We start from the raw sequence: 57,671 nt of genomic DNA on the forward strand, positions 1-57,671 counted from the left end.
CCCTTTCCTGCTGTTTATCTATCTGATTGTGATTTTAATGGTCGCCACCGCCGTGCTCTCCGCCTTTGACGTGAGCGTGCGCAGCCCGGCTGACGGTAGCCTGGTGGCGGTGAAAAACCTGCTCAGCGTTGACGGGCTGCACTGGTTTTTACCCAACGTGATTAAGAACTTCAGCGGTTTCGCCCCGCTGGGGGCCATTCTGGCGCTGGTGCTGGGCGCCGGGCTGGCTGAACGCGTGGGCTTGCTGCCCGCATTAATGGTGAAGATGGCTTCTCACGTCAGCGCGCGTTACGCCAGCTATATGGTGCTGTTTATCGCCTTCTTCAGCCATATCTCCTCCGACGCCGCGCTGGTGATCATGCCGCCGATGGGCGCGCTGATTTTCCTCGCCGTCGGGCGTCATCCCGTGGCGGGCCTGCTGTCGGCGATTGCGGGCGTGGGCTGTGGCTTTACCGCCAACCTGCTGATCGTCACCACCGACGTGCTGCTCTCTGGCATCAGCACGGAGGCGGCGAAGACCATTGATGCGGCAATGCACGTCAGCGTGATCGACAACTGGTACTTTATGGCCAGCTCGGTGATTGTCCTGACGATTGTTGGCGGGCTGATTACCGATAAAATCATCGAGCCGCGCCTGGGTAAATGGGAAGGCCGTAGCGATGAAAAGCTGGAAACCCTGAGCAAAGAGCAGCGCTTCGGCCTGCGCGTGGCTGGCGTCGTTTCGCTGGCCTTTATCGCGCTGGTGGCGCTGATGGTGGTGCCGGAAAACGGCATCTTGCGCGATCCGGTTAAACATACCGTTCTGCCCTCGCCGTTTATTCAGGGCATTGTGCCGCTGATTATCCTCTTCTTCTTTGTCGTTTCGCTCGCATACGGTATCGCGACCGGCAAAATCCGCCGTCAGGGCGATCTGCCGCAGCTGATGATCGAGCCGATGAAGGAGATGGCGGGCTTCATCGTGATGGTGTTCCCGCTGGCGCAGTTTGTGGCGATGTTTAACTGGAGCAACATGGGCAAGTTTATGGCCGTGGGCCTGACCGACGCGCTGGAGGCTGCCGGGCTAAGCGGCGTACCGGCGTTTGTCGGCCTGGCGCTGCTGTCATCCCTGCTGTGCATGTTTATCGCCAGCGGCTCCGCCATCTGGTCAATTCTGGCCCCGATCTTCGTGCCGATGTTTATGATGCTGGGGTTCCACCCGGCGTTTGCCCAGATCCTGTTCCGCATAGCGGACTCCTCGGTAATTCCGCTGGCGCCGGTTTCGCCGTTTGTTCCGCTGTTTTTAGGCTTCCTGCAGCGCTATAAACCGGAGGCCAAACTGGGTACCTACTATTCGCTGGTTTTACCCTACCCGCTTATCTTTTTAGGGGTATGGCTGGTGATGCTGGTGGCATGGTATCTTGTCGGCCTGCCGATTGGGCCGGGGATCTACCCGAGGCTGAACTAAAGGAATGAGGATGCTGAGATTACTCGAAGATAAGATTGCGACGCCGCTCGGGCCGCTGTGGGTGATCGCGGACGAGCAGTTCTGCCTGCGCGCCGTCGAATGGGAAGAGCACAGCGACCGCATGGAAGAACTGCTTGCGATTCACTACCGCTTGCAGGGTTATGAACGTATTCGCGCCACCAACCCGGGCGGACTGAGCGACAAGCTTGCGGCCTACTTCGAAGGCGATCTCAGCATCATCGACACTCTGCCGACCGCCACGGCAGGCACGCCTTTTCAGCGCGAAGTGTGGCAGGCGCTGCGGTCCATTCCCTGCGGGCAGGTCATGCATTACGGCCAGCTCGCGGAACAGCTAGGCCGCGCAGGCGCCGCACGCGCGGTGGGTGCCGCTAACGGCTCTAACCCGGTCAGCATCGTGGTGCCGTGCCATCGCGTCATTGGCCGCAACGGCACCATGACAGGCTATGCCGGCGGCGTGCAGCGAAAAGAGTGGTTGCTGCGTCACGAAGGGTATCTCCTGCTGTAGCGCCCAGGCTTTTTGTGCTTAATTTTCTTCCGGTTAGGCTAAAAATCCATAATCAAGCTGTGGAATTTCAAGAAGATGGCGACACGTTGCCGTCTCTTGTCCTTATTGAGGGTTTGTCAGGCTTACGTACTTACCAAAAAGATGTTAAAATTGACCAATATCAATTAAGGCTTGAGCAAACCTATGATCCCGGAAAAGCGAATTATACGACGCATTCAGTCTGGCGGTTGTGCTATCCATTGCCAGGATTGCAGCATCAGCCAGCTCTGTATCCCGTTTACCCTGAATGAGCATGAACTCGATCAGCTTGATAATATCATCGAGCGCAAAAAGCCTATTCAGAAAGGGCAGACGCTGTTTAAAGCGGGAGACGAACTGAAATCGCTCTATGCTATCCGTTCTGGCACCATCAAAAGCTACACCATCACCGAACAGGGTGATGAGCAGATCACCGGCTTCCATCTGGCGGGCGACCTGGTGGGCTTTGATGCCATCGGCACGGGGCATCACCCGAGCTTTGCTCAGGCACTCGAAACCTCGATGGTTTGCGAAATCCCGTTTGAAACCCTGGACGATCTGTCCGGCAAGATGCCTAACCTGCGTCAGCAGATGATGCGTCTGATGAGCGGTGAGATCAAAGGCGATCAGGACATGATTCTGCTGCTTTCTAAAAAGAACGCAGAAGAGCGCCTGGCCGCGTTTATCTACAACCTCTCCCGCCGCTTCGCCGAGCGTGGCTTCTCGCCGCGTGAATTCCGTCTGACGATGACGCGTGGCGATATCGGTAACTACCTGGGTCTGACCGTGGAAACCATCAGCCGTCTGCTGGGCCGTTTCCAGAAAAGCGGGATGCTGGCCGTTAAAGGTAAATACATCACTATCGAAAACGGTGAAGCGCTTGCCGTTCTTGCCGGGCACGCCCGCAACGTGGCGTAACTCTCCGCATGTTGATGACCAGACTGATAAATTCTTGTGATTTATTGGTCTGGTGTAATCACTTCCGTTTCAAGATATTTTCACCGCAGCACGCCCCCACACAGCGCCCGAAAGGTTCTCGTTGAGGTTATGATTTGAGAGAAAGTTTGTTTTTCGTTTCTGTCGTGATTGCCTCTGTAACCTTTATCTTCATCTGGATCATGCTTGTCGGCCCGATGAAGGGGGAGGAAAAAACCTACGTCCAGGACTCCACGACCTTTGCGATAGCGGTGATGGTGCTGCTGTTTATTGCGTTTATCGCGGTGACGACGACGGTACTTTTCCTCTGATAAATTTTCATGAATTATTGATCTGGCAAAACCTCCCCTCTGTTTCATTCAGGATATATAGGTTACTCTTTTAATTACAGACTGTGGTGACAGTAGTAAGGAGACCTGTATGGCCAAGTATCAAAACATGCTGGTAGCTATCGATCCGAATCAGGACGATCAGCCGGCATTACGACGTGCTGTGTATTTACATCAACGGATTGGTGGCAAAATCAAAGCGTTTTTGCCGATCTATGACTTCTCGTATGAGATGACCACCCTTCTGTCGCCTGACGAGCGCACCGCTATGCGCCAGGGCGTCATCAGCCAGCGTACCGCGTGGATCCGTGAACAGGCGAAGTATTACCTGGAAGCGGGCGTGCCCATTGATATTAAAGTGGTCTGGCACAACCGACCTTTTGAAGCCATCATCCAGGAAATTGTCGCCGGTGGGCACGACCTGCTGCTGAAGATGGCGCACCAGCACGACAAGCTGGAATCCGTGATCTTCACCCCGACCGACTGGCACCTGCTGCGTAAATGCCCTTGCCCGGTCTGGATGGTGAAAGACCAGCCGTGGCCTGAAGGCGGGAAAGCCGTTGTGGCGGTAAACCTCGCGAGCGAAGAGGATTACCACAACTCCCTGAACGAGAAGCTGGTGAAGGAGACCATCCAGCTTGCCGACCAGGTGAATCATACCGAAGTGCATCTGGTTGGCGCCTATCCGGTCACCCCGATTAACATTGCCATTGAGCTGCCTGAATTTGACCCGAGCGTGTACAACGACGCGATCCGCGGTCAGCATCTGCTGGCCATGAAAGCGCTGCGCCAGAAATTCAGCATCGATGAGAAAATGACCCACGTGGAAAAAGGGCTGCCTGAAGAGGTTATCCCGGATCTGGCGGAACACCTGCAGGCGGGGATTGTGGTGCTGGGCACCATCGGCCGGACCGGCATTTCTGCCGCCTTCCTCGGCAACACCGCCGAACAGGTGATCGATCATCTGCGCTGCGACCTGCTGGTCATTAAGCCAGATGATTACCAGACGCCGGTTGAGCTGGACGATCCGGAAGACGATTAATGCCAGCGCCACCCGGTAATAAAAAAACCGCCGAATTCGGCGGTTTTTTCGTATCAACGCAACTTACAGCGCTTTCAGAATCGCATCCACGCTGGCTTTGGCGTCGCCAAACAGCATGTGGGTGTTCTCTTTGAAGAACAGCGGGTTCTGAACCCCGGCATAGCCGGTATTCATGGAGCGTTTGAAGACGATTACGTTCTGCGCCTTCCACACTTCCAGAACAGGCATACCAGCGATTGGGCTACCCGGATCGTCCTGTGCAGCAGGGTTAACGGTATCGTTAGCGCCAATGACCAGCACGGTGTCGGTATCAGAGAAATCATCGTTGATCTCGTCCATCTCCAGCACGATGTCGTAAGGCACTTTCGCCTCCGCCAGCAGCACGTTCATGTGGCCAGGCAGACGCCCTGCCACCGGGTGAATACCAAAGCGAACCTTGATGCCCCGCGCGCGCAGCTTCTCGGTGATTTCCGCAACCGGATACTGCGCCTGCGCCACCGCCATGCCGTAGCCCGGGGTGATGATCACGGAATGCGAGTTTTTCAGCATGTCTGCGGTATCTTCCGCAGAAATTTCACGGTGCTCACCCACTTCTTCATCCGCACTGGAAGAAGAGCCATCGGTCCCGAAACCACCGGCGATAACGCTGATGAACGAGCGGTTCATCGCCTTACACATGATGTAAGACAGGATCGCACCGGAAGAACCCACCAGCGCACCGGTGACGATCAGCAGGTCGTTGCTCAGCATAAAGCCTGCCGCCGCCGCCGCCCAACCGGAGTAGGAGTTCAGCATCGAGACAACCACCGGCATATCCGCACCGCCGATGGACGCCACCAGGTGCCAGCCAAACGCCAGTGCAATAATGGTCATTACCAGCAACGCCAGCACCTGCAGGCCCACGCTTTCGGTACGCACGAAGACCACCAGCAGTACAAACGACACCACCAGCGCCGCCAGGTTCAGCTTATGACGGTTTGGCAGCATCAGCGGCTTAGAGGAGATCTTCCCGCGCAGCTTGCCGAACGCCACAATAGAGCCGGTGAAGGTCACCGCACCGATGAAGATACCGAGGAACACTTCCGTCAGGTGGATGTTCACCAGAATCGGTTCCAGGCCCGGTTCGTGGTACAGGTAGCTATTGAAGCCCACCAGCACCGCCGCCAGACCCACGAAGCTGTGCAGAATAGCAACCAGCTCCGGCATCTCTGTCATTTCAACGCGTTTTGCCAGGCGAATACCAATCGCGCCGCCGATGATCATCGCCACCAGGATCCACGCCACGTTGCCGGTATCCGGCCCGAAGATGGTGGCAATCAGCGCAATCGCCATCCCGGCGATACCAAAGTTATTTCCCTGCTGAGACGTTTCGTGTTTGGAAAGCCCCGCCAGACTGAAAATAAACAGGATTGCAGCAACAATGTATGCGGCTGTCACTAATCCTCCAGACATATGCTACCCCTTAGCCTTTACGAAACATTTTCAGCATGCGCTGAGTCACGGTGAAACCACCGAAAATATTGATACTGGCGATCAGCACCGCGATAAAGCTCAGGAAGCTGATCCAGCCGCCGTGACCAATCTGCAGTAACGCCCCCACCACGATGATCCCGGAGATGGCGTTGGTTACCGACATCAGCGGCGTATGCAGCGCATGAGAGACGTTCCACACCACGTAGTAGCCCACGACGCAGGAGAGCGCGAAGACGGTAAAGTGGCCGAGGAACTCTTTTGGCGCGACGTCAGCCAGCCAGCCGAACAGAATAATCACCAGCGCCATAATCGCGTATTTGCGCCACGGAGAAGCCGGTTTGGCGGGTTCTTTTGGCTCAGGTGCCGCTTTCGGTGCCGCCTGAGGCTGAGCAGAAACCTGAATAGGCGGCGCAGGCCAGGTAATTTCACCTTCACGGACAACGGTGACGCCGCGCACAACAACATCGTCGAAATCAACGGTGACGTTGCCGTCCTTCTCTTTGCAAAGCAGCTTCAGCAGGTTGACGAGGTTGGTGCCGTAGAGCTGAGAAGACTGCGTTGGCAGACGGCCCGGCAGATCGGTATAGCCGATCACCTTCACGCCGTTAGCGGTCGTGGTTACCTGATTTGGAACGGTATATTCACAGTTACCGCCGTTTTGGGCGGCCAGGTCGACAATCACGCTGCCCGGCTTCATGGAGTCAACCATCTCACGGGTGATCAGCTTCGGCGCCGGCTTGCCCGGGATAAGCGCGGTGGTGACAATAATGTCGACATCTTTCGCCTGGGCAGCGAAGAGTTCCATTTCGGCTTTGATAAAGGCTTCGGACATTACCTTCGCGTAACCATCGCCGCTGCCTGCTTCTTCCTTGAAGTCCAGCTCAAGGAATTCGGCGCCCATACTCTGGACCTGTTCTTTTACTTCAGGACGGGTGTCAAAGGCGCGTACGATAGCGCCGAGACTGTTTGCCGCACCGATTGCGGCAAGACCCGCCACGCCTGCGCCAATCACCATCACTTTCGCGGGAGGGACTTTACCTGCGGCGGTGATTTGACCGGTAAAGAAGCGACCAAATTCGTGGGCTGCTTCAACAATGGCGCGGTAGCCGGCAATGTTTGCCATGGAGCTTAAGGCATCCAGCGACTGCGCGCGCGAAATGCGCGGCACGGAGTCCATCGCCATCACGGTCACACCACGGGCCGCCAGCTTCTCCATCAGCTCCGGATTTTGCGCAGGCCAGATGAAGCTCACCAGGGTCGTTCCCGGATTCAGCAGCGCAATCTCACTCTCTTCCGGTGCGTTGACCTTCAGAATCACCGGCGACTGCCAGACGTCAGCACCGTCGACCACTTCCGCGCCGGCCTGGATAAAGGCCTCGTCATCGAAACTCGCCAGTTTGCCTGCGCCGCTTTCAACCGCGACCGTAAAACCCAGTTTAAGCAGTTGCTCCACCGTTTTCGGTGTTGCCGCTACGCGGGTCTCATTGGCTAACCGTTCTTTTGGTACCCCAATACGCATAGTTTTCCCTTCCATCGGTTTTTGATGATGGTTTATCGATAAATGCCCGCGGTTTGTATCAATTTTCGCCATCGCGCGAGCGATGAGAGATGATTAACCCCGGAAAATAAAACAGTAACAAACTGTCTATAACCTACTGAAAATAGCGCCCGCGATCTACCGCCAGAAAACACTATTTCTTACTTTATCTGTGAAAAATAAGCGATCGGCGTCACTGACAGTGATATTTACCTTAAATTCACTGCCAGAACCGATAAATCGCGCAAGCGAAGCGGCAAAAACATGATATAGCGCCATAAGAGAACAACTTATTAACATTAAATTAACTTGTAAAAGTCATATGCTTTATCAGTTTTACTTGTCAAACGCGTGTTTTTTCAACATATCACTAAATGTTATCGAATTCGGTGATTCAGTAAGCACAGGCAGTGAAAAATGGCGCAGACAGCGACGGGTTTTAAATGCAATAATCGGGACCGTCTCAAATTAACAACAATACCAGTACATGGTTTGCGCAAGGCGAAGGATCATTTTTATGAAGCTTAAGAACACACTCCTGGCGTCCGCACTTCTCTCCGCGACCGCCCTGTCTGCGAATGCCGCAACAGAGTTAACGCCGGAGCAAGCGGCAGCGTTAAAACCTTTTGACCATACGGTCATTGTGGGTCGTTATAATTCTATTGGCGACGCCGTCGCCGCTGCATCAAAAGCCGCTGATAAAAACGGGGCGGCCTCGTTTTATGTCGTTGACCAGTCCGATTACGGCAACAGCGGTAACCTGCGCGTGACCATCGCGCTGTTCAAAGACAATGCGCCAAAAGCTGACGCACCTAAGAACCGCGTCATCAACGGTGTTGTTGAACTGCCGAAAGATCAGGCGATTGAGCTGGAACCTTACGACACCGTCACCGTACAGGGCTTCTATCGCAGCCAGCCTGAAGTGAACGATGCCATCACCAAAGCCGCGAAAGAGAAAGGGGCCTACTCTTTCTACATCGTGCGTCAGGTCGATGCTAACCAGGGTGGCAACCAGCGTATTACCGCGTTCATCTATAAAAAAGATGCGAAAAAACGTGTTCTGCAGAGCCCGGATGCCATCCCGGCGAATTCAGAAGCAGGCCGTGCGGCAATCGCTAAAGGCGGCGAAGCAGCGAAGAAAGTTGAAATTCCTGGCGTAGCAACCACCGCTGCCCCAAGCGCTGAAGTGGGCCGTTTCTTCGAAACGCAGTCCACGAAGGGTGGCCGATATTCCGTTACGCTGCCGGACGGTACCAAAATTGAAGAGCTGAACAACGCCACTGCAGCGCAGATGGTGCCGTTCGACAGCATCAAGTTTACCGGCAACTACGGCAACATGACGGAAGTCTCTTACCAGGTCGCGAAGCGTGCGGCGAAGAAAGGGGCGAAGTACTACCACATCACCCGCCAGTGGCAGGAACGTGGTAACAACGTGACCATCAGCGCCGATCTGTACAAGTAACAACATCGTTGACGAAAGGCGGCGCAATGCCGCCTTTTTTTGTTACTTTTTTTGAATTTCTGCCTCACGTCATTGCATGCATTCGTTACACTCCGTAAAATCCCGCGCCTTAGTGTGATCCACCATTTTTATGCGCCTGAGCGAAATAATTATTCTGGATTTTGACCTTTCATAACAGGAAGCCAATGGAAAAGAAACTTGGCCTGAGTGCTCTGACTGCACTCGTTTTAAGCTCAATGCTGGGTGCAGGCGTATTCAGTTTGCCGCAAAATATGGCGGCCGTCGCCAGCCCTTCCGCGCTCATCATTGGCTGGGGCATTACGGGTGTCGGCATACTGCTGCTGGCCTTCGCCATGCTGCTGCTCACCCGCATTCGCCCGGATCTTGACGGCGGCATTTTCACCTATGCGCGCGAAGGTTTCGGCGAGCTGATTGGCTTCTGTTCCGCGTGGGGATACTGGCTGTGTGCCGTTATCGCCAACGTCTCTTACCTGGTGATCGTCTTCTCGGCGCTCAGTTTCTTTACCGATACGCCTGAGCTGCGCCTCTTTGGCGACGGAAATACCTGGCAGTCTATTGTGGGCGCCTCGGTGCTGCTCTGGTTCGTCCACTGGCTGGTGTTGCGTGGCGTACAAACGGCCGCCAGCATCAACCTGGTGGCGACGCTGGCGAAACTGGTTCCGCTCGGCCTGTTTATCGTTCTGGCCTTTATTGCGTTCCGTATGGACGTTTTCAGGCTTGATTTCAGCGGCGTTGCGCTGGGCGTTCCCGTCTGGGAGCAGGTGAAAAACACGATGCTGATTACCCTGTGGGTATTTATCGGCGTTGAAGGCGCGGTCGTGGTTTCTGCCAGGGCCAGGAATAAACGCGATGTGGGCCGCGCCACGCTGCTGGCCGTACTGGCCGCGCTCGGGGTCTATCTGCTGGTGACGCTGCTGTCGCTGGGCGTGGTGGCGCGGCCTGAGCTGGCTGAAATGCGTAACCCGTCAATGGCAGGCCTGATGGTGAAAATGCTCGGCCCCTGGGGCGACGTGGTGATTGCCGCAGGGCTGATCGTCTCCGTCTGCGGCGCTTACCTGAGCTGGACCATCATGGCGGCTGAAGTGCCGTTCCTGGCCGCGACGCACAAGGCGTTTCCACGCCTGTTTGCCCGTCAAAACCAAAACAGCGCGCCGTCGGCATCGCTTTGGCTGACCAACATCAGCGTTCAGGTTTGTCTGGTGCTGATCTGGCTCACAGGTTCAGACTATAACACCCTGCTGACCATCGCCTCGGAGATGATTCTGGTACCCTATTTCTTAGTGGGTGCGTATCTGTTAAAAATTGCCTCACGCCCGGCGCATTATGTCGTGGGTGTCGGAGCCTGTATTTACGGCCTGTGGTTATTGTATGCTTCCGGGCCTATGCATCTGCTGCTGTCGGTGGTGCTGTACGCGCCGGGTCTGCTGGTGTTTATCTATGCCCGCCGCACGCATCAGCTGGAGAACGCGCTGAAACGCCGTGAGATGGCATTAATTGGACTGTTACTGGTTGCGGCCCTGCCGGCAACCTGGATGTTAATGGGATAGCATCGCCTTTCCCATTGTTGAACTGTAAAGGAGAATACGATGGGAAATGCACCGCTTCGCCCAATACTGATTACCGGTGGAGGCCGCCGTATCGGCCTCGCCCTCGCCCATCACTTTCTCAACCTTCGCCATCCGGTCATTGTCAGCTACCGTACGGAATACCCGTCGATTGAAGGGTTACGCAAAGCCGGGGCGGTCTGCATTGAGGCAGATTTTTCGACCGATGAAGGCATTCTGGACTTTGCCGACAAGGTAAAAGCCACCACGACGGGACTGCGCGCGGTGATCCATAACGCCAGCGCATGGCGTGCCGAAAAACCCGGTACGTCACTCAGCGAGACGCTCTCCGCCATGCTGCAGATCCACGTCAATGCCCCTTATCTGCTTAACCACGCGCTGCAGGATCTGCTGCGCGGCCATGGGCACGCGGCGGGCGATATTATTCACTTCACCGATTATGTGGTGGAGCGCGGCAGCGACAAGCACATCGCCTACGCGGCCAGTAAAGCCGCTCTGGATAATATGACGCGCTCGTTTGCCCGCAAGCTCGCGCCCGAGGTGAAGGTGAACGCCATCGCCCCGGCGATGATTTTGTTTAACGAAAACGATGATGCGGAGTATCGCCAGCAGGCCCTGAATAAGTCGCTGATGAAAATTGCCCCAGGCGAAAAAGAGGTGATTGACCTTGTGGATTACCTGCTCACCAGCTGCTATGTCACCGGCAGAACCTTTGCCGTGGACGGCGGCCGCCCGCTGCGCTAGTGAAAGCGGCTCCAGAAGAAAATTAACACCCAGGCGCTGAGTGCCCAGCAGACCACCGCCCCGCTCAGCGCCAGGGGAAGACGCAGAAAACCGGTGAAATACCACAGCGAAAGTAGGTAGAGAAAATACGGAATGATAGACCACATGCCAAACACGATGGTTGTGCGTAACGCTTCCGTGCCCCGCTCAGACGCCACGATATAGTGAGCGATCAGCGCAAAGGTCGGAAACAGCGGGATTAGCCCGGCAATGTAGTAGTTTTTCGTTTTTGCCAGAATGCCAATCAGTAATACCACCAGCGCGCCCAGCGCGGCTTTAATCACCAGCCCCATATTTTCCCTATAACAATCAAGTAACAATAAGAGCCAGAATAACGGAACCGGCGTTAATTTTGAAAGATTAATGGAAGGTTAAGGTTCCGCGGTGTATGTTGGCTTTTTTCACGAAAACAGACGCTGTATGAATAAGATTGTTTATGTTGAAGACGAACCTGAAGTCGGGCAGCTGATCGCCGCCTATCTGGGTAAACATGATATGGACGTCATTGTTGAACCTCGCGGCGATCGCGCCGAAGAGGTGGTCGTCCGTGAAAACCCGGATCTGGTGCTACTGGATATCATGCTGCCAGGCAAAGACGGCATGACGCTTTGCCGCGACCTGCGCGCCCGGTGGGAAGGCCCTATCGTCCTGCTCACCTCTCTGGACAGCGATATGAACCACATTTTGTCGCTGGAGATGGGTGCCAATGACTACATTCTGAAAACCACGCCGCCTGCCGTCCTGCTTGCCCGCCTGCGCCTGCATTTGCGCCAGCACGCCAGCGTCGAACGTGAAGCGCCCGCGCCGTCACTGACGCCGCACAAAGCGATGCGCTTCGGTACGCTGTCTATTGACCCCATTAACCGCCAGGTGCTGCTCTCCGGCGAGCTTATCGCCCTCTCCACCGCAGACTTTGACCTGCTGTGGGAGCTGGCAACGCACGCCGGGCAAATCATGGACCGCGACGCGCTGCTGAAAAACCTGCGTGGCGTGAGCTATGACGGCATGGACCGCAGCGTTGACGTAGCGATTTCGCGTCTGCGCAAAAAGCTGCAGGATAACGCTACCGAGCCCTACCGCATTAAAACCGTGCGTAACAAGGGTTATCTGTTTGCCCCGCACGCCTGGGAAACCTGATTCCGTTATCTGGCTAGCATAACGTGCGCGAAATGAAGGTATTACGTAGCAATGCCCTCTCTTTCGCGCATTTATTTTTACGTTTGCGCAACAATTAACTTGCTAAGCACGCGAACTATCCCATAATTAAATCTTCATCCATCCTTTCTACAGCCAGCACTGCCCCGGCGACATGCAGACTCTTTTTTCACCGTGAAGCTCTCACGATAGCTCTCCCATAAAATCTTGAAATGAGGATTTAAGCCCATGAAATATGTATAGCTACAGTCAGGTAGAAGCCATCAAAACCAATCTGGAATGGATTGTTAATCAGGCAGCGCTTAGCCATTCCTCCCCCTCACGCGCCGATCAAAAAGCGCTCTTTGATCTCCTTGAGCTCATCCAGACTTACGAAATACTTCTGGATTTGATTAACGAATTCGGTACCGATGTGATTGATATGCACATTGCGGAAGGACTGGCCATAACGGAAACACTCATCGCCAAGGTAAAAAACAGCGCAATTGCCATGTAACACGCTTCACAGACATGAAAATATCGACGGGTTTTCACGTATATTCTGCACAAAGCGTTTTTTCGGTGAGACCCATTGAAAAAGCTGTTTGTGCAGTTATAGTGTGCAGAAAATTTGCAACTCATTGAAGTGCTTTTGTTTGTCATGATATCAGTGAGTTAGTCAGAAACGTTTAACGGACATCTACGGACGTGCAAGGTCTTTTTTATGCCCCAATCGGCGTCCCTTCTTTCATAATCCCCCAGTTCCAAAATCATATCTTTCCGGTGCGCACCTCTTTTTCTCACTGCCCTATACTTTCAGTCTGACATTTGTCTCGAAGTTTCTATGTGTGGACGTTTTGCACAAGCTCAAACGCGTGCAGCATGGTCGCACTATTTGCTTCGTGGATGGATGGTTCGAATGGAAGAAGGAAGGCGACAGGAAACAGCTCTACTTCATTCATCGGGCCGATCGACCCTTTCTTGTCTTCAAGGTAATGTCTCAAAATCACATTTGCTATGATTTTGCATTAGTCTAATCTACCCATAGCAAATTGTTGTTAACTGTTCTATTACCATCACTGTAAAAGCAATGTTTTTCATATGGTTAATAAATACAGTGAATCATATTACTAAGCCAATAGGATAGGAAAATGAAATTTCCCGGCATTCCTGATAATGAAGAAAACAGACTGAAATCGCTTTATCAGGCCGATCTTCTTGATATGAGGGACGAAGAACGTTTCGATCGTTTAACGAGACTCGCAAAGAAGGTCTTCCAGGTTCCAGTTGTTCTGATTAGCCTATTGGATCGCAAGCGGCAATGGCTTCTTGCATGCGAAGGGTTAGGAATTAGAGAAACGCCACGCGACATCTCGTTCTGTGGTCATGCCATTTTGCAGGAAGGTCCTTTCATCGTTAACGATGCGATGAACGATGACCGTTTTCACGATAATCCACTTGTTACTGGCGAGCCTCATATCCGATTCTACGCTGGTTATCCCGTGCATTTGCCGGATGGAGAAGTTGCAGGGACACTATGTCTAATCCATACCTCACCACGTCATTTCAACGCCGAAGATATTTCCTCGCTCAAAGATTTAGCATGCATCGTTGAGGATGAATTTAAGGTTATTGGTATGGCCATGACCGATAGTTTGACGAGCATACCCAATCGTCGGGGATTTTACAGTAAAGGTGAAAAGCGATTCCGAGTCCTCAATCAAACCAATGCATCGTTCAGTCTTATATTTTTTGATCTCGATAAATTCAAGCCTATCAATGATCTCTGGGGACATGCAGAAGGTGACGAAGTGTTAAAAGTGTTTGCCGATATGCTGACCCAACATCTTGATCCTGGTGATATCGCAGGTCGTCTTGGCGGAGATGAGTTTTCTGTGCTTATTGCTGATCAGAGTCGCACTGATATCTTTTTGCAAGATTTACGTAAATGTGTAGATGGTTACAATGCACATTCGGGTAAGCCATATAATATTAATTATTCTTTCGGAATGTTGCATAATGACCCGATAAAATATCCGTTGCTGGGGGAAATGCTTAAAGAATGTGATGAGGTGATGTACTCAGCTAAACGCCGGAAACATTTGTAGCTCGCTGAAGAAAAGGCCTGCCCTGACCCGTGGCAGACCTAATCAAATCTTGTATTGCCGAGCATTTAAAATTGATAACTGTAGTTCAAGCTGGCAAACCAAAGATAAGGATTATCATAGCTACCTTTGAATTGCTCCGGTGACTGGACCCGAGAAGACTGCATATTTAGGTATGATACTGCAAAACCAATATTACTTTGCGGCGTAATTTGATACTGCGCGCCTGTTGCAAAGCGCCATTCATCACCGGTTGGTAAGGAAAGGGCCACATCGTTCTGAGTTTTGCAGACTGTGTCGCTGGAGAAAGAAACGCCACCAGAGATAACAACGTCGTTTTTTTCATATGCCGTCTGCCTGATTTTAATTGTTGATATTATCTGTCCTGTTCTGGTGCCACTGCAGGGGCGGGATACCAGTTATCTTTGGCTACCACAACGCTTCCTTCAGGCTGCATAACAAAGTTAGGCGACATTATCTGCACGCTGAATTCGTTGAAGACATCCTGAATGTTGCTAAAGAGCTCGTTGCGCGCGATAGCCAGAGATTGCTCAGGCATCAACCTGACCTGAAGCTCATAGGCTACATACCAATCCATAAGCGCCAACTGACGTACCTGCGGCGCGGTTGTATGATCCACGCAATTTGTCCGCGTAGCGGCAAGTTCAAGCATGGCATGCACCTGCCGCCAGGGGGTGTCGTAACCGATGGTGACGCTAGCGGTCAAATTGACGCTGCCATCATTGTTTTGGGCGCTGAGGTTCGTAATCTTGCCGCTCACAACGACGGCATTAGGTACGGTAACCACATAGTTCTCTCGAGTGATAATCTTCGTTGCGAGCATGCCAATTTCGCTCACCTTTCCTTCATTATCTGCGACCCTGATGACGTCTCCTTTTCGCAGCGCGCGCGAGTAAATGAGCACAAGGCCACTCATGGCGTGATTCATTACTCCAGCTGAACCCAGCGTCAGCATTAAGCCAAAGAAGACGCTTATGCCTTTAAAAGCCAGCGAATTGGCGCCGGGAAAAAACGGGTAGGCTGCAGAAAGAGCAAATAACCACACAACAACAGAGAGCAGTTTTCTGGTCGCTCCGACGGTTTCCGGATGCAGCCCCGGAAAATGTAAACGCTCCGCTTCTACCTGCTTAAGTACCATCTTCAACAATTTAAGTATGATGGCCGTGATTATGAAAATAATGAGAACGATCAGCAAACCAGGTAAAGCTGAGACGATGGATAGGAAAATCTGACGAATGACGCGCAGAGACCAGTCGCCAAGCGATGTGGACCAAACCCGGGTCCAGGGAAATAGACTAAACGCCCAGCTAAGCCATACATAGAAAGCTACTATGCCCAGCAATATCATTAGCAATGCATACAAGCGGGCTTCTACAGGGCCGAGATAACGTCGCCAGTTTTTGGGGATCCATCCTCGATTCTCAGCGATCAGACGGCGACAATATCGCTTCACCCTACGCCAGGAACGCCAGGCGCCCCAAGCAAGCAATACAAAGGCCGCCAGCCCCACCGCCGTTTTCACTGTGGAAAGCACAAGCCATCCGGTGTCATATTGATCGTGAAGCGCTTTACGTTGCGCCTCCATTCGCGCCAGCACGCGTTGAGCGGCTTGATCCAGAGTCAGGTCGTCACCTTCATCAAGATCCGCCTGCGTCAACAACATTAGCGGCTTGCCATTCATCACGAAAAGTTTGCCCTGCTGGTTATAACGTGTGACGGCGACAATTTTTATCGGTTCGCGGACATCTGCCTGAGTAAAATTACGCAGCGTATTGCGGATGCGTAAAACGCGTTCTTCTGGCGTTGTCAGGCCGAACTTAGCCTGAAGCATGACGATGGGGGTATGGAAGATATAGAGCGTGCGTGCTTTCTCCTGCTCCGTCGGTTCCTGTCGGGGTTCAGCAGCAAAGGTACTAAACGCTAAGAGGGATATGGCACATGTTAAAAAAGCAAGCACTCTCTTATTCATATCCGGCACCGAGTAGCGTGTAATTATCATTTTTACTCTGCCACCCGAGCGGCAGACGCGCGATTTTCTGAGCATAGACCAGCGGTTCAGATCTGCAATATTCCTGTCAGCACCACTTCTTTCATTCAGAAAGAAGAATAATTTCATTTCGCAAATTTATTAATAAATAAATATAAAGATTACAAATTTGCAACGTTAACTATCCTTAAATGGCATTCGACATTTTCAACGGGTTTTTCTGCTTATCAATTCAGGAATGTGTCATGAAAGTTCACGTAATAACATCTGCTGTATTACTGGCACTGGCGTTATCTCAGCCGGTATTCGCGGCCGATGCGCCTTTGTCGCCTTTGATGAAACAGCTCAACAACGGCAACTGGCTGGCACAAGATGAGGCGCAGACTCTTAGTGACGAGCTCTACTATCAGGATGCTATTCAGGCTTACATTCAAACACTCCCCCTTTTGAACACTATCGGTTTGCGTGACGGTTCTGAGGCCGCATTTGGCAAAGGATATAATGTCCTGCCAATCTGGAAAGAGCGCATGGATAGCCGCGCGGTAGTGCCGACGCCAAACGGAGATGTCATTTATTCCATGAGTTACCTGGATCTGAAAGAAACGGGTCCGCTGGTGATTAAAGCGCCGGCAAACGTCATCGGCATGTTCACCGATTTCTTCCAGAAAACCATCACCGATGTGGGTGCTATCGGTCCGGACCGGGCTCGGGGTGGTTTGTATTTACTATTACCGCCTGATTATGATGGCCCCGTTCCGCAGGGTTACTACGCCTTTAAATCATCGACCTATAACGTATTCCTCTTCTTTAGAACCATCATGGGAAAAGGTGACGGTAAGCCTGACCCGGTTCCGGCAGTAAAAAATGCCGAAACCACGCGTATTTATCCGCTCTGGGATATCGAAAAAGAGGTCAAGCAGATGCAGTTCCCGGATGCCAGCGGCAAGCGCGTCAACATGATGTATCCCACCGACGCCAGCTACTGGCAGAAACTCAAAACCTTCGTGGATTACGAGCCTTTGACGGCGATTCCGGAGGAGACGCGAAGCGCATTGTTAAGTATCGGGATGATTAAAGGGAAACCTTTCTCGCCGACAGCGAAGCAGCAGGAAATGCTCAACAAAGCGGTCGTCACAGCACCTCGCATGATTCTGGCTCGCCGACAGGTTGGACGCGATGACCAGCGGCAGCTTTACTACAAAGACAGGCAGTGGGAAACCTCATGGGCGGGTGCAACCGCAGAATGGATGCAATACGGCACGCTTGATGCTAACCAACGTGCAGCCTTTTTCCAGATAGCCTATTCCAGCGCGGCCGCAATGGTAATGCATACCACGGGAGCAGGATCGAAATATCCCTTCGCGACTAAAGACAACACCGGTAAATTCCTGAACGGCAGCAACACCTACAAGCTGCATCTGCCACCAAATCCACCAGCTGCGCTGTTCTGGGCGGTAACGGCCTACAACATCACCGATGGCACCATGCCTGAAACCGATCAGTTACTCCCTTCCACTAACGGTTACTACAACATCCCGAAAAACAATGACGGCTCAATCGATCTCTGGTTTGGCCCAAACAAACCTGACGGCGTAGAGGACAGTGCGTTTATTAAAACGGTTCCTGACCGTAATTTCCTCGTTGCCCTTCGCCTATATGGTACAGAAGACGGTTTCTACGATCAGACCTGGGTACCTGACGACCTGGTTCAGACCAACAAATAATTGAGAGAAAACATGAATAAACGTTACCTCCCCCTCTTTGTTGCGCTGACACTCAGCGCAGGCGTATATGCACAAAGTGCACCGTTGACCATCCCGCATCCAACCAAGTTTGATCAGCTAACTCAACCGTCTGCTGATGTAACGATGCCTGAAAGTTATGTTAAGGCAATTGCACAGCAGGCCTACATATGGGGCTGGCCAATGGTGAACCAGTTCAACCGTCGGGAAACCATCACCAAAGCGCCTTATCCCGCACTTAATGGTGGAATGGTCCCCGTCGCGCCAATGGGTCAACTCAGCATGCTGACAGACTACATTAAGCCTGAAGAAACCTTCGTTACCTGCCCCAACCAGGATGTCGCATATGGTCTGGGTTTCTTCGAGTTAGATAAAGAGCCCATCGTCATCCAGGTACCTGATTTTGGCGAGCGTTTCTGGGTTTACGCTATCTATGATGCCCGCACCAACCAGATTGGTAATGTCGGTAAGCCTTACGGCACGAAGTCAGGATTTTATTTATTAGTCGGGCCGAACTGGAAAGGCGAAACACCGAAGGGTATTGAAGGGGTCATTCGTTCGTCTACAGAGATGGCCAACGTCATTCCACGCGTTCAGATGGACGATACACCGGAAGATCGAAAAGCGATTCAGGCTCCGATTAAAGAAATCATGACATACCCGTTAAGCCAGTTTGACGGAAAAATGAAATCCTTTGAGTACTCAAAAATCCCGGCAATTGGTGATAAACCTGATGCCAGTGCGGGCGAGACGCGATGGGTGGTGCCTGAGAAATTCTTCGACCAGTTCGCTAACGTGCTGGATAAAGTGCCACCGTTGCCTGGTGAAGAGGCAATGTACGCTCAGTACCGCCACCTGGTTGAAGCCGGGAAGAAAAATCCTGACGTTCGCAAATGGATGGATGAAGCAGCGATCGAAACGGATAAAACGGTTATTGCAGATTTCTTTAAATGGAAAAATAACGGGGTCCCGGCGGGCAACGGCTGGAACCGCTCTAAAAATAACGCCGAGTTCGGCGTGGATTACTACAACCGTACCGGAACATCGAAATCGAACATGTTCGATAACAAACCGAACGAAACCCAGTATTTCTACACCGACAATGATGCCGCCGGAGGACAGTTATCTGGCGACCATGACTACACCGTAACTTTCGCCAAAGGCGAACTTCCTCCTGTAAAAGGTTTCTGGTCATTAACGCTTTACAACAGCAAACATCTGTTTAGCCCAAATGAACTGAACCGTTACTCGCTGGGGACGAAAAATAAAAACTTGAAGTACAACGATGACGGCTCGCTGACACTGTACGTCAGCAAAACACGCCCAACAGACGATAAAGTGAATAACTGGCTTCCGGCACCAGACGGTAACCTGTCACTCTATATCCGAGCTTATTGGGGAGAGCAGCCGATTCTGGATGGCACATGGCAACCACCGAAAATTGAAACAGTGAAATGAGCCATTCTGCTGGCACCTTGTCTTGAATGAGGTGCCATGTCGATTACCATATTTAACCTGCCAGCCTTAAGGCAGGTTTTTAGGAACTTCCCCTGAAGGAGGCAGGAATTATGGCTCTCGGTTGGCGGAGGTGCTCCACCTTCAAAACGCAGAGGATAAACTGATTGTAGCTCTCGCGTAAAATCACTTATTCTTTGCTGTTCAAACATGCAGGAGATGAGTCATGACCAGCGAAACTCGCGGACGGGGAAGGCCACGAAAAACAGAAAGCACCTATGCAGATACCCGTAATGATCTGATCCGCAGCGGACTTGAATTACTTACGCAGAATGGATTTCTTTCAACGGGAGTCGATGCCATTGTCAAAAATGCCGGTGTTCCTAAAGGCTCATTTTATTATTACTTCAAGAGCAAAGAGGAGTATGCGCAGGCCGTCCTCCATGCCTATGACAGTTTCTTCGAGCATAAACTTAAAAAACACCTTCATGAACCTTTATGCGCACCAATGTTACGTCTGGAAAATTTTATCCACGATGCCTGCGATGGGATTAAAAAGTACAATTTTACCCGAGGCTGCCTTGTTGGAAATATGATGCAGGAAAGTCCGGGACTGCCACAGTCCTTTATCAAGCAGCTACAGGATGTACTTGAGAGCTGGCAAGAACTCGTTGCTTCCTGTCTGTCCGATGCACTAACTTCAGGCGAAATTTGCTCGGATATGAACGACAAACAACTGGCAGCAATTTTCTGGAGTGGCTGGGAGGGTGCCGTTATGCGTGCCAAACTTTATAGTTCTACCCAACCTGTGTACGATTTCTGGAACTATTTCAAAACATCTGTCCGTTACCAGTCGTTGCAGGAAGCAACTGAAGTACAGTAAAAGAGGAGCCGGTAGCGGCCCCTCGTTCGATCTGCAGTCCCGTATCTATTAGCTACATTTAATTACCGCACGGCCGCGAATTCCGCCATTCAGAAGTTTTTCGGCTACAGTGATGGCCTCACTCAGCGGATATACAGTCGTCAGGCTATCCAGTCTGGACTCTGGTAAATGCTTTAACGCCTGCTGCCAGATCGCCGCTCTTTTCTCTTTCGCGAACATGACGCTGTCAATCCCTTTCAGCGTAACACCACGCAGAATAAACGGAGCCACATTGCCCATCAACTCCATACCCTGAGCCATGCCACAGGCTGCAACAATACTGCCATAGCGTACCCCTGCACAGGCATTGCAGAGCGTGTGGCTGCCGACTGTATCAATGGCAGCAGCCCAGCGTTCTTTTTGTAACGGTTTACCCGGGCTTGAAAGCTCAGCACGGTTAATGATGTCGTTCACCCCGACAGTTTTATATAGCCACGAGGATTCTTCCGGCCGACCGGTAGAGGCGGTCACATGGTAGCCCATAGACGAAAGGATCATGGCCGCTATACTACCAACACCTCCGCTGGCACCGGTAACAAGTACGGATCCATCTTCAGGCTTAACACCATGATTGAGCAGCGCGTCGACACACAGCATCGCAGTAAACCCAGCTGTTCCGATAGCCATGACGTGTTTGCTATTTGCGCCTGCCGGAAGCGGCGTCAGCCACTCGCCTTTCACTCGCGCTTTTTCTGACAGTCCGCCCCAGTGCTTTTCCCCTACCCCCCAGCCAGTCAGCAGGACTTTATCACCGATTCGAAAATCAGGATGTGCGCTGTCAGACACGGTACCGGCAAAATCGATGCCTGGAACCATCGGGAAATGACGGACGATGGGGCCGCGTCCGGTAATGGCCAGGGCATCTTTGTAATTGATTGAAGAGTGATCAATGTCGACCGTAACATCTCCTTCAGGGAGTTCACTCTCGGCGATTTCAGCAATCTGAGCAGTGTATCGATCTTCGGTGCGGTTGATGACTAGCGATTTAAACACTTTTACCTCGTCTTTCTGGTTGAATGATGACTCATTTTCAGGAGTCTGGAATAATATTGACCGATCGTCTAATAATCAGCGACACTACCCCTAAGCTTCAGTAAAAATCAATTATTTTTATGTTTTTCAGAAAGAAACAGAGCACGGGATTGATACAAATCAAGAAGTGCACGACCTGGTTACATGAGTAAAAGGGTCACATTGAATCAGACAGAGTTGCTGCCACCTGGAGATTGCATAACTTGTACAAAATGAGCCTTACCTCAGCCCTTGTGAATGATGAGGTTGAATCCTGGCCAGGTATGCTTGCGCGGCCATAAAGGTTGATTTGTGCTGTTGAATACTCCTTTCAGCCCGATGATAGTTTGTGAAAAGGATGAACTTGTTTACACTGTTACCTCCTCCTCTGATGTGCTGACTTTCATGCGAAAAAAACAATTTCGTTTCAGGACTTTGATGTTGATTCTCTCTGTAGGAGGGATATTACTGACCTCTTTATTGTTGTTGAGCGCTTTGACTGTCTTCCAAAATGCAAATATTGAAGAAAGTCTGCTTAAGAGCAATGTGGCCTATGCACGAAAACTGGCCGATACGACCGATCAATATTTGAGCACCGCTCAGCAGGAGCTTTCTTATAGTGCTGGATTGATTAAAGATCTTCATGACCGAGCCCGGTTACAGGGAGAAGCCGATCGTCTGCGTCTTCAGTCTGGTTTTTTCAATTCTGTTGTCATAGTGACAGCCAATGCAGTAGTTGCCGCAACCTCTCCAGAAAGCCTGAAATTACTTGGCGTAAAACTGCAATCAGAGGCCAGTCGTCAAGCCATCACTACCCAAAAAGCATTTATATCCCAGCCATTTATTTCAGCAGCAGGTAACTATGTTGTTTTTCTTTCACAACCGATTATTTCAACTGATGGAAAATACCTCGGTTATCTGGGTGGTACCATTTATTTGAAAAAAAAGAGTATGCTTAGCGATCTTCTCGGCCAACACTTTTATGGAAATCAAGCCGATGTAAGTATAGTCACTAAAGACGGCCTCGTTATTTTTAACAAAGATCCTAAATTGATTGGTAAAGTTATTGACTTTGAACCTTTATCCCAGGTTCGTTTGAACCAGGAAGATAATGGTTATTTCACAGAGAGTCAAAAAGGAAAACAAAATCTAATTGGCTACGCAAGCATGCAGAAAGCCGAATGGAAAGTCTTCATCTCAGGAACTTCGGATAATGTGTCCCGCATTCTACTGGAAACCATTATAAATGCATTCTGGTTTACTCTTTTCATCCTTATACTGACGACCGGAACTGTAATTTTCTTTTCCGGTGTAATATCCCGCCCCCTTGAAAAACTGGCCAGTTATACACGAACTAATGACAGTGAAAAAGCGCTGATGAATCTTGCTCGCCTTAATACTGGTTATCAAGAAGCCGAACAAATCAGGGAAGCTTTCAGTCAACATTTAATAATGATGACCAAACAGGTGAGTCTCTTGAGTGATGAGGCGATGACCGATCAATTGACAGGACTATATAACAGAAAAGGTTTCTATTCCCGAATTAAAAGGCATGAACTAACGGATGAACATGCGGTGATTGCCATTGATATCGATCACTTTAAAAGAATCAACGATCGCTATGGTCATGAGGGTGGCGATTCAGTCCTGGTGAATCTGAGTAAAATGCTCCGACTGTTAACAAGTCAAGATGACATCCTCTGTAGATTCGGTGGTGAAGAGTTTATCATTTTTCTGCCTAATGTGACTCTGGAGGAAGCCTCGACTGCGGCAGAACGTATCAGAGGACTCGTAGAGAATACAACCTTCCCGGGCTCTATAAAAATCACACTATCCGCAGGAGTTGCCGAGTTATCACAGTGTGGTGGTGACATTAAAAGAGCCCTTCATTGTGCTGATTTAGCTATGTATGCCGCTAAAATGGCAGGACGTAATCTGGTGTTCTACAGTGACCCTGATGGCACCCATATTTACGATAAACCTGGTAATGATGATTAGGCAACATTGACTAAAGACAACGCCAAAGAATAGTATTTAATTACTTGATTTCCCGGTGATATTTAATGAAAAAGCTGTTCGTGCAGTTTTATCTTTTGCTTTTTGTCTGCTTCCTGGTCATGACCATGCTGGTCGGGCTGGTTTATAAATTTACCGCCGAACGTGCGGGCAGACAGTCTCTGGACGACCTGATGAAAAGCTCGCTCTATCTGATGCGCAGCGAGCTGAGAGAGATCCCGCCGCACGACTGGGCGAAAACCCTGAAAGAGCTGGACCTGAATCTGTCGTTCGATTTACGCATCGAGCCGTTAAAAGATTTTGAGCTGGATCCGCCCGCCATGCAGCGTCTGCGCGACGGGGATATCGTCGCGCTGGATGAGAAATACACTTTTATCCAGCGTATTCCGCGCAGCCATTACGTGCTGGCCGTCGGGCCGGTGCCCTATCTCTATTATCTGCACCAGATGCGCCTGCTGGACATGGCGCTGATGGCCTTTATCGCCATTTCGCTCGCGTTTCCGGTCTTTATCTGGATGCGCCCGCACTGGCAGGACATGCTGAAGCTGGAATCCGCCGCGCAACGTTTTGGCGAGGGGCACTTTACCGAACGCATTCACTTCGACAGCGGTTCCAGTTTTGAACGTCTGGGCGTGGCCTTTAACCAGATGGCCGATAACATCAATGCCCTGATCGCCAGTAAAAAGCAGCTGATCGACGGGATTGCACACGAGCTGCGCACGCCGCTGGTTCGCCTGCGCTATCGTCTGGAGATGAGCGAAAATCTGACTGAAGCGGAGTCGCAGGCCCTTAACCGCGATATCGGCCAGCTTGAGGCGCTGATTGAGGAGCTGCTGACCTACGCGCGCCTCGATCGTCCGCAAAACGAGCTGAACCTCAGCACGCCGGACCTGCCCGCCTGGCTGCAAACCCACATCGATGACGTTCAGAGCGTGAACCCTCAGCGCACGCTGTTAACGCGGGTCACGCCGGGTGATTACGGCGCGCTCGATATGCGCCTGATGGAGCGCGTGCTGGACAATCTGATGAACAACGCCATGCGCTACAGCGAAAGCACGCTACAGATTGGGCTGGATTTGCAGGGCAATCAGGCCAGCCTGACGGTGGAGGATGACGGTCCGGGTATTGCTCCGGAAGCGCGAGAAACCGTGTTTGAACCGTTTGTCCGCCTTGACCCGAGCCGCGATCGCGCCACCGGAGGATGTGGTCTGGGGCTGGCAATTGTCTACTCTATCGCGCAGGCGATGGGCGGCACGGTGCATTGCGAAGAGAGCGAGCTAGGCGGCGCGCGCTTCTGCTTTAGCTGGCCGGTGTACCATAACATCGCCCTTCCCGTCCCTGCCTGACCTCAACCGCACGCTGGCCTGACCCGGCGTGCTGTGCTATATGATAAGTATGTTGTAACTAACGAGAGTGTTTATGGCGACCTACGATCTCCTCGAACGGCTGAACAGCACGTTTCGGGAAATAGAACACGAGCTCCTGACCCTGACCGAACGTTTGCAGACCTGCCGTCTGCTGGCCGCGCGCGTCTTTACCCTGCCCGAGGTGGCCAAAGGGGCCGAGCACGACCCGCTGGACACCATCGCGGTTGAACAGCACATCGGCAGCGCCGCCCTTGAGCTGGCGCTGAAGCACTATCGTCGCCTGTTTATCCAGCAGCAGTCAGAAAACCGCAGCAGTAAGGCCGCCGTGCGTCTGCCCGGCGTGATCTGCCTGCAAACTGATGCGACAATGCGCGACGCGCTGGAAAGCCAGATTACCCATATCAACACCCTGAAAGCGGCCTTTGAAAAGATCATCACCGAAGAGTCCGGCCTCGCCCCTGCAGCCCGGTTTGAATGGGTGCACCGTCAGCTTCCGGGACTGATTACCCTGAACGCCTATCGCACGCTGACGGTACTGCGTCACCCCGCCACGCTGCGCTTCGGCTGGGCGAATAAGCACATTATTAAAAACTTCACCCGGGATGAGATTCTGGCGCAGCTGGAAAAAAGCCTGAAGACGCCGCGCACCGTCGCGCCGTGGTCGCGCGAGCAGTGGATTGAGCGCCTGGAGCAGGAGTACCACAGCATCGCCTCGCTCCCGGCGGACGCGCGCCTCAAAATTAAGCGCCCGGTGAAAGTTCAGCCTATCGCCCGCGTCTGGTATTCCGGCCAGCAAAAACAGGTTCAGTATGCCTGCCCTACGCCGCTGATTGCGCTCTATGATGCCGACCAGGGGGCCATCGTGCCGGATATTGGTGAGCTTTTGAATTACGATGCGGACAATGTCCAACACCGTTACAGACCTCAGGCGCAGCCGCTACAGCTGATTATTCCGCGGCTGCACCTGTACGTGGCGGGATGACTATTTCAGGCTGCCGACCATCGCTTCCGGGCGCACCCAGGCGTCGAACTCCGCCTCCGTCAGATAGCCCAGCGCCAGGGCTGAGGCTTTCAGCGTCAGCCCCTCTTTGTGCGCTTTTTTAGCGATCTCGGCGGCTTTGTCGTAGCCGATATGGGTATTCAGCGCCGTCACCAGCATCAGGGATTCATTGAGCAGCTGGCTGATACGCTCGCGATTCGGCTCAATCCCTACCGCGCAGTGCTCGTTAAAGCTCTCCATGCCATCCGCCAGCAGACGAATCGATTGCAGAACGTTGTGGATCACCATCGGACGATAAACATTCAGCTCGAAGTTGCCGGACGCACCGCCCAGGTTGACGGCCACGTCGTTGCCCATCACCTGACAGCAGAGCATGGTCATGGCTTCGCACTGGGTCGGGTTGACTTTACCCGGCATGATGGAGCTGCCCGGCTCGTTTTCCGGAATGCTGATTTCACCGATGCCGCATCGCGGACCCGAGGCCAGCCAGCGCACATCGTTGGCGATTTTCATCAGCGAGGCCGCCAGCCCTTTCAGCGCGCCGTGGGTGTGGACCAGTGCATCGCAGGTCGCCAGCGCTTCGAACTTGTTGGGCGCCGTGACGAACGGCTGCCCGGTGATGTTTGCCAATTCCTCCGCCACGCGCACCGCGTATTCAGGATGGGTATTTAACCCGGTCCCGACCGCCGTCCCGCCGAGCGCCAGCTCCGCCAGGTGCGGCAGGCTGTACTCAATATGCTTCAGGTTATGTTCCAGCATCGCCACCCAGCCGGAAATCTCCTGGCCGAGCGTCAGCGGCGTGGCGTCCTGCAGGTGCGTACGGCCAATTTTGACGATGTCGCGGAAGGCCTGCGCTTTCTCGTTGAGCGTGGATTTCAGGACGTTAAGCTGCGGGATAAGCTGGTCGCGGATAGCAATCACCGCCGCCACGTGCATCGCCGTCGGGAAGACGTCGTTGGAACTCTGGCTTTTATTGACGTCATCGTTCGGATGAACCTTACGCTCCATGCCGCGCACGCCGCCCAGCAGTTCGCTTGCCCGGTTCGCCAGCACTTCGTTCATGTTCATGTTGCTTTGGGTGCCGGAACCGGTCTGCCAGATGGCGAGGGGGAATTCGTCGGGATGCTTGCCCGCCAGCACTTCGTCGGCGGCGTTGATGATGGCGGTGGCTTTGTCTGCCGCCAGCAGGCCTAAATCCTGGTTTACTTTCGCGGCGGCGCGTTTGGTGAGCGCCAGCGCCTGAATCAGCGAGACGGGCATTTTTTCAGTCGAGATACGGAAATGCTCCAGCGAACGCTGGGTTTGCGCGCCCCAAAGCTTGTCGGCCGGGACGTCGATGGCGCCCATCGAGTCTTTCTCATGGCGTACCGTGGTCATTACTTTCTCCTTGATAACAAAAGAGGGATTGCTCACATGCTTAAGGGATAAGTATTGATGACTTCTGAGAAACGTTATGGCGCTTTGTGCGCTCTTTAATGTGTCGGGTGGCGACTGCGCCACCCGACTATTTACTGCACTACTTCACGCACGCCGAACACTGGGACGACTGGATCTGCTTGAAGAAGTCGTTGCCTTTGTCATCCACGAGGATAAACGCCGGGAAGTCTTCCACTTCAATTTTCCAGATCGCTTCCATACCCAGTTCCGGGTATTCCACGCACTCCAGGCTCTTAATGCTGCCCTGCGCCAGCACCGCTGCCGGGCCGCCGATGCTGCCGAGGTAGAAGCCGCCGTGCTTGTGGCAGGCATCCGTGACCTGCTGGCTGCGGTTGCCTTTCGCCAGCATGATCATGCTGCCGCCGTTGGCCTGCAGCTGGTCAACGTACGAGTCCATACGCCCTGCGGTGGTTGGGCCTAACGAGCCGGATGCATAGCCTTCAGGCGTTTTCGCCGGGCCTGCGTAGTAGATCGGGTGATCTCTGATGTACTGCGGCAGCCCTTCGCCGTTGTCCAGACGCTCTTTCAGCTTCGCGTGCGCAATGTCGCGGCCCACGATGATCGTGCCGTTCAGGGAGAGACGGGTCGAGACCGGATACTGAGAAAGCTGCGCCAGAATCTCTTTCATCGGACGGTTCAGGTCGACGCGAACCGCTTCACCCTCACCCGCTTTGCGCAGCGCTTCCGGAATGTATTTGCCCGGGTTGTTTTCCAGTTTTTCGATCCACACGCCTTCGCGGTTGATCTTCGCCTTGATGTTGCGATCCGCAGAGCAGGACACGCCCATCCCGACCGGACAGGAGGCACCGTGACGCGGCAGACGGATCACGCGCACGTCGTGGGCAAAGTATTTGCCGCCAAACTGCGCGCCGAGGCCCAGATTGCGAGCTTCTTCCAGCAGTTCCTGCTCAAGCTGCACGTCGCGGAACGCCTGTCCGTGCTCGTTACCTTCGGTAGGCAGGCCGTCGTAGTATTTGGTTGAGGCCAGCTTGACGGTTTTCAGCGTGCTTTCCGCCGACGTACCGCCAATCACAAACGCGATATGGTACGGCGGGCACGCCGCGGTGCCGAGGGTGCGCATCTTCTCAACCAGGTAGTTCTTCAGCTTGCCCGGGGTGAGCAGCGCCTTGGTTTCCTGGTAAAGATAGGTTTTGTTGGCTGAACCGCCGCCTTTGGCGATACAGAGGAATTTGTACTCGTCACCGTCGACGCTGTAGAGATCGATCTGTGCAGGCAGGTTAGTGCCAGTGTTGACCTCTTTGTACATATCCAGCGCCGCGTTTTGCGAGTAGCGCAGGTTATCTTCGGTGTAGGTGTTGTAGACGCCGTGCGCCAGGGCCGCTTCGTCACCGCCGCCGGTCCAGACGCGCTGGCCTTTTTTACCGACGATGATCGCCGTGCCGGTATCCTGACAGGTTGGCAGAACACCTTTCGCCGCGATGTCTGAGTTACGCAGGAACTGCAGGGCTACGTATTTATCGTTCTCACTGGCCTGCGGGTCGCTCAGGATATCGGCAACCTGCTGCTGGTGCGCTGGGCGGAGCATAAACGAGGCGTCGTGGAAAGCGTGCTGCGCCAGCAGCGTCAGCGCCTGCGGATCCACCTTGAGGATCTCTTGTCCTTCAAACTCAGAGACGGAGACGTGATCGCGGGTTAACAGGTAATACTCGGTCCGATCCTTACTGAGGGGGAAAGGATCCTGATAATGGAAGGGTTTATTCGACATTGGTCTCTCACTTACTGCTTCGGTCTGTTTATTCAGGGCAGATGTTCCGCTGCCCGGCTTAAAAGCGAGTCAGCTTATCCTACACAATTTTTTAACAAAAACTGAGACTAGTACGACTTTTTACATCCACAGGTTACTTCCATGAGGTTTATTGCTTTAATACCCGGAGTTAATTCCATAATTGAATCAGGGCTTGATAATGCAAAAACTCATTAACTCAGTGCAAAACTACGCCTGGGGAAGTAAAACTGCGTTAACGGATCTCTACGGTATCGCGAACCCGAACAACCTGCCGATGGCAGAACTGTGGATGGGGGCGCACCCGAAGAGCAGCTCAAAAATTGAAGACGCCAGCGGCCAGGTCCGCAGCCTGCGTGACGTGATCGATGCCGATACAACCGCGCTGCTGGGCGATAAGGTGGCTCAGCGCTTCGGCGAACTGCCGTTCCTGTTCAAGGTGCTGTGCGCCGACCAGCCGCTCTCCATCCAGGTTCATCCGAACAAGAAAGCGTCTGAAATCGGCTTTGCGAAAGAGAACGCGGCGGGTATTCCGTTAGACGCCGCCGAGCGTAACTACAAAGATCCTAACCACAAGCCGGAGCTGGTCTTTGCGCTGACCCCGTTCCTGGCGATGAACGCGTTCCGCGAATTTTCAGAGATCGTTTCTCTGCTGCAACCGGTCGCGGGGGCCCATAAAGCTATCGCGCATTTCCTTGAAAACCCGAACGCAGACGCGCTCAGCCAGCTGTTTGCCAGCCTGCTGAATATGCAGGATGAAGAGAAATCTCACGCGCTGGCGGTGCTGAAAGCGGCTCTGGGCAGCCAGCAGGGTGAACCCTGGGAGACTATCCGCCTGATCTCCAAATTCTACCCGGACGACAGCGGCCTGTTCTCCCCTCTGCTGCTGAACGTGGTGAAGCTGAACCCGGGCGAAGCGATGTTCCTGTTCGCTGAAACCCCGCACGCCTACCTTCAGGGCGTGGCGCTGGAGGTGATGGCCAACTCCGATAACGTGCTTCGCGCGGGCCTGACGCCGAAATACATCGATATTCCTGAGCTGGTTGCCAACGTGAAGTTCGTGGCGAAACCTGCCGCGGAACTGCTGACTCAGCCGGTGAAAAACGGCGCAGAGTTGGACTTCCCGATTCCGGTTGAGGATTTTGCCTTCTCCCTGCACGACCTGAGCCAGGCCGAAACCGCCATCGCGCAGGAGAGCGCGGCGATCCTGTTCTGCGTGGAAGGCGAAGCGACGCTGCACAAAGGCGAACAGCGTCTGGTGCTTAAGCCCGGTGAATCAGCATTCGTTGCAGCCAGTGAGTCTCCGGTCAGCGTAAGCGGCACCGGTCGCCTGGCGCGCGTTTTCAATAAGCTTTAACCACTTACTGAATTTTTTAACAACTCTTGCTAAGCTAGTTGCAGGCTTAATATCTCCGGGCGGTTCTTACCGCCTGGTTTCATTTTAGGGATAGTCGCAATGAAAAAATCGGTCGTAGCGGTTGGAGTGATTGTAGCGTTAGGCGTGGTCTGGACGGGTGCTTCCTGGTTTACCGGGAAACAGCTGGAAGGCCGTCTGGCTGAGATGGTGGCGCAGGCTAACGGAGAGATTAAGCGCAGCGCGCCGGAGGCGGGCCTTGAGCTGAGCTACCAGAACTATCATCGCGGCGTCTTTACCAGCCGTATGCAGCTGGTAGTGAAGCCGGTTGCCGGTGCTGAAAATGGCTGGCTGAAACCGGGCCAGAGCGTGGTGCTGGACGAGGTAGTGAGCCACGGTCCGCTGCCGCTGGCGCAGCTGAAGTCCTTTAACCTGATCCCGTCGATGGCGTCCGTTCATACCGTGCTGGTGAATAACGACGTCACCAAACCGCTGTTTGACCTGGCAAAGAATGAATCGCCTTTCGACATTAATACCCGCATCAGCTATGCCGGTGACACAAGTTCAGATATCGCTCTGAAAGCGCTGAACTACGAGAAAGAGAATGAGAAAGTCGCCTTCAGCGGCGGTCACTTCAAACTTGACGCTGACCGCGACGGAAACGTGTTCTCCCTGACGGGTGAAGCGGAAAGCGGCCTGGTCAATGCCGTGAACGAATATAACCAAAAGGTTCAGCTCACCTTCAACAACCTGAAGGCCGACGGCAACAGCCGAATGACCGATTTCCAGGAGCGTATCGGCGATCAAAAACTGTCTCTGGACAAGGTTGCCATTGCGGTTGAAGGCAAAGAGATGGCCGTGCTGGAAGGCATGGACATCAACGGCAAATCCGACGTTTCCAAAGACGGTAAGAGCATCAACACCCAGCTGGATTACACGCTGAAGAGCCTGAAGGTGCAGAATCAGGATCTGGGCACCGGCAAACTGTCGCTGAAGATCGGCAATATCGACGGCCAGGCGTGGCACGAGTTTAGCCAGAAATACAGCAAAGAGAGCCAGTCGCTGCTGACCGATGCCGCACTTCAGCAGAACCCTGAAGTGTACCAGCAGCAGGCGATGGCGGTGCTGTTCAACAACCTGCCGATCCTGCTGAAAGGCGAGCCGGTGGTCACCGTTGCGCCTCTGAGCTGGAAAAACAGCAAAGGCGAAACCAGCTTCAACCTGTCGCTGTTCCTGAAAGATCCGGCAACCGCAACGGGTGAACCGCAGACGCTGGCGCAGGAAGTGGATCGCAGCGTGAAGTCGCTCGACAGCAAGCTGACCATCCCGATGGATATGGCGACCGAGTTTATGACCCAGATTGCGAAGCTGGAAGGCTACGGCGATGAAGACGCCGGCAAGCTGGCGAACCAGCAGGTGAAAGGTCTGGCGGCCATGGGCCAGATGTTCCGCATCACCAAAGTGGAAAACAACACGATCTCCACCAGCCTGCAGTACGCCAACGGCCAGGTCACGCTCAACGGCGACAAGATGCCGCTGGAAGACTTCGTCGGCATGTTTGGTATGCCGACGCTGGGGATGCCGGAACCGGCTGAACCCGCAGCGCCAGCCGCTCCCGCGGCACCGCAGCAGTAAACGGCAAAACCCCTCGCATGAGGGGTTTTTTATTGCCGGGTGGCGCTGGCGCTTACCCGGCCTGTGATCCCGAGCCGCTGTAGGCCCGTGCAAGCGAAGCGCCGCCGGGCATTGCGCAGCGGAGATTATTTCACCGTCACCAGCCGCGCCGCCACAATCTGGTGTCCGGCCTGAACGTCCGTATTGTCGATGCGCTGCATGATCCTGTCAGCCAGCGTGTAGCCCATCTCCCGCGCGGGGGTGGTAGCCCAGACGATCGGCAGATCGTCGAGCGCGTTTTCACCGACGTCGGCGAACGCCCCGAGCGCCACCTGGTGGCCGAAGAAGGTTTCCACCCCGCCCTCGCCGCTCTGACGTCCGGCGCGGATCAGGCCAAACCAGGCGCCCATGGCAATCACGTCGTTGTAACAAATCACGGCGCTGATCGTCGGGCTGCTGCGCAGCAGCGCGCCTATCGCTTCCGCCGCTTTCTTCTGGCTGGATTCACACTCTACGACCCATTCGCTGTGGAACGGCAGGCCGTATTTAATCAGCGTCGCGCAGTAGCCGCCGACCCGCTCGGCGCGCGTCAGGGACGAGCTTTTCCCGCCCAGCCAGGCGATGCGCTGATGCCCGCGACGAATTAGATGCTCGGTCAGCATTTGCGCGGCCTGCATGTTATCCGGGCGCAGCGTATCGGCCTCGTCCAGGTAGCTGGCGCGCGAAGCAAACACCAGCGGCACGCCCTTTTCAGCGGCGCGCTCGCACAGCTCGCTGCCCACGCCCGACGCGCCGGCGACGATCACCCCGTCAACACCCTGGTTCAGCAGCATATCGAGCCGGGAGAGAAGCTGATCGGCCTCGCGACCGCCGTGCAGAAGAAAGACCATCCGCCCCTGCGCTTCAAGCGCTTCGGTTAACCCGGCGGTCAGCTCCGCATAGAAAGGTGACGTCAGGTCGCGGACAATCAGGCCAATCACCCCGCTCTGCCCGCCGCGCAGGGCCGACGCCTGACGGTTACGCACAAAGCCCAGCTGCTCAACCGCCTCGTTAACCCGCTGACCGGTCGCAGGAGAGATGCGCCCTTTTCCGCTCAGCACCAGAGAAACGGTGCTGACGGAAACGCCCGCCGCCAGCGCGACATCGTTGATGGTGATTTTTTTCGCTACAGCCATGTGTTGGCGTGACTCCCTGAAATGAGATCGGTAAAACGTTTTATCAATACGTTATCTTTATACTACCAGTCAAAGCCTGAGAATGTGATTTAGCGCGCACTAAACTTTGATAAAACGTTTTATCTTTTCGCAGCATTGAAGCAGGCAAACTGATTTTAACAATAAAGGAGTCGTTTTATGACGGCGAAAGCAGCACAAAAAATATCGCTGTGGGAGTTTTTCCAGCAACTGGGTAAAACCTTTATGCTGCCCGTGGCACTCCTCTCGTTCTGCGGGATCATGCTCGGGATCGGCAGCTCGCTGAGCAGTAAAGACGTCATCACGCTGATCCCGTTCCTCGGTACCCCGGTGCTGCAGGCGATCTTCATCTGGATGAGTAAAGTCGGCTCCTTTGCGTTTAGCTTCCTGCCCGTCATGTTCTGTATCGCTATCCCGCTGGGCCTGGCGCGCGAGAACAAAGGCGTCGCGGCGTTTGCCGGATTTGTGGGCTACGCGGTGATGAACCTGGCGGTTAACTTCTGGCTGACCGCGAAAGGCATTTTGCCGACCACCGACGCTGCCGTGCTGAAGGCCAACAACATTCAGAGCGTGATCGGCATCCAGTCTATTGATACCGGGATCCTCGGGGCGGTGATCGCGGGTGTGATTATCTGGATGCTGCACGAGCGCTTCCACAATATCCGCCTGCCGGATGCCCTGGCGTTCTTCGGCGGTACTCGCTTTGTGCCGATTGTTACCCTGGTCGTGATGGGTCTGTTCGGTTTAATCATTCCGCTGATCTGGCCGGTCTTTGCGATGGGCATCAACGGTATTGGCCGCATCATCAACGGCGCGGGAGATTTTGGTCCGATGATCTTCGGCACCGGCGAGCGTCTGCTGCTGCCGTTTGGCCTGCAGCATATCCTGGTGGCCCTGATTCGCTTCACCGAAGCGGGCGGTACCATGGAGGTGTGCGGTCACGACGTGAGCGGCGCGCTGACCATCTTCCAGGCGCAGCTGAGCTGTCCGACCACCCACGGCTTCTCCGAAAGCGCCACCCGCTTCCTGTCTCAGGGTAAAATGCCGGCCTTCCTCGGCGGCCTGCCGGGTGCCGCGCTGGCGATGTACCACTGCGCGCGCCCGGAAAACCGTCATAAAATTAAAGGCCTGCTGATTTCCGGCGTGATCGCCTGCGTCGTGGGCGGTACCACCGAGCCAATCGAATTCCTGTTCCTGTTCGTCGCACCGGTGCTGTACCTCATCCACGCCGTGCTGACCGGTCTGGGCTTTACCGTGATGGCGGTGCTGGGCGTGACCATCGGCAACACCGACGGCAACGTGATCGACTTCGTGGTGTTCGGGATCCTGCACGGCCTGTCCACCAAGTGGTACCTGGTGCCGGTCGTGGCGGCTATCTGGTTTGCGGTGTACTACGGCATCTTCCGCTTCGCCATCACCCGCTTTAACCTGAAAACGCCGGGCCGCGATACCGATACGGCGAGCAGCGTTGAACAGGCGGTTGCCGGGACCGTGGGCAAATCCGGCTACAACACACCGGCCATTCTGGCGGCGCTGGGCGGCGCGGATAACATTACCTCGCTGGATAACTGCATCACCCGCCTGCGTCTGTCGGTGGCGGATATGTCAAAAGTGGATACCAACGCCCTGAAAGCCAACCGGGCCATCGGCGTGGTACAGTTAAATCAGCACAATTTGCAGGTGGTTATCGGCCCGCAGGTCCAGTCGGTGAAGGATGAGCTGGCAACCCTGATGCGAACAGTTGAAGCCTGATGCCTCAGCCCCCTCTCATGAGGGGGTTTTACTTTAAGGACTCACGTCATGTTTGATTTTTCTACCGTCGTGGATCGACACGGCACCTGGTGTACGCAGTGGGACTACGTCGCCGACCGCTTTGGCGCGGCCGACCTGCTGCCCTTCACCATCTCGGATATGGATTTCGCCACCGCGCCCTGCATTACCGACGCGCTGCATCAGCGCATCAATCACGGCGTGCTGGGCTACAGCCGCTGGAAGAACGATGAGTTTCTCGCCGCCGTCGCGCACTGGTTCCAGCAGCGCTTTAACAGCCAGATTGATACGGAAACCGTCGTTTATGGTCCTTCCGTTATCTACATGGTGTCAGAGCTGATTCGTCTCTGGTCAAACCCCGGCGACGGCGTGGTGGTTCACACCCCGGCATACGACGCGTTTTACAAAGCTATTGAAGGGAATGCGCGTCATGTGGTGCCCGTGGAGATGGAAAAGCACGCCGCAGGCTGGCAGGGAAATATGGCGGCGCTGGAAGCGGCCCTGGCGAAACCGGAAAATAAAATTTTACTTCTTTGCAGCCCGCAAAACCCAACCGGCAAGGTCTGGAAGCGGGACGAGCTGACGCAGATGGCTGAACTGTGCGCACGCTATAACGTGGCGGTTATCAGCGATGAAATTCATATGGATATGGTGTGGGGAGAGCATCGTCACACGCCGTGGAGCGCGGTGGCGCGCGGCAAATGGGCGCTTCTCAGTTCCGGCTCGAAAAGCTTTAATATTCCGGCGCTGACGGGCGCTTACGGCCTGATCGGCGATGAAGCGAGCCGTAACGGTTATCTCAGCGCGCTAAAAGGCCGGGACGGCCTCTCTTCTCCTTCCGTGCTGGCGCTGACGGCGCATATCGCCGCCTATCAGCAGGGAGCGCCCTGGCTGGATGCCCTGCGACACTATCTCGAAGAAAATCTGTCCTTTATCGCGCAGGAAGTAAACCGCGCGTTTCCGAAGCTGAACTGGCAGCCGCCCGAAGCGACCTACCTGGCCTGGATTGACCTGCGCCCGCTGAACATTGACGATCGGGCGCTGCAAAAAGTGCTGATCGAGCAGCAAAAAGTCGCCATCATGCCGGGATATACCTACGGCAAAGAGGGAAACGGCTTTGTTCGCCTGAACGCCGGGTGTCCGCGCAGCAAGCTTGAACAAGGGGTGCAACGCCTGATTGCCGGGATTAACACCCTCCTCTAATCAGTTTGCGCAACGGAATATTCCCTTGCGCAAATAGCTTTTTACCCCGTTTTGTTTTTATAATATGGCGCACTTTAACCAGAAAAGAGTGCGACCATGATTGATACACGCCTGCCTTTAACTGATATTCATCGTCACCTTGACGGTAACATTCGTGCCCAAACCATCCTCGATCTTGGCCGCCAGTTCAATTTAACGCTTCCTGCTCAGACGCTTGAGTCGCTGATCCCTCACGTACAGGTAACCTCAAATGAACCGGACCTGGTCAGCTTCCTGAGCAAACTCGACTGGGGCGTGAAGATGCTGGCCTCGCTTGATGCCTGTCGCCGCGTGGCGTTTGAAAACATTGAAGATGCGGCCCGTAACGGCCTGCATTACGTCGAGCTGCGCTTCTCGCCGGGCTATATGGCGATGACCCACGCCCTGCCCGTTGCAGGCGTGGTGGAAGCCGTGATTGAAGGCGTGCGCGAAGGATGTAAAACCTTCGACGTTCAGGCCCGTCTGATTGGCATTATGAGCCGTACGTTCGGCGAAGCCGCCTGCCTGCAGGAGCTGGAAGCGCTGCTGGCCCATCGCGATGCCATTACCGCCGTCGATCTGGCCGGTGACGAGCTGGGCTTCCCGGGCAGTCTGTTCCTCTCCCACTTCAACCGCGCGCGCGATGCCGGCTGGCACATTACCGTGCATGCGGGTGAAGCGGCTGGCCCGGAAAGCATCTGGCAGGCCATCCGCGAGCTGGGCGCCGAGCGTATCGGTCACGGCGTGAAGGCCGTAGAAGATCGCGCCCTGATGGATTTCCTGGCGGAGCAGCGTATCGGGATTGAGTCGTGCCTGACGTCTAACATTCAGACCAGCACCGTCGCAACGCTGGCGCATCATCCGCTGAAAACGTTCCTCGAGCACGGCGTGCTGGCCTCACTGAACACCGACGACCCGGCAGTACAGGGCGTGGATATCATCCACGAATACAACATCGCCGCACCGCAGGCGGGTCTGAGCCGCGAGCAGATCCGTCAGGCGCAGATCAACGGGCTGGAGATCGCCTTCCTGACGCCTGAAGAGAAGCAGGCGCTTAAAGATAAAGTGGCTCACGGTTGAGCATTTGCCGGGTGACGGCTACGCCTTACCCGGCCTACAACAGCATTTAAGTCTTATGCCAGACAGAGCGTGGCGCGATGTTTGGCAGATTCGATGCCCAGCTCAATCAGCTCCATAATCTGAATCGCCTGGCTGGCCGGAACCGGATTCTCCCCCGTGCCGTTCAGCGCATCGCGGATGCTCGCGTAATAGGCAGGATAGTTGCCCGGGATCGTCAGCAAGGTCTCCTCTACCAGCTCCTCACCCTCCACCCGCGTTACCACGCCGTCGCGCATATCATAGCCCCAGTCTTCCTGCGGTAAACGTTCACCGCTTTTCAGCCGGTCCTCCTGCGGATCGAGGCCAAACTTCACGTAGCTCCCGCGCGTGCCGTGAATAATATAGCGGGCCGATTCCGCCGCCGCGACCATCGTGCCGTGCAGCACAATCCGGCGCTGCGGATAGCTGAGCACCGCGTGGAAGTAATCGGTTGTCTGCGCGCCGGGCCTGAGCTGGGCCAGATCGACCGTCATGCTCACCGGCAGACCAAAAAGATTGACGGCCTGATCCAGCAGATGCGGGGCTAAATCGTACCAGATGCCGCTGCCCGGACCGGCCTGCTCGCGCCAGCGGTTTCGTACCTGCGGACGGAAGCGGTCAAAGTGCGATTCAAAAAAGAGGATCTCCCCTAGCGTGCCTTCACTGAGAAGCCTTTTTACCGTCAGAAAGTCGCTATCCCAGCGGCGGTTATGGAACACCGACAGCAGCCTGCCCAGACTCTTTGCCAGCGCATCCAGTTCGCGAGCCTGAGACAGGGTGACGGTAAAGGGCTTATCGACCACCACGTGCTTACCGGCTTCAAGCGCGGCCTTGGCCAGCGGAAAGTGGGTGTCGTTCGGGGTGGGGATAACGATTAAATCAATATTCGGATCGTTGAAAAGGTGTTTTGGCTCAGAGACAACCGGCACGGAAGGCCAGTCGGCATGGACTTTAGCGGCATCGCTGCTGGATACCGCAGCCAGGGTCATCCCCGGCGTCCCGGCTATCAGAGGCGCATGAAACGTTTTGCTTGCATACCCGTAGCCGATAAGCCCAACGCGGATATTATCACTCATAGTGCCGTCCTCTTTTATGACGTTCTTATTTCACACTGGCTAGCCTGGCATTACCACAGATTAATAATGTGCCATATGACTTAAAATAGCAGGTTGTAGGGGTTGTTTTTGTTACATAGTATTAACCCACTGATTTTATTTAAGGGAACCGTTCCCAAAGCGCTTGCCGTCGGGGAAACGTCGCTGTAACATTTGCGACCTGTATTTATGGATAAAGTACAACTACGAATCATGACGTCAATTATTAATCGAATCATTGAATTAGCGGGATGGATTGTCCTTGGGGTTTCGGTCATTTTGCTGGGCGTTGCCAGCCATATCGATAACTACCAGCCGCCGGAGCCTGTCACAGTCGCCCAACCTAAGTAACCGGTTACTGCAATAAAGAGTGACATAATATGTCAGTTACTTATTGCCAGCCCTGGTGAACACGGTTAACCTTCTCTTCCAGGCATCGTCTGATGCCTGAATTTCAGCAAAGAAAACTCCTAATTTCGTCGCGTTACCTGAGTGGGCTGTTTACGTCTTTATTAATCCGTTTATTATTCGAACGAATTACCTTAACTGGTATTACTCACTTTTATATGGAAACTTATTAATATGACAGTTCAGGACTATTTATTAAAATTTCGCAAGATCAATTCGCTTGAGAGCCTGGAAAAACTGTTTGACCATCTGAACTACACCCTGTCGGATAATCAGGACATCATTAATATGTATCGCGCCGCTGACCATCGCCGTGCGGAGCTGGTTTCCGGAGGTCGTTTGTTCAACGTGGGTGAAGTGCCTAAGTCCGTATGGCGTTACGTTTTATAAGAAAGTAGCCATCCGCGCGAAATGTTATATACTCTCCGCCCTGCAAACTGGCTGTACAACATTTCGCGCAGATTATGGGAGAGTTCATGACCGCAACGCCTGGAGATCGCATTGGAGGCTGGTTAATCGCCCCACTGGCATGGCTGCTGGTTGCCTTATTAAGCGCATCACTTGCGCTGCTGCTGTATACCACCGCGCTGATTACTCCTCACGCTATCCAGACCCTGATGTCGCAAAGCGTGCTGAATATCGCGATGTGGTTTGTGTCGTTCGTTTTCGCGATTGGTATGTGGTACTACACCCTGTGGTTGACCATTGCCTTCTTTAAGCGCCGCAAAAGTGTACCTAAACACTACATTATCTGGCTGCTGATTTCGGTTCTGCTGGCGGTTAAAGCGTTTGCTTTTTCGCCCGTATCAGATGCTCTGGCCGTTCGTCAGCTGCTTTTCCCGTTACTGGCCGCCGCGCTGCTGGTCCCCTATTTCAAGCGTTCGACGCGGGTAAAAAACACCTTCGTGAACCCGTAATAACCTTACAGATAACCTGTTGTCGCCTGCGTAAGTTTGTCCGATAATAGGCGGCTTTTTTATTTCAGGCTAAATAATGACCGATTACTTACTGCTCTTTGTCGGCACCGTGCTGGTTAACAACTTCGTTCTGGTGAAGTTCCTTGGCCTGTGCCCGTTTATGGGGGTGTCCAAAAAGCTGGAAACGGCGATGGGCATGGGGCTGGCGACGACCTTCGTCATGACGATGGCGTCCATCTGCGCGTGGTTGATTGATACCTGGATCCTCATCCCGCTGGGGTTAATCTATCTTCGTACGCTGGCTTTTATTCTGGTCATTGCGGTTGTTGTGCAATTTACTGAGATGGTGGTGCGTAAAACCAGCCCGGCCCTCTATCGCCTGCTGGGTATCTTCCTGCCGCTGATCACCACCAACTGCGCCGTTCTCGGCGTTGCGCTGCTGAACATCAACCTTGGCCATAACTTTATGCAGTCGGCGATGTACGGTTTTTCCGCCGCCGTCGGTTTCTCATTTGTTATGGTCCTGTTCGCGTCGATTCGCGAGCGTCTGGCGGCAGCGGATATCCCCGCGCCCTTCCGCGGTAACGCGATTGCGCTGGTGACCGCAGGTTTAATGTCTCTGGCCTTTATGGGCTTTAGTGGTCTGGTGAAGTTGTAATGAATGCTATCTGGATTGCCATCGCCTCTATCAGCGTCCTGGGGTTGGTGTTTGGCCTTATCCTGGGTTATGCCTCCCGCCGTTTCGCGGTAGAGGACGATCCTGTTGTTGAGAAAATTGATGAGCTCCTGCCGCAAAGCCAGTGCGGGCAGTGCGGCTACCCGGGCTGCCGTCCCTACGCGGAAGCGGTAGGCATTCAGGGTGAAAAAATTAACCGCTGCGCCCCCGGCGGCGAAGCGGTGATGCTGAAAATTGCGGCCCTGCTTAACGTCGATCCGCAGCCCGTTGATGGCGATGCGGAGGTGCAGGAGCCGGTTCGCGCCCTCGCCGTGATCGACGAGGCCAACTGCATCGGCTGCACCAAATGTATTCAGGCCTGCCCGGTTGACGCCATTGTTGGCGCCACCCGCGCCATGCACACCGTCGTGGCGGATCTGTGCACCGGCTGTAACCTCTGCGTGGCCCCCTGCCCGACGCAATGTATTGAGCTGCGCCCGGTTGAAACGACTACCGAAAGCTGGAAGTGGGATCTTCAAACCATTCCGGTTCGCAATATTCCTGTGGAACAACATGCTTAAGTTATTTTCTGCTTTCAGAAAAGATAAGATTTGGGACTTTGACGGCGGTATCCATCCGCCAGAGATGAAAACCCAGTCCAACGGCACACCGCTGCGTCAAATTCCGCTGGCGACGCGTTACGTCATGCCGCTCAAGCAGCATATTGGCGCTGAGGGCGAGCTGTGCGTAAAAGAAGGCGATACGGTTCTTCGCGGTCAGCCGCTGACCTTTGGCCGCGGACGCATGCTGCCGGTGCACGCCCCTACCTCCGGTAAAGTGGTGGCGATTGCCCCGCATACGGTGGCTCATCCGTCCGCGCTTTCAGAGCTGAGCGTGATCATTGAAGCCGACGGCGAAGACCGCTGGATCGATCGTGACGGCTGGAGCGACTACCGCAGCCAGAGCCGCGAAGCGCTTATCGAGAGAATTCATCAGTTCGGCGTCGCCGGGCTGGGCGGCGCGGGCTTCCCGACCGGCGTCAAGCTGCGCGGCGGTGGCGATAACATCCAGACGTTGATTATCAACGCCGCAGAGTGCGAGCCGTATATCACCGCCGACGATCGCCTGATGCAGGACTGTGCTGCCCAGGTGGTGGAAGGCATCCGCATTCTGGCGCACATTCTGCAGCCGCGGGAAGTCCTGATTGGTATCGAAGACAATAAACCGCAGGCCATCTCGATGCTGCGCGCCGTGCTGGCGGGCAGTCACGATATTAGCCTGCGCGTTATTCCGACCAAGTACCCTTCTGGCGGCGCAAAACAGCTGACGCAAATTCTCACCGGCAAGCAGGTCCCACACGGCGGACGCTCTTCGGATATCGGCGTGCTGATGCAAAACGTCGGCACCGCCTATGCGGTGAAACGCGCGGTGATTGACGGCGAGCCGTTGACCGAGCGCGTGGTGACGCTGACCGGCGAGTCGATTTCTCGTCCGGGCAACGTCTGGGCGCGTCTGGGTACGCCGGTGCGCCATCTGCTGGAACAGGCTGAGTTTTGCCCGGCCAGCGACCAGATGGTGATCATGGGCGGCCCGCTGATGGGCTTTACGCTGCCGTGGCTGGACGTTCCGGTAGTGAAAATCACGAACTGTCTGCTCGCCCCTTCCCCAACCGAAATGGGTGAAGAGCAGGAAGAGAAAGGTTGCATCCGCTGCAGCGCCTGTGCCGATGCCTGCCCGGCGGATCTCCTCCCGCAGCAGCTGTACTGGTACAGCAAAGGCCAGCTGCACGATAAGGCGAAAGCCCATAACCTGGCCGACTGCATTGAATGCGGCGCCTGCGCCTGGGTCTGCCCGAGCAACATTCCGCTGGTGCAATATTTCCGCCAGGAGAAGGCCGAGATTTATGCCATCTCCATGGAAGAAAAACGCGCTGCGGAAGCCAAGGCGCGCTTCGAAGCGCGTCAGGCGCGACTGGAGCGCGAAAAAGTCGCGCGTCAGGAACGCCATAAGCAGGCCGCCGTTCAGCCTGCAGGGAAAGATCAGGATGCGATCAACGCCGCACTGGCGCGCGTTCGCGAGAAAAAAGCCGATGCCGCCCAGACGGTGGTGATCCAGGCCGGGGAAAAACCGGATAACAGCGAAGCGATTGCCGCCCGCGAAGCGCGAAAGGCTGCGGCTCGCGCGCGTCAGGCGGAAAAAGCGCAAACGGTTCAGGCAGATACTGAGATCGACCCACGTAAAGCGGCCGTTGAAGCGGCGATTGCTCGCGCCAAAGCCCGCAAATCTGGAGAACAGCAGGTAGTCGTCGAGCAAGAAGCGGTCGACCCACGCAAAGCCGCCGTCGAAGCGGCGATTGCTCGCGCCAAAGCCCGTAAGGCTGCGCAGCAGGCGCCAGAGGCAGTATCAGAAGCAGAAGCACCACCGGTCGACCCGCGTAAAGCCGCCGTCGAAGCAGCGATTGCCCGCGCCAAAGCCCGTAAGGCTGCGCAGCAGGAAGAGCAGCCGCAGGCCGCCAACGATGACCCGCGTAAGGCCGCCGTCGCCGCCGCCATTGCGCGCGTTCAGGCGAAGAAAGCCGCACAGCAAGCCGTAAACGAGGATTAAATGGTTTTCAGAATCGCAAGCTCCCCTTACACCCACAATCAGCGCCAGACATCGCGCATTATGATGCTGGTCTGCCTGGCCGCGCTGCCGGGCATTGCCGTTCAGTGCTGGTTTTTCGGCTGGGGAACCCTGTTCCAGATAATCCTGGGCTGCGCCAGCGCCGTCGCGGCGGAAGCACTCGTCCTGAAGCTGCGTAAGATGACGGTGTCACGCATTCTGGCTGACAACTCCGCGCTGCTGACCGGCCTGCTGCTCGCCATTAGTATTCCACCGTTTGCCCCGTGGTGGATGGTGGTGCTCGGCACCGTGTTTGCCGTGATCATTGCCAAACAGCTGTATGGCGGGCTCGGCCATAACCCGTTTAACCCGGCGATGATTGGCTACGTGGTGCTGCTGATCTCCTTCCCGGTGCAGATGACCAGCTGGCTGCCACCGCACGAGATTGCGGCCACGGTTCCCGGCTTTATGGATGCCCTGCACGTTATCTTTACCGGCCATACGGCGCTCGGCGCTGATATGAACGCGCTGCGCATGGGCGTGGACGGCATCAGCCAGGCGACGCCTCTCGATACCTTTAAAACGTCCCTGCATGCCGGGCACAGCGTTGAGCAGATTATGAAATCCGCGATTTACAGCGGCATGCTTGCAGGCGCAGGCTGGCAGTGGGTCAACCTGGCGTATCTGCTGGGCGGCCTGTTTCTGCTGCAGCAGAAAGCCATTCGCTGGCATATTCCGGTCAGCTTCCTCGTGACGCTGACGGTTTGCGCGACCCTGGGATGGGTCTTCTCACCTGAATCACTCGCCAGCCCGCAGATGCACCTGCTCTCCGGTGCGACCATGCTAGGTGCTTTCTTTATCCTGACGGATCCGGTGACGGCGTCAACGACTAACCGCGGCCGCCTGATCTTCGGCGCGCTGGCGGGCCTGCTGGTATGGCTCATCCGCAGCTTTGGCGGGTACCCGGACGGCGTCGCGTTTGCCGTCCTGCTTGCCAACATTACCGTTCCGCTCATCGACTATTACACGCGCCCGCGCGTGTACGGCCATCGCTAAGGGTTCCGCCATGTTAAAAACGATGCAAAAACACGGCGTCACGCTGGCTGTCTTCGCCGCGGTCCTGACCGGGCTGACGGCCCTGGTTAACTCGTTAACTAAAACGACCATCGAAGAGCAGGCTTCAAAGCAGCAAAAGGCGCTGTTCGATCAGGTGATCCCGTCCGATTTCTACGATAATGACCTGCAAAAGAGCTGCTTTGTGGTAGATGCGCCGCAGCTTGGGAAAGGCCCGCACCGCCTCTTTATTGCCCGCAAAGGGGATAAACCGGTAGGCGCGGTGATGGAAGCGACGGCGCCCGACGGCTATTCCGGCGCCATTCAGCTGCTTGTCGGCAGCGATTTCTCCGGCACTATTCTGGGTACTCGCGTGACGGAACATCATGAAACGCCGGGCCTGGGCGATAAAATTGAAACCCGGCTGAGCGACTGGATTTTGCACTTCGCCGGTAAAGTTATCCATGGCGAAGGGGATACCGCGTTTGCGGTGAAGAAAGATGGCGGCGAGTTCGACCAGTTCACCGGCGCGACCATCACGCCGCGCGCCGTGGTGAACGCCGTAAAACGAGCCGGGCTGTATGCCGAAACGCTGCCCGCGCAACTCAACAATCTTCCGGCCTGTGAGGAGTAATCATGAGCCAGGTTAAAGAGGTTATTGTCCAGGGATTGTGGAAGAACAACTCCGCACTGGTGCAGCTTCTGGGGATGTGTCCCCTGCTGGCGGTAACGTCCACCGCCACCAACGCGCTCGGTCTGGGTCTGGCAACCACGCTGGTGCTGACCCTGACCAACCTCTCCATCTCCGCCCTGCGACGCTGGACGCCGTCGGAAATTCGTATTCCGATTTACGTCATGATCATTGCGTCGGTGGTCAGTATCGTCCAGATGCTGATTAACGCCTACGCGTTCGGCCTGTACCAGTCGCTCGGGATCTTTATTCCCCTTATCGTCACCAACTGTATCGTCGTTGGCCGTGCGGAAGCGTTCGCGGTGAAAAACAGCCCCGCCATGTCGGCGCTGGATGGTTTTTCCATTGGAATGGGTGCCACCTGCGCCATGTTCGTGCTGGGCTCGCTGCGCGAGATCCTCGGTAACGGTACGCTGTTTGACGGCGCAGATGCGCTGCTGGGCGGCTGGGCCAAGGCGCTGCGCGTTGAAGTGTTCCACACCGATACGCCATTCCTGCTGGCAATGCTGCCCCCTGGCGCGTTTATTGGCCTTGGCATGATGCTGGCGATAAAATACCTTATTGATGAGAAACGTAAGCGCCGCGCGGCTGAGCGTAGCGTTCTGGAAGGGACACCCGAGAAGGCTTCATGAATAAAGAAAAGCGCATTGCGATCCTGACCCGTCTGCGGGACGAGAACCCGCACCCGACGACGGAGCTGAATTTTACCTCCCCGTTTGAGCTGCTGATCGCGGTGTTGCTCTCTGCGCAGGCGACCGATGTGAGCGTCAATAAAGCCACTGCCCTGCTTTATCCGGTCGCCAATACGCCAAAAGCCATGCTGGAGCTGGGCGTGGAAGGCGTGAAGTCCTATATCAAAACCATCGGCCTGTTTAACAGCAAAGCCGAGAACGTCATTAAGACCTGCCGGATCCTGCTGGAACAGCACGGAGGCGAAGTACCGGAAGATCGCGCCGCGCTGGAAGCCTTACCGGGCGTGGGGCGTAAGACCGCAAACGTGGTGCTCAACACCGCGTTTGGCTGGCCGACCATCGCCGTGGATACGCATATTTTCCGCGTCTCTAACCGGACTAACTTCGCGCCGGGGAAAAATGTTGAGCAGGTCGAAGAGAAGCTGTTAAAGGTGGTTCCGGCCGAATTTAAGGTTGACTGCCATCACTGGCTGATTCTGCACGGCCGCTATACCTGTATTGCCCGTAAGCCTCGCTGCGGCTCCTGCATTATTGAAGATCTCTGCGAATACAAAGAAAAAGTGTATCCCTGATCGTCACAACCCCTTACTAAAAGAAGGGTTACCAGGCACCCTTCTTTTGGCCGTTATTTGTCCGTCTTTCATTCCCCCTGACCTGTCACTTGTTCGGTTGTTTAACGCTCAAACAGGTTAATAGTTTTTTCATAGCCAAAAATTTCTATACATCTGTGATCGCGATCACCCTGATAACTTCATGTTGAATTTTTGTTGTCAAAATCCGCCTAAACCCTTTGTCTGACAAGATACTCTCCTTCCATCACCGAAGATAAGACCAGCTATTTTTCAGAATATGGCCCATATCACTGCATTAAGCGGCAAATAGCAGAACATATCGCCAAAAGCCAGCCCTGACGGGCCAGTACCAGTAGAAAAAACTACCTTTACTCATCGTATGAAATTTAACGCTGAATAACATTTGCATGACCCGATGATTATACCACTCCAGATATATGTAACAGATTATTACAAACGTATTGCCAGATGGGGCAGGATAGTGAACATTACCCGCCGTTTCTCCTCCCAATATAACTATAAGGCGTATGGACGACGGCCATCACGCTATGAACACCCCCGTTAATATGGGATGTAAAAAAAGAGGTATATGTGTCTACTGCAAACAATAAACCAACAGATGAAAGCGTGAGTCTTAACGCTTTTAAACAGCCTAAAGCGTTCTATCTCATCTTCTCTATCGAGTTATGGGAGCGTTTTGGTTATTACGGCCTGCAAGGGATCATGGCCGTTTACCTGGTAAAACAGCTGGGTATGTCCGAAGCCGATTCCATCACGCTGTTCTCTTCCTTCAGTGCTCTGGTGTACGGTCTGGTCGCTATTGGCGGCTGGCTGGGTGATAAAGTCCTCGGGACTAAACGTGTCATCATGCTGGGCGCCATCGTCCTGGCGATTGGCTATGGTCTGGTTGCATGGTCAGGGCATGATGCCGCTGTCGTGTATATGGGTATGGCGACGATTGCCGTCGGTAACGGTCTGTTCAAAGCGAACCCGTCCTCCCTGCTTTCTACCTGCTATAACAAAGACGATCCGCGCCTGGACGGTGCATTTACCATGTACTACATGTCCATCAACATCGGTTCGTTCTTCTCGATGCTGGCAACTCCATGGCTCGCGGCGAAGTTCGGCTGGAGCGTAGCGTTTGCGCTGAGCTTCGTGGGCATGCTGATCACCGTGGTGAACTTCCTGTTCTGCCGCAGCTGGGTTAAAGACTACGGTTCAAAACCTGACTTCGAGCCTGTGCATATGGGCAAACTGCTGGCCACCATCGTGGGCGTTGTTGTCCTCGCGGCAATTGCCACCTGGCTGCTGCACAACCAGGGTATCGCCCGTGCCGTTCTGGGCGTGGTTGCTCTTGGTATCGTGGTTATCTTTGCGAAAGAAGCGTTCGCCATGCAGGGTGCTGCCCGTCGCAAGATGATTGTGGCGTTCATTCTGATGCTGGAAGCGATTATCTTCTTCGTGCTGTACAGCCAGATGCCAACCTCACTGAACTTCTTCGCCATTCGTAACGTTGAGCACTCAATTCTGGGCATCGCGTTCGAGCCGGAACAGTATCAGGCGCTGAACCCGTTCTGGATCATGATTGGTAGCCCGATTCTGGCCGCTATCTATAACAAGATGGGTGACCGCCTGCCAATGCCGCACAAGTTTGCTATCGGTATGGTGCTGTGCTCCGGCGCGTTCCTGGTGCTGCCGCTGGGTACCAAATTTGCCACCGACGCGGGTATCGTCTCCGTTAACTGGCTAATCCTGAGCTACGCGCTGCAGTCTATCGGTGAACTGATGATCTCCGGTCTGGGTCTAGCGATGGTTGCACAGCTGGTGCCACAGCGTCTGATGGGCTTCATTATGGGTAGCTGGTTCCTGACCACTGCCGGTGCGGCAATCATTGCGGGTAAAATTGCGAACCTGATGGCTGTGCCGGAAAACGTCACTGACCCACTGGTCTCCCTGAACGTCTACGGTACCGTGTTCATGCAGATTGGTATCGCGACTGCCGTTATTGCAGTTCTGATGCTGCTGACCGCGCCGAAACTGAATCGTATGACTCAGGACGACGACAAGACGGCTGAAGCGACCAAAACCGCTACCGCATAAGATTATTGAGAAACGACGAGCCGCTAATGCATATTAGCGGCTTTTTTTTTATCCTTTCGCGCACTAACATAGCTGAAACCTCAGCAAAAAGGAGTTACCGATGAAACTGTTCTACAAACCGGGCGCGTGCTCTCTTGCTTCCCATATCACCCTGCGCGAGAGCGGCAAAGATTTCACGCTGGACGGCGTTGATCTGATGAAAAAGCGTCTGGAAAATGGCGATGATTTTCTTGCCATTAACCCTAAGGGACAAGTTCCGGCACTCTTGCTGGATGACGGTACTCTGCTGACAGAAGGCGTCGCGATTATGCAGTTCCTGGCCGATAGCGTGCCCGATCGCCAGCTGCTGGCGCCGGTCAGTACTATCTCTCGTTATAAAACGCTGGAATGGCTGAACTACATTGCCACCGAGCTGCACAAAGGCTTTACCCCCCTCTTCCGTCCGGATACACCGGAAGAGTTTAAGCCGACCGTGCGTGCGCTCCTTGAGAAAAAGCTGCAGTACGTTAACGAATCGCTGAAAGACGAACAGTGGATTTGTGGTTCACGCTTCACGATTGCCGATGCGTATCTGTTTACCGTGCTGCGCTGGGCGCGCGCGGTTAAGCTGAACCTGGAAGGGTTAGACCACATTGCATCGTATATGAAACGCGTGGCGGAGCGTCCTGCGGTGGCTGCGGCGCTGAAAGCGGAAGGGTTGAACTAACCGAGCGGCCTGTGTTGCCGGGTGGCGCTAACGCTTACCCGGCCTACACGTTTTGGACAGTTATAACCGGGTTGCGCTGAAATAGTGCTCCGGCTTCGCGATACGATCCTGTGCCGCAACCACCTGCAGTTCATATTCCTGCATCTCTTTCGTCGCAATCATGATCTCGTACACCGCCGCGGTAACGTGCTCCAGCGCGTCGCGTATTGTCGCCCCCTGCAGTAATTTCACCAGCAGCAGACCGCTGGTGACATCCCCAACCCCAACCGGCTGGCGCAGGCCGAAATCCACCAGCGGACGGCTAATATGCCAGGCGTCATCTTTCGTCACCAGAAGCATCTCAAAACGGTCCTGACTCAGCCCTGCGCGGGCGAGATGTTTTACCAGCACCACCTCAGGCCCCTGGGCTATCAGTTCGCGAGACGCGCTTACCGCCTCTTCTACGCTGTTAACCGGACGCTCGCAGAGGATCTGCAGTTCAATGAGGTTTGGCGCAATGATATCGCTGGCGGGCAGCGCGTGGCGGACGTGAAACTCTGCAACGCCCGGCGCCACGATGCAGCCTTTCTCCGGATGGCCCATGACGGGGTCGCAGAAGTATTTTGCCGACGGGTTTGCGGCTTTCACCTGTCGCACGATGCCGAGGATATGCTCCCCCTGCTCCGCTGAGCCGAGGTAGCCGCTCAGCACGGCGTCACAGCGTTTGAGCTGGTCGATATCGGCAATCCCCTGCACAACCTCGGTGAGGTGCGAAGGCGGCATTACGCAGCCGGTCCATTTGCCGTATTGCGTGTGGTTAGAGAACTGCACGGTATTAAGGGGCCAGACGTTGACGCCGAGGCGACGCATCGGGAATTCCGCGGCGCTATTGCCAGCGTGTCCAAAAACAACGTGGGACTGAATGGCGAGGATGTTCTTCATTTTTTGCTTACCAAACCCTGAAAAAACAAAAGGGGCGTGGTTTCCCACGCCCCTGGAGACTGTTACTTATTTCCAGCAGACAAGGCAGTAGTTTTTCTTACCGCGACGCAGCAGCGTGTAGCGTCCATACAGACGGTCGCCGTCAACGAAGGTGTATTCCGGGTCGGCCTGTTTCTCACCGTTGATGGTGATAGCGTTGGACGCGATGGTTTTACGCGCCTGACCGCGCGAAGGCTGGAGCTCAGAGTCCACCAGTGCCTGCATCAGGTCAGCCCCTTTTTCCATCTCAACCATCGGCACGCCGTCCTGCGCCAGCTGTTCGAAGTCCGCTTCGCTCAGATCGCTCAGGGTACCGTTGAACAGGCTTGCGGTAATACGTTTTGCCGCGGCCAGACCTTCTTCACCGTGAACCAGTTTGGTGACTTCGTCCGCCAGCACGTACTGGGCGCGCGGGGCTTTACCGCTGTTCTTGTCTTCTTCTTCCAGCGCGTTGATCTCTTCAATGTCCATAAAGGTGAAGAACTTCAGGAAGCGGTAAACATCGGCATCCGCCGTGTTGATCCAGAACTGGTAGAACTTGTACGGGCTGGTTTTCTTCGGATCGAGCCATACCGCGCCACCTTCGGTTTTACCAAATTTGGTGCCGTCTGCTTTGGTGATCAGCGGAACGGTCAGACCGAAGACCTGGTTCTGGTGCAGACGACGGGTCAGGTCGATACCGGAGGTGATGTTACCCCACTGATCGGAACCGCCAATCTGCAGGGAAACACCGTGCAGCTTGTTCAGGCAGGCAAAGTCATAGCCCTGCAGCAGGTTGTAGGAGAACTCGGTAAAGGAGATACCCTGGTCGTCACGGTTCAGACGCTGCTTCACGGCCTCTTTGTTAATCATCTGGTTAACAGAGAAGTGCTTGCCAATGTCGCGCAGGAAGGTCAGCACGTTCATGCTGCCAAACCAGTCGTAGTTGTTCGCGGCAATGGCAGAGTTATCACCACAGTTGAAGTCGAGGAACGGTGCAACCTGTTTGCGGATCTTATCCACCCACTCCTGCACGGTATCTTCGGTATTCAGTTTACGCTCAGCGGCTTTAAAGCTTGGGTCACCAATCAGGCCGGTCGCGCCGCCCACCAGCGCAACAGGCTTATGGCCCGCCATCTGGAAGCGTTTCAGGCATAACAATGGAACAAGATGCCCCAAATGCAAGCTGTCAGCGGTGGGATCGAAGCCGCAATAGAGCGCGATCGGGCCTTGCGCCAGTCGCTCTGCTAACGCTTCCTCGTCCGTCACCTGGGCCACGAGGCCCCGCTCTTGCAATTGTTTAATCAAGTTACTGCTTGCCATCAAATTCTCCATGTATAAACGACTGCACCTTTGCCGGTACACGACTTTTCGCCTGATGCGAAAGGACCATAGAATAAAGCGCAAGCGCGGTGTGCGCTAGCGCTTAAATCAACAAATTTCGGGGATTACGGTGCCAGTCTGTCGATTTTCCAGCCGCCATTCTCGCGCTGGTATAAAAAGCGGTCATGCAGACGATGTTCGCCCCCCTGCCAGAACTCCATCTGCTCAATCGGGATGCGGAACCCGCCCCAGAAGCTTGGCAGAGGAATTTCACCCTGCTGGAACTTCTGTTTCAGCTCCAGGAATTTACTTTCCAGCACGCCGCGGGCAGAAATGCGGCTGGACTGTTTTGATACCCAGGCGCCAATCTGGCTGTCACGCGGGCGACTGTGGAAATACTTCACCACTTCCAGCGTCGAGAGACGTTCCGCCTTGCCGGTGACCATGACCTGACGTTCCAGCATGTGCCAGGGGAACAGCAGGCTGATACGCGGATTGTTTTCTAAATGGTGCGCCTTGCGGCTGCCGAGGTTGGTATAGAACACCAGCCCTTTCTCGTCATAATGCTTGAGCAATACGATGCGCTGATACGGTTGGCCGTTTTCATCCACCGTCGCGACAACCATGGCCGTTGGGTCGGCGAGTTTCGCTTCGCAGGCCTGTTTCAGCCAGCGTTCAAAAAGCACGAGGGGTTCAGCGGGAAGATCCTGGCGACGCAGGCCGCCTTTAGTGTATTCACGGCGCAGATGCGCAATTTGCTGCAGTTCGTCGTTATCTGACATGGCGTTAGCTGACATTGAGAGTGGGTGGCGCTATTGTGCGCCGCCCCTGTAAAAATCTCAACGCTTCGGATTTTCGAGCTGGCAATTGTTCAGCACAATGCGGTCGCGTTTGTAGACCGTGGCACCGTCGCCTTTCGACCAGAAGACGTAGATACCATCGGTGTAGCGGGCGCCTGAGGCTGAAATGCCCTGCTTCAGCGTCAGCAATTTATTGTCGTAAACAAAACTGGCTTCCTGGCGTGGATTGTTGAGCTTCACAGTCAGCGGTTTTTCGTCGCAGCGATACTCCAGCGTATCGGTCTGCATGCGCTCAAGGAGCTGGTTATAGACGCTGCATCCTGACAGCAATAAAGGGGCGGCAATAAGAAGAAGTTTTTTCATGGGCGTATTCCGAAGACTTTCCTGGTCCTGAAGGGCATGGCTGCCCTCCTGTTTCGTTCCATTCTAACGACGACGCGCCGCGCTGAATTTCAGTTAACTCTGATTATGACGAGGATTTGCCGGGAAAATCGCCCCAAGGACGCTCGCCTCACGTGCACCGGTTACCGACGGCAAGTTGCCCGGCAGTCCGGCAATGGTGCGCCAGGCGAGCCAGGCGAAAGCCAGCGCCTCCATATCATCCCCGCTGATGCCGGCCTCATCGGTCGTGGTCACTTCTGTACCCGGCAGTAGACCCGCAAGACGCGCCATCACCAGCGGGTTACGGCTTCCCCCGCCGCACACCAGCAGGCGCTCACAGCCGCCGCTGAGCAGAACCTGTTCGGAGATCGACACGGCCGTGAGTTCGGCAAGCGTCGCCTGGACATCCTGCGGCGCAAGCGCCGGGAATGACGCCAGCTGGCGCTCAAGCCAGCTAAAGTTGAAATATTCACGCCCGGTACTTTTCGGTGCCGGTAAAGCAAAATACGGATCGCTCAGCATGGACTGCAGCAGCGGGATAATCACTTTCCCCCCGCTCGCCCACTCCGCGTTTTTATCATACGGTTGACCGCACTGACGCCAGATCCAGGCGTCCATTAACATATTGCCCGGGCCGGTATCGTAGCCGCGGACGGGCTGCCCAGGGATGAGCATCGAAAGATTGGCAATCCCACCAATGTTGAGCACCATGCGCCGTTCTGAAGGGTGCGCCAGTAACGCCTGATGGAACGCGGGCACCAGCGGCGCGCCCTGCCCGCCAAGGGCGATATCGCGCCGACGGAAATCGCCAACCACCGTCACGCCCGTCTTCGCTACAATCTGGTTGTTATCACCGATTTGCAGGGTATGTGGGGCATCTCCGCCGGGTTCATGCCAGACCGTTTGTCCGTGACACCCGATGGCCACCACATCCTGCGGGCGAAGATGTTCTTTTTCCATCAAAGCCTGCACCGCATCCGCAAACAGCGCCCCCAGGCGGACATCAAGTTGTCCAAGCTGGGAGAGAGTCAGCTGCTGCCCCTGACAGATGCTCAGAATATCCTCTTTCAGTGAAATGGGGATTGGCCAGGTCAGGCTCGCCTGCTGCGCCACCATGTTTTCGTCAATGGCGGCCAGAACGACATCTACCCCATCCAGACTGGTGCCTGACATCACACCAATGTAGCGACCCGATTTCATGCGCTTTCCTTACGTTGCGTGGGCTAAGGATATCCACTCAACCATAAACGGCGCAGCTTTGCCATCCGGCGATAATATTTTTTAACAATGTCAGACGGGTTACGCGGGCGGATCCTGTTTATGTCTCGTTAAGTCAAATTCAAGTACAATTTTCTTATTGTTAGTGCAAAGATATGAACTATGGTCGCTTATGCCATATAATTTAGCCATAACGGATGCCCCCAATCGGGCGTTTTTGGTGAACAGGAGATTCAAATGATTTTACGTGTACTGGGCGTTTCGCTGATTGGTTTAACTCTGGCTGGCTGTGTGAATGACAGTTCACTTTCTGGCGACGTTTACAGCGCTTCTGAAGCGAAACAGGTTCAGAACGTGACTTACGGTACCGTTGTTAATGCACGCCCTGTACAGATCCAGGGTGGTGATGAAAACAACGTGATGGGCGCGATCGGCGGTGCCGTGCTGGGTGGTTTCCTGGGTAATACCGTTGGCGGCGGCACTGGCCGCTCTCTGGCGACGGCCGCAGGCGCCGTTGCGGGTGGTGTAGCTGGCCAGGGCGTTCAGGGTGCGATGAACAAAACCCAGGGCGTAGAGCTGGAAATTCGTAAAGACGACGGCAGCACGATCATGGTTGTCCAGAAACAAGGCAGCACCCGCTTCTCTGCAGGCCAGCGCGTTGTTCTGGCAAGCAACGGAAGCCAGGTGACCGTTTCTCCACGTTAATTAAAAATGGATGTGGTCATCAGGCCACATCCATTTACATTATTTATCACTCCCACAAATATATTTACAAAATACATTCACCATATCCATTATTAACCTCGCCATATATTGTTTCTGCGCAAAGTATTTAGCGCGCTAATTGATTAAACTCTTCGCAATACCCTCACCTTAATTCATTATAAAGTCATTAAAGCCATATATGTTTGCGAATCATCGTTCTGTAAAAGGTCGTTATATCTCGTTCTGCCTGGGTTGCATTGCTGTTATCAGCATATTACACGCCCTGTTTTCAAAAATTGCCGAATGGGTTCCAACCTTTTCGTCTCACTTGTTCCCTACGCTCACCATATTTTTACTGGTGTTTGATCTGTTTATTGCCTGCTTTATGGCAATGAAATACTGGTGTGACCGAAAAAGGTTGTATCTGGTATCGCTTGCTTTTGCCTTTGCCGGGTCGGCATCGCTGATGGTCGGAACGCTGTGCAGCTTTCCCGCCTGGCTGGACCTCTATCAGTTCAATGCGGTGAACTACAACGATGCGATGATCTTCTATATGTTCCGCCATCTTATAATGGCGGTGTTAATAATCGTTTCGGCAATACTTTATACCACGCGCAATTGTCCCCTTTCACGGCCGGCGCATATCGCTATTGTGAGCGGCGGGTTTCTCTTTACCGTTTTTGCAGTAGGATTGGCCTGGATGTATTCCAGTCATTCTTCTTTTTTATCCATTGATCTTGTTGATAATGAAACCCGTGAGTTTATGGTTCTCTGGAGCCACTTCATTAATATTGCATTAATTGCACTCTGGGTGGTCACATTAGCCACGCTGATGTTTATTACGCGCATACGTAACTTATTCTGGGTGGGCGGTAATTTTCTGTGCGTCTGCTATATCGTCACGCTCTCAATGCTGTTAGTGGGTGGACATGTAGAAGATATCTCCTGGTATCGCGCCCGCTTATTTGAAACTGTCGCCACGCTGATAATCATTTTTGTTCTGCTCTACGATGTTTTCAGGCTGTATCGCGACTCACACGTTAAGTATCAGCAGTCCTACCAGAACTCCATTCGCGACCCGCTCACGCGCCTGTATAACCGCAGCTATTTTTATGAATCATTAAAGCAGGCGCTGGATATCGCCAAACCCAGCCGCCCGGTTTCCGTCATCGTCAGCGATCTCGATCGCTTCAAGCGTATCAACGACACCTACGGGCATCTTCAGGGCGACAAGGTCCTGCAGTTTGTCGCTAATCTGCTGATGGATTCAGTACGCCCGCAGGACATCGCGGCGCGTATCGGTGGTGAGGAGTTTGTTCTGATGCTGGCCAACACCTCATCAGACGCGGCGTACCAGGTAGCGGAACGCATACGGTTAAATCTGAGCAGCTTCGATAACGCCAGCAGCGGCGGTCAACTACCGGAGCCAATCACCATCAGCATGGGGGTGTATACGGCGACGTCTCCCGCGATAGCCGCAGAAACGTGCGTGGAAAATGCCGACAAAGCGATGTATGAAGCGAAGGAGACAGGCCGTAACCGCGTGGTCGTCTTTAAGTAAAAAAAAGGCCTTGCTGCTGCAAGGCCTTGTTGTTTGTCAGTCGCGCGACTGTAGCTCATGGATGTTTTGCTCAAGGCGCCCAATGAGGCTGATGAGCATTTCCAGCTCCGCCGGTGAAACGCCTGAGAGGATTTCACCGCGCGTCTTCGTAATCACGGCTTCCATTTCCGTGATGATAGGCGCCGCTTTCTCGGTGAGTTTAATCCGCTTGGCGCGACGATCGCTGGCGCAGGTTTGCCGCGAGATCAACCCCTTCTCTTCCAGCTGGTCAAGCGTGCGCACCAGCGACGGTTGCTCAATCCCTATCGCTTTTGCCAGTTGAATTTGCGACTGATCGGGCGGCAGCTGATGAATGTTGTGCAGCGTGACCCAATGCGTCTGTGTGAGTTCCAGAGGTTTCAGGCGATGGTCAATCAGAGCACGCCAGACGCGTACCAACCTTGCCAGATCAGAACCTAATGGCGATTCCAATTTCATCTCCTTATAATTAGCTTGCTAAGTTATTATACTGATTTTAGAATAGTGTGCAGCATTTGTATTGCCAAAACAAATGCAATACTGCATTCATCGAACTTAAAAGTATGACTTACACTGAATTGTGATGCTTCATCATACTAAGACAAGCCAACGCGGCATTCTGTTCACTGCAAAGGATTTCTGCCCGTGACGTTTTTTCATCGCTCGGAGGGTTTACCCCTTCAGGACCTGATCTTCGGTGCGTCAGTCTACTTTCCTCCCCTGTTTAAGGCCGTTCTGGTGGGCTTTATCCTCTGGCTCATCGCGCATCGTCTGCTTCGCGACTGGATGTACTCCGGCGAAATCTGGCATCCCATGCTGATGGATCTTTCCCTGTTTGCCCTTTCCGTATGCCTGGGCCTTGCCGTTTTGACTGCGTGGTGAATATGTCCCTGAAAACGCTAAAGTACTTTTCCACCCTGTTTGTCCTTGCCCTCGCGCTGGTTGCGGGATGGTGGATGTGGAATTTTTATATGCAGTCGCCCTGGACGCGTGACGGCAAAGTGCGCGCCGAGCAGGTCAGCATTACCCCTCAGGTATCAGGAAGTATTACGACGCTGTTGGTTAAGGATAACCAGTTCGTCAAAAAGGGAGACATTTTATTCCGCATCGACGACACTCCGTACCACATTGCGATCCTGAACGCCCAGGCGCAGTTGGCGAAAGCCCAGTCGGATCTGGCAAAGGCTAACAACGAGGCCAACCGCCGCCGCCACCTGTCGCAAAACTACATCTCAGCGGAAGATTTAGACACCGCCAACATCAACGTGAAGGCCATGCAGGCGAGCGTCAACGTGGCCGAAGCCACGCTGAAGCAGGCCCAGTGGGAGTTGACCCAAACGGTGATTACCGCGCCGGTTGACGGGTGGGTAACCAACCTTTCCGCTCGCGTTGGGAATTATGCAACCACGGGACAACCCGTTTTTGCCCTCGTCGACAGCCACTCCTTCTTCGTGGTGGGCTATTTTGAAGAGACCAAACTTCGCCATATTCGCGAGGGATCGCCTGCAGTTATTACGCTTTACAGCGGCTCTCAGAAGTTACAGGGTCACGTATCCAGCATTGGCCGCGCCATTTACGATCAAAGCGTCGAAACGGATTCAGGACTGGTGCCGGACATAAAGCCGAACGTTCCCTGGGTGCGTCTGGCCCAGCGCGTTCCGGTTCGCGTGGAGTTTGACCGTTTACCGCAGGACATTACCCTGGTGTCCGGCACTACCTGCACTGTCTCCATCGGAAACCAGTGATGAAGCTGCAGGGTCTCTCCTGGCAAAACACGCCGTGGATGAAAGCGACGCGTCCCCAGTGGCGGTACGCGCTACGTAACGGCATTGCCATGTGTCTTGCGCTGACTGTGGCTTATTACCTGAACCTGGATGAACCCTACTGGGCGATGACGTCTGCGGCGGTGG

54 protein-coding genes and 2 pseudogenes (2 of these 56 cut by a window edge) are annotated in these 57,671 nt (G+C 54.3%); 40 read left to right on the plus strand and 16 right to left on the minus strand.

Annotation, left to right across the window (positions count from 1 at the left end):
• The 5 genes from abgT to uspE all read left to right on the plus strand — a co-directional run.
• Positions 1-1,444, plus strand: the 3' portion of a protein-coding gene (abgT, locus tag NUX24_RS06525; protein ID WP_029740288.1) for a p-aminobenzoyl-glutamate transporter. It extends 83 nt beyond the left edge of the window; the window shows 1,444 of its 1,527 coding nt (coding positions 84-1,527); its start codon lies off the left edge, out of view; its stop codon occupies positions 1,442-1,444.
• A gap of 10 nt (positions 1,445-1,454) precedes the next feature.
• Complete coding sequence (gene ogt / locus NUX24_RS06530) at positions 1,455-1,970, plus strand: methylated-DNA--[protein]-cysteine S-methyltransferase (protein WP_149323834.1); 516 nt, start codon at positions 1,455-1,457, stop codon at positions 1,968-1,970.
• A 183-nt stretch (positions 1,971-2,153) separates the two neighbouring features.
• Positions 2,154-2,906, plus strand: coding sequence for a fumarate/nitrate reduction transcriptional regulator Fnr (gene fnr / locus NUX24_RS06535; protein ID WP_006174991.1), 753 nt, complete (start codon positions 2,154-2,156; stop codon positions 2,904-2,906).
• 146 nt (positions 2,907-3,052) lie between these two features.
• Positions 3,053-3,235 (plus strand): hypothetical protein, encoded by a 183-nt coding sequence (locus tag NUX24_RS06540; protein ID WP_014883604.1) that lies wholly within the window; start codon positions 3,053-3,055, stop codon positions 3,233-3,235.
• Between the two features lie 109 nt (positions 3,236-3,344).
• Positions 3,345-4,295: a universal stress protein UspE gene (uspE, locus tag NUX24_RS06545; RefSeq protein ID WP_047348757.1), complete on the plus strand. Its 951-nt coding sequence runs from the start codon at positions 3,345-3,347 to the stop codon at positions 4,293-4,295.
• A 63-nt stretch (positions 4,296-4,358) separates the two neighbouring features.
• Here uspE and pntB read toward each other — a convergent pair whose 3' ends face one another.
• Positions 4,359-5,747, minus strand: a complete 1,389-nt coding sequence (pntB, locus tag NUX24_RS06550; RefSeq protein WP_047652172.1) for a Re/Si-specific NAD(P)(+) transhydrogenase subunit beta — start codon at positions 5,745-5,747, stop codon at positions 4,359-4,361.
• 10 nt (positions 5,748-5,757) lie between these two features.
• A complete protein-coding gene (pntA, locus tag NUX24_RS06555) occupies positions 5,758-7,287 on the minus strand; it encodes a Re/Si-specific NAD(P)(+) transhydrogenase subunit alpha (RefSeq protein WP_257830370.1) in 1,530 nt (509 codons plus the stop codon).
• A gap of 535 nt (positions 7,288-7,822) precedes the next feature.
• Here pntA and ydgH point away from each other — a divergent pair.
• From ydgH to folM, 3 genes are all read left to right on the plus strand, one after another.
• On the plus strand, positions 7,823-8,767 hold the full coding sequence (gene ydgH / locus NUX24_RS06560; protein ID WP_111965689.1) for a DUF1471 family protein YdgH: 945 nt from the start codon (positions 7,823-7,825) through the stop codon (positions 8,765-8,767).
• A gap of 185 nt (positions 8,768-8,952) precedes the next feature.
• Positions 8,953-10,335 carry an amino acid permease gene (locus NUX24_RS06565; RefSeq protein WP_257830374.1) on the plus strand — a complete coding sequence of 461 codons (1,383 nt, stop codon included), beginning with the start codon at positions 8,953-8,955 and terminating at the stop codon, positions 10,333-10,335.
• 39 nt (positions 10,336-10,374) lie between these two features.
• On the plus strand, positions 10,375-11,097 hold the full coding sequence (folM, locus tag NUX24_RS06570; RefSeq protein WP_257830376.1) for a dihydromonapterin reductase: 723 nt from the start codon (positions 10,375-10,377) through the stop codon (positions 11,095-11,097).
• Here the strand turns inward: folM and NUX24_RS06575 are convergent.
• Positions 11,094-11,429, minus strand: coding sequence for a GlpM family protein (locus NUX24_RS06575; protein ID WP_047652167.1), 336 nt, complete (start codon positions 11,427-11,429; stop codon positions 11,094-11,096). The two genes, folM and NUX24_RS06575, sit on opposite strands and share 4 nt — an antisense overlap.
• Positions 11,430-11,556: 127 nt before the next feature.
• On the opposite strand from NUX24_RS06575, the gene rstA reads away from it, so the two are divergent.
• The 4 genes and pseudogenes from rstA (at position 11,557) to NUX24_RS06595 (ending at position 14,378) form a co-directional block, all read left to right on the plus strand.
• Complete coding sequence (rstA, locus tag NUX24_RS06580; protein WP_047652195.1) at positions 11,557-12,273, plus strand: two-component system response regulator RstA; 717 nt, start codon at positions 11,557-11,559, stop codon at positions 12,271-12,273.
• A 253-nt stretch (positions 12,274-12,526) separates the two neighbouring features.
• A complete protein-coding gene (locus NUX24_RS06585) occupies positions 12,527-12,787 on the plus strand; it encodes a hypothetical protein (RefSeq protein WP_047652166.1) in 261 nt (86 codons plus the stop codon).
• A 361-nt stretch (positions 12,788-13,148) separates the two neighbouring features.
• Positions 13,149-13,307 (plus strand): annotated as a pseudogene (locus NUX24_RS06590) (SOS response-associated peptidase family protein); the annotation flags it as partial.
• 114 nt (positions 13,308-13,421) lie between these two features.
• Positions 13,422-14,378, plus strand: a complete 957-nt coding sequence (locus tag NUX24_RS06595; protein WP_126328376.1) for a sensor domain-containing diguanylate cyclase — start codon at positions 13,422-13,424, stop codon at positions 14,376-14,378.
• A gap of 65 nt (positions 14,379-14,443) precedes the next feature.
• On the opposite strand, the pseudogene NUX24_RS06600 reads toward NUX24_RS06595, so the two are convergent.
• Together NUX24_RS06600 and NUX24_RS06605 are read right to left on the minus strand one after the other, a co-directional pair.
• Positions 14,444-14,701 (minus strand): annotated as a pseudogene (locus tag NUX24_RS06600) (fatty acid transporter); the annotation flags it as partial.
• A gap of 50 nt (positions 14,702-14,751) precedes the next feature.
• Positions 14,752-16,365, minus strand: a complete 1,614-nt coding sequence (locus NUX24_RS06605; RefSeq protein ID WP_257830508.1) for a mechanosensitive ion channel family protein — start codon at positions 16,363-16,365, stop codon at positions 14,752-14,754.
• Between the two features lie 263 nt (positions 16,366-16,628).
• Here NUX24_RS06605 and NUX24_RS06610 point away from each other — a divergent pair, with 263 nt between their 5' ends.
• From NUX24_RS06610 to NUX24_RS06620, 3 genes are all read left to right on the plus strand, one after another.
• Positions 16,629-18,107, plus strand: coding sequence for a DUF1254 domain-containing protein (locus NUX24_RS06610; RefSeq protein WP_257830381.1), 1,479 nt, complete (start codon positions 16,629-16,631; stop codon positions 18,105-18,107).
• Between the two features lie 12 nt (positions 18,108-18,119).
• Positions 18,120-19,583, plus strand: coding sequence for a DUF1254 domain-containing protein (locus NUX24_RS06615; RefSeq protein WP_257830384.1), 1,464 nt, complete (start codon positions 18,120-18,122; stop codon positions 19,581-19,583).
• Between the two features lie 223 nt (positions 19,584-19,806).
• Positions 19,807-20,463: a TetR/AcrR family transcriptional regulator gene (locus tag NUX24_RS06620; protein ID WP_257830386.1), complete on the plus strand. Its 657-nt coding sequence runs from the start codon at positions 19,807-19,809 to the stop codon at positions 20,461-20,463.
• A 48-nt stretch (positions 20,464-20,511) separates the two neighbouring features.
• Here NUX24_RS06620 and NUX24_RS06625 read toward each other — a convergent pair whose 3' ends face one another.
• Positions 20,512-21,495, minus strand: a complete 984-nt coding sequence (locus NUX24_RS06625) for an MDR family oxidoreductase (protein ID WP_257830391.1) — start codon at positions 21,493-21,495, stop codon at positions 20,512-20,514.
• A gap of 423 nt (positions 21,496-21,918) precedes the next feature.
• On the opposite strand from NUX24_RS06625, the gene NUX24_RS06630 reads away from it, so the two are divergent.
• The 3 genes from NUX24_RS06630 (at position 21,919) to tus (ending at position 25,878) form a co-directional block, all read left to right on the plus strand.
• Complete coding sequence (locus tag NUX24_RS06630) at positions 21,919-23,511, plus strand: sensor domain-containing diguanylate cyclase (RefSeq protein WP_257830511.1); 1,593 nt, start codon at positions 21,919-21,921, stop codon at positions 23,509-23,511.
• A gap of 65 nt (positions 23,512-23,576) precedes the next feature.
• On the plus strand, positions 23,577-24,875 hold the full coding sequence (gene rstB / locus NUX24_RS06635; RefSeq protein WP_033145344.1) for a two-component system sensor histidine kinase RstB: 1,299 nt from the start codon (positions 23,577-23,579) through the stop codon (positions 24,873-24,875).
• A gap of 73 nt (positions 24,876-24,948) precedes the next feature.
• A complete protein-coding gene (gene tus, locus NUX24_RS06640; RefSeq protein WP_257830402.1) occupies positions 24,949-25,878 on the plus strand; it encodes a DNA replication terminus site-binding protein in 930 nt (309 codons plus the stop codon).
• On the opposite strand, the gene fumC is transcribed toward tus, so the two are convergent.
• Positions 25,879-27,273 carry a class II fumarate hydratase gene (gene fumC, locus NUX24_RS06645; protein ID WP_257830407.1) on the minus strand — a complete coding sequence of 465 codons (1,395 nt, stop codon included), beginning with the start codon at positions 27,271-27,273 and terminating at the stop codon, positions 25,879-25,881. It lies immediately after the preceding gene.
• A 139-nt stretch (positions 27,274-27,412) separates the two neighbouring features.
• The gene (fumA, locus tag NUX24_RS06650; protein ID WP_257830411.1) at positions 27,413-29,059 is read right to left on the minus strand and encodes a class I fumarate hydratase FumA; all 1,647 of its coding nucleotides are present in this window, start codon (positions 29,057-29,059) and stop codon (positions 27,413-27,415) included.
• Positions 29,060-29,258: 199 nt separating this feature from the next.
• Between fumA and manA the strand changes: the two genes are divergently transcribed.
• Positions 29,259-30,434, plus strand: coding sequence for a mannose-6-phosphate isomerase (gene manA / locus NUX24_RS06655; protein ID WP_257830413.1), 1,176 nt, complete (start codon positions 29,259-29,261; stop codon positions 30,432-30,434).
• Between the two features lie 99 nt (positions 30,435-30,533).
• Positions 30,534-32,066, plus strand: a complete 1,533-nt coding sequence (locus tag NUX24_RS06660) for a YdgA family protein (protein ID WP_257830415.1) — start codon at positions 30,534-30,536, stop codon at positions 32,064-32,066.
• A gap of 125 nt (positions 32,067-32,191) precedes the next feature.
• Here the strand turns inward: NUX24_RS06660 and NUX24_RS06665 are convergent, their stop codons facing one another.
• Entirely contained in the window at positions 32,192-33,220 is a 1,029-nt protein-coding gene (locus tag NUX24_RS06665) for a Mal regulon transcriptional regulator MalI (protein ID WP_023311457.1), read from the minus strand.
• Positions 33,221-33,397: 177 nt separating this feature from the next.
• On the opposite strand from NUX24_RS06665, the gene malX reads away from it, so the two are divergent.
• The 3 genes from malX to add all read left to right on the plus strand — a co-directional run bounded on the left by malX (position 33,398) and on the right by add (position 37,309).
• Entirely contained in the window at positions 33,398-34,990 is a 1,593-nt protein-coding gene (malX, locus tag NUX24_RS06670) for a maltose/glucose-specific PTS transporter subunit IIBC (RefSeq protein WP_029740306.1), read from the plus strand.
• Positions 34,991-35,038: 48 nt separating this feature from the next.
• Positions 35,039-36,211, plus strand: a complete 1,173-nt coding sequence (locus tag NUX24_RS06675; protein WP_126328363.1) for a MalY/PatB family protein — start codon at positions 35,039-35,041, stop codon at positions 36,209-36,211.
• Positions 36,212-36,307: 96 nt separating this feature from the next.
• Positions 36,308-37,309: an adenosine deaminase gene (add, locus tag NUX24_RS06680; protein ID WP_257830419.1), complete on the plus strand. Its 1,002-nt coding sequence runs from the start codon at positions 36,308-36,310 to the stop codon at positions 37,307-37,309.
• 53 nt (positions 37,310-37,362) lie between these two features.
• Here the strand turns inward: add and NUX24_RS06685 are convergent, their stop codons facing one another.
• Complete coding sequence (locus tag NUX24_RS06685; RefSeq protein WP_257830420.1) at positions 37,363-38,403, minus strand: oxidoreductase; 1,041 nt, start codon at positions 38,401-38,403, stop codon at positions 37,363-37,365.
• A gap of 243 nt (positions 38,404-38,646) precedes the next feature.
• Here NUX24_RS06685 and blr point away from each other — a divergent pair, with 243 nt between their 5' ends.
• The 12 genes from blr (at position 38,647) to gstA (ending at position 48,816) form a co-directional block, all read left to right on the plus strand.
• Positions 38,647-38,772: a division septum protein Blr gene (gene blr / locus NUX24_RS06690; RefSeq protein ID WP_168112406.1), complete on the plus strand. Its 126-nt coding sequence runs from the start codon at positions 38,647-38,649 to the stop codon at positions 38,770-38,772.
• A gap of 231 nt (positions 38,773-39,003) precedes the next feature.
• Positions 39,004-39,219: a transcription modulator YdgT gene (gene ydgT, locus NUX24_RS06695; RefSeq protein WP_013096896.1), complete on the plus strand. Its 216-nt coding sequence runs from the start codon at positions 39,004-39,006 to the stop codon at positions 39,217-39,219.
• Between the two features lie 86 nt (positions 39,220-39,305).
• Positions 39,306-39,746 (plus strand): DUF2569 domain-containing protein, encoded by a 441-nt coding sequence (locus NUX24_RS06700; protein WP_029740310.1) that lies wholly within the window; start codon positions 39,306-39,308, stop codon positions 39,744-39,746.
• Between the two features lie 76 nt (positions 39,747-39,822).
• Positions 39,823-40,404: an electron transport complex subunit RsxA gene (gene rsxA / locus NUX24_RS06705; RefSeq protein WP_257830424.1), complete on the plus strand. Its 582-nt coding sequence runs from the start codon at positions 39,823-39,825 to the stop codon at positions 40,402-40,404.
• A complete protein-coding gene (rsxB, locus tag NUX24_RS06710) occupies positions 40,404-40,982 on the plus strand; it encodes an electron transport complex subunit RsxB (RefSeq protein WP_028012918.1) in 579 nt (192 codons plus the stop codon). The genes rsxA and rsxB overlap by 1 nt, the downstream gene beginning before the upstream one ends.
• Entirely contained in the window at positions 40,975-43,005 is a 2,031-nt protein-coding gene (rsxC, locus tag NUX24_RS06715) for an electron transport complex subunit RsxC (protein WP_257830434.1), read from the plus strand. Before rsxB ends, rsxC begins: the two co-directional genes overlap by 8 nt.
• Positions 43,006-44,058 carry an electron transport complex subunit RsxD gene (gene rsxD / locus NUX24_RS06720; RefSeq protein WP_126328360.1) on the plus strand — a complete coding sequence of 351 codons (1,053 nt, stop codon included), beginning with the start codon at positions 43,006-43,008 and terminating at the stop codon, positions 44,056-44,058.
• 10 nt (positions 44,059-44,068) lie between these two features.
• Positions 44,069-44,689 (plus strand): electron transport complex subunit RsxG, encoded by a 621-nt coding sequence (gene rsxG / locus NUX24_RS06725; RefSeq protein WP_257830439.1) that lies wholly within the window; start codon positions 44,069-44,071, stop codon positions 44,687-44,689.
• A 2-nt stretch (positions 44,690-44,691) separates the two neighbouring features.
• Entirely contained in the window at positions 44,692-45,378 is a 687-nt protein-coding gene (locus tag NUX24_RS06730) for an electron transport complex subunit E (protein ID WP_023617347.1), read from the plus strand.
• Positions 45,375-46,010 carry an endonuclease III gene (nth, locus tag NUX24_RS06735; RefSeq protein ID WP_008500570.1) on the plus strand — a complete coding sequence of 212 codons (636 nt, stop codon included), beginning with the start codon at positions 45,375-45,377 and terminating at the stop codon, positions 46,008-46,010. The genes NUX24_RS06730 and nth overlap by 4 nt, the downstream gene beginning before the upstream one ends.
• Positions 46,011-46,601: 591 nt before the next feature.
• Positions 46,602-48,110 (plus strand): dipeptide/tripeptide permease DtpA, encoded by a 1,509-nt coding sequence (dtpA, locus tag NUX24_RS06740; RefSeq protein ID WP_033145330.1) that lies wholly within the window; start codon positions 46,602-46,604, stop codon positions 48,108-48,110.
• Positions 48,111-48,210: 100 nt separating this feature from the next.
• A complete protein-coding gene (gene gstA / locus NUX24_RS06745) occupies positions 48,211-48,816 on the plus strand; it encodes a glutathione transferase GstA (protein ID WP_214575624.1) in 606 nt (201 codons plus the stop codon).
• A gap of 60 nt (positions 48,817-48,876) precedes the next feature.
• Here the strand turns inward: gstA and pdxY are convergent, their stop codons facing one another.
• The 5 genes from pdxY to anmK all read right to left on the minus strand — a co-directional run bounded on the left by pdxY (position 48,877) and on the right by anmK (position 53,459).
• On the minus strand, positions 48,877-49,737 hold the full coding sequence (gene pdxY, locus NUX24_RS06750) for a pyridoxal kinase PdxY (RefSeq protein ID WP_257830443.1): 861 nt from the start codon (positions 49,735-49,737) through the stop codon (positions 48,877-48,879).
• Between the two features lie 66 nt (positions 49,738-49,803).
• Positions 49,804-51,078 (minus strand): tyrosine--tRNA ligase, encoded by a 1,275-nt coding sequence (gene tyrS / locus NUX24_RS06755; RefSeq protein ID WP_047648003.1) that lies wholly within the window; start codon positions 51,076-51,078, stop codon positions 49,804-49,806.
• 125 nt (positions 51,079-51,203) lie between these two features.
• The gene (gene pdxH / locus NUX24_RS06760; RefSeq protein WP_024909355.1) at positions 51,204-51,860 is read right to left on the minus strand and encodes a pyridoxamine 5'-phosphate oxidase; all 657 of its coding nucleotides are present in this window, start codon (positions 51,858-51,860) and stop codon (positions 51,204-51,206) included.
• 57 nt (positions 51,861-51,917) lie between these two features.
• Positions 51,918-52,241, minus strand: coding sequence for a C-type lysozyme inhibitor (gene mliC, locus NUX24_RS06765; RefSeq protein WP_126328356.1), 324 nt, complete (start codon positions 52,239-52,241; stop codon positions 51,918-51,920).
• Positions 52,242-52,334: 93 nt separating this feature from the next.
• Positions 52,335-53,459 carry an anhydro-N-acetylmuramic acid kinase gene (gene anmK / locus NUX24_RS06770; RefSeq protein ID WP_257830449.1) on the minus strand — a complete coding sequence of 375 codons (1,125 nt, stop codon included), beginning with the start codon at positions 53,457-53,459 and terminating at the stop codon, positions 52,335-52,337.
• 255 nt (positions 53,460-53,714) lie between these two features.
• Here anmK and slyB point away from each other — a divergent pair, with 255 nt between their 5' ends.
• Positions 53,715-54,182, plus strand: a complete 468-nt coding sequence (slyB, locus tag NUX24_RS06775; protein WP_008500578.1) for an outer membrane lipoprotein SlyB — start codon at positions 53,715-53,717, stop codon at positions 54,180-54,182.
• Between the two features lie 199 nt (positions 54,183-54,381).
• Positions 54,382-55,743 carry a GGDEF domain-containing protein gene (locus tag NUX24_RS06780; RefSeq protein WP_257830451.1) on the plus strand — a complete coding sequence of 454 codons (1,362 nt, stop codon included), beginning with the start codon at positions 54,382-54,384 and terminating at the stop codon, positions 55,741-55,743.
• A gap of 36 nt (positions 55,744-55,779) precedes the next feature.
• Here NUX24_RS06780 and slyA read toward each other — a convergent pair whose 3' ends face one another.
• A complete protein-coding gene (slyA, locus tag NUX24_RS06785) occupies positions 55,780-56,220 on the minus strand; it encodes a transcriptional regulator SlyA (protein ID WP_024909359.1) in 441 nt (146 codons plus the stop codon).
• Between the two features lie 186 nt (positions 56,221-56,406).
• Between slyA and NUX24_RS06790 the strand changes: the two genes are divergently transcribed.
• The 3 genes in view from NUX24_RS06790 to NUX24_RS06800 are tightly spaced (at most 2 nt apart) and all read left to right on the plus strand, a layout consistent with a single transcriptional unit that may run on beyond the window.
• Entirely contained in the window at positions 56,407-56,643 is a 237-nt protein-coding gene (locus NUX24_RS06790) for a DUF1656 domain-containing protein (RefSeq protein WP_126328353.1), read from the plus strand.
• 2 nt (positions 56,644-56,645) lie between these two features.
• Positions 56,646-57,506 (plus strand): HlyD family secretion protein, encoded by an 861-nt coding sequence (locus tag NUX24_RS06795; protein WP_257830454.1) that lies wholly within the window; start codon positions 56,646-56,648, stop codon positions 57,504-57,506.
• Positions 57,506-57,671, plus strand: the start of a protein-coding gene (locus NUX24_RS06800) for an FUSC family protein (protein WP_257830461.1). It continues 1,868 nt past the right edge of the window; only the first 166 of its 2,034 coding nucleotides appear in the window; it begins with the start codon at positions 57,506-57,508; its stop codon lies off the right edge, out of view. The genes NUX24_RS06795 and NUX24_RS06800 overlap by 1 nt, the downstream gene beginning before the upstream one ends.

The sequence above is a fragment of the Enterobacter sp. HG048 genome (assembly GCF_024702055.1).
In the GTDB taxonomy this organism is placed as follows: Bacteria; Pseudomonadota; Gammaproteobacteria; order Enterobacterales; family Enterobacteriaceae; genus Enterobacter; species Enterobacter dykesii.

Coding starts and splice junctions, on each gene's coding strand:
- uspE (WP_047348757.1), top strand. CDS start 3,345: ATGGCCAAGTATCAAAACATGCTGGTAGCTATCGATCCGAATCAGGAC.
- rstA (WP_047652195.1), top strand. CDS start 11,557: ATGAATAAGATTGTTTATGTTGAAGACGAACCTGAAGTCGGGCAGCTG.
- fnr (WP_006174991.1), top strand. CDS start 2,154: ATGATCCCGGAAAAGCGAATTATACGACGCATTCAGTCTGGCGGTTGT.
- NUX24_RS06795 (WP_257830454.1), top strand. CDS start 56,646: ATGTCCCTGAAAACGCTAAAGTACTTTTCCACCCTGTTTGTCCTTGCC.
- tus (WP_257830402.1), top strand. CDS start 24,949: ATGGCGACCTACGATCTCCTCGAACGGCTGAACAGCACGTTTCGGGAA.
- NUX24_RS06675 (WP_126328363.1), top strand. CDS start 35,039: ATGTTTGATTTTTCTACCGTCGTGGATCGACACGGCACCTGGTGTACG.
- NUX24_RS06620 (WP_257830386.1), top strand. CDS start 19,807: ATGACCAGCGAAACTCGCGGACGGGGAAGGCCACGAAAAACAGAAAGC.
- NUX24_RS06595 (WP_126328376.1), top strand. CDS start 13,422: ATGAAATTTCCCGGCATTCCTGATAATGAAGAAAACAGACTGAAATCG.
- NUX24_RS06615 (WP_257830384.1), top strand. CDS start 18,120: ATGAATAAACGTTACCTCCCCCTCTTTGTTGCGCTGACACTCAGCGCA.
- NUX24_RS06630 (WP_257830511.1), top strand. CDS start 21,919: ATGCGAAAAAAACAATTTCGTTTCAGGACTTTGATGTTGATTCTCTCT.
- rsxA (WP_257830424.1), top strand. CDS start 39,823: ATGACCGATTACTTACTGCTCTTTGTCGGCACCGTGCTGGTTAACAAC.
- ogt (WP_149323834.1), top strand. CDS start 1,455: ATGCTGAGATTACTCGAAGATAAGATTGCGACGCCGCTCGGGCCGCTG.
- rsxD (WP_126328360.1), top strand. CDS start 43,006: ATGGTTTTCAGAATCGCAAGCTCCCCTTACACCCACAATCAGCGCCAG.
- NUX24_RS06565 (WP_257830374.1), top strand. CDS start 8,953: ATGGAAAAGAAACTTGGCCTGAGTGCTCTGACTGCACTCGTTTTAAGC.
- NUX24_RS06575 (WP_047652167.1), bottom strand. CDS start 11,429: ATGGGGCTGGTGATTAAAGCCGCGCTGGGCGCGCTGGTGGTATTACTG.
- rsxC (WP_257830434.1), top strand. CDS start 40,975: ATGCTTAAGTTATTTTCTGCTTTCAGAAAAGATAAGATTTGGGACTTT.
- slyB (WP_008500578.1), top strand. CDS start 53,715: ATGATTTTACGTGTACTGGGCGTTTCGCTGATTGGTTTAACTCTGGCT.
- NUX24_RS06665 (WP_023311457.1), bottom strand. CDS start 33,220: ATGGCTGTAGCGAAAAAAATCACCATCAACGATGTCGCGCTGGCGGCG.
- NUX24_RS06660 (WP_257830415.1), top strand. CDS start 30,534: ATGAAAAAATCGGTCGTAGCGGTTGGAGTGATTGTAGCGTTAGGCGTG.
- NUX24_RS06780 (WP_257830451.1), top strand. CDS start 54,382: ATGTTTGCGAATCATCGTTCTGTAAAAGGTCGTTATATCTCGTTCTGC.
- gstA (WP_214575624.1), top strand. CDS start 48,211: ATGAAACTGTTCTACAAACCGGGCGCGTGCTCTCTTGCTTCCCATATC.
- pntB (WP_047652172.1), bottom strand. CDS start 5,747: ATGTCTGGAGGATTAGTGACAGCCGCATACATTGTTGCTGCAATCCTG.
- NUX24_RS06605 (WP_257830508.1), bottom strand. CDS start 16,365: ATGAATAAGAGAGTGCTTGCTTTTTTAACATGTGCCATATCCCTCTTA.
- fumC (WP_257830407.1), bottom strand. CDS start 27,273: ATGACCACGGTACGCCATGAGAAAGACTCGATGGGCGCCATCGACGTC.
- malX (WP_029740306.1), top strand. CDS start 33,398: ATGACGGCGAAAGCAGCACAAAAAATATCGCTGTGGGAGTTTTTCCAG.
- NUX24_RS06585 (WP_047652166.1), top strand. CDS start 12,527: ATGTATAGCTACAGTCAGGTAGAAGCCATCAAAACCAATCTGGAATGG.
- manA (WP_257830413.1), top strand. CDS start 29,259: ATGCAAAAACTCATTAACTCAGTGCAAAACTACGCCTGGGGAAGTAAA.
- fumA (WP_257830411.1), bottom strand. CDS start 29,059: ATGTCGAATAAACCCTTCCATTATCAGGATCCTTTCCCCCTCAGTAAG.
- NUX24_RS06700 (WP_029740310.1), top strand. CDS start 39,306: ATGACCGCAACGCCTGGAGATCGCATTGGAGGCTGGTTAATCGCCCCA.
- rstB (WP_033145344.1), top strand. CDS start 23,577: ATGAAAAAGCTGTTCGTGCAGTTTTATCTTTTGCTTTTTGTCTGCTTC.
- folM (WP_257830376.1), top strand. CDS start 10,375: ATGGGAAATGCACCGCTTCGCCCAATACTGATTACCGGTGGAGGCCGC.
- mliC (WP_126328356.1), bottom strand. CDS start 52,241: ATGAAAAAACTTCTTCTTATTGCCGCCCCTTTATTGCTGTCAGGATGC.
- add (WP_257830419.1), top strand. CDS start 36,308: ATGATTGATACACGCCTGCCTTTAACTGATATTCATCGTCACCTTGAC.
- pdxY (WP_257830443.1), bottom strand. CDS start 49,737: ATGAAGAACATCCTCGCCATTCAGTCCCACGTTGTTTTTGGACACGCT.
- rsxB (WP_028012918.1), top strand. CDS start 40,404: ATGAATGCTATCTGGATTGCCATCGCCTCTATCAGCGTCCTGGGGTTG.
- rsxG (WP_257830439.1), top strand. CDS start 44,069: ATGTTAAAAACGATGCAAAAACACGGCGTCACGCTGGCTGTCTTCGCC.
- slyA (WP_024909359.1), bottom strand. CDS start 56,220: ATGAAATTGGAATCGCCATTAGGTTCTGATCTGGCAAGGTTGGTACGC.
- tyrS (WP_047648003.1), bottom strand. CDS start 51,078: ATGGCAAGCAGTAACTTGATTAAACAATTGCAAGAGCGGGGCCTCGTG.
- nth (WP_008500570.1), top strand. CDS start 45,375: ATGAATAAAGAAAAGCGCATTGCGATCCTGACCCGTCTGCGGGACGAG.
- NUX24_RS06610 (WP_257830381.1), top strand. CDS start 16,629: ATGAAAGTTCACGTAATAACATCTGCTGTATTACTGGCACTGGCGTTA.
- anmK (WP_257830449.1), bottom strand. CDS start 53,459: ATGAAATCGGGTCGCTACATTGGTGTGATGTCAGGCACCAGTCTGGAT.
- NUX24_RS06730 (WP_023617347.1), top strand. CDS start 44,692: ATGAGCCAGGTTAAAGAGGTTATTGTCCAGGGATTGTGGAAGAACAAC.
- ydgH (WP_111965689.1), top strand. CDS start 7,823: ATGAAGCTTAAGAACACACTCCTGGCGTCCGCACTTCTCTCCGCGACC.
- pdxH (WP_024909355.1), bottom strand. CDS start 51,860: ATGTCAGATAACGACGAACTGCAGCAAATTGCGCATCTGCGCCGTGAA.
- NUX24_RS06685 (WP_257830420.1), bottom strand. CDS start 38,403: ATGAGTGATAATATCCGCGTTGGGCTTATCGGCTACGGGTATGCAAGC.
- ydgT (WP_013096896.1), top strand. CDS start 39,004: ATGACAGTTCAGGACTATTTATTAAAATTTCGCAAGATCAATTCGCTT.
- pntA (WP_257830370.1), bottom strand. CDS start 7,287: ATGCGTATTGGGGTACCAAAAGAACGGTTAGCCAATGAGACCCGCGTA.